Origin of the sequence: Aquamicrobium sp. NLF2-7 (assembly GCF_022359935.1) — a bacterium.
GTDB lineage: Bacteria > Pseudomonadota > Alphaproteobacteria > Rhizobiales > Rhizobiaceae > Mesorhizobium > Mesorhizobium lusatiense.
This window is the reverse complement of sequence record NZ_JAKSED010000001.1, coordinates 1,241,979-1,297,568: the sequence shown is the minus strand read 5'-3', so window position 1 is coordinate 1,297,568 and position 55,590 is coordinate 1,241,979. Positions and strand designations below refer to the sequence as shown.

The following is a 55,590-nucleotide window of genomic DNA, read 5'->3' as shown; positions in this document are numbered from 1 at the left end:
CCGAGCCGCGATAGATGCGCTTGACGATGGTGTCGATCTTGTCGAACAGCCCAAGCTCGTCGGGATAGAGCGGCGCGAACTGCGCCGCGCCCGATTCAGCAAGCTGAACCACCTTGTGCGCCAGCTCCTCGATGCCGGCCGAGCCCTGTGCCCAGTGCCGGCACAGGATCGCCTCCTCGCCCATCGAGGCGACATAATCCTTCACCGCCTGGATCTCGGCCTCGGTGTCGGAATGGAAATGGTTGATGCCCACCACCGCCGGCACCCCGAACTGCTTCACGTTCTCGATGTGGCGGCCGAGATTGGCGCAGCCCTTCTTCACCGCCTCGACATTCTCCGCGCCGAGGTCTTCCTTCTTCACCCCGCCATTCATCTTCAGCGCCCGCACAGTGGCCACGATCACGGCGGCCGCCGGCTTCAGGCCGGCCTTGCGGCACTTGATGTCGAAGAACTTCTCTGCGCCGAGATCGGCGCCGAAGCCGGCCTCCGTCACCACATAGTCGGCGAGCTTCAGTGCGGTGGAGGTCGCCATCACCGAGTTGCAGCCATGGGCGATGTTGGCGAAGGGGCCGCCATGCACGAAGGCGGGGTTGTTCTCCAGCGTCTGCACCAGATTGGGCTGGATGGCATCCTTGAGCAGCACCGCCATCGGCCGGTGCGCCTTGAGGTCACGGGCGAAGACCGGGGTCTTGTCACGGCGGTAGGCGATGATGATGTCGCCCAGCCGCTGTTCCAGATCCTTCAGGTCGCGCGCCAGGCACAGGATGGCCATGACTTCCGAGGCCACGGTGATGTCGAAGCCGGCCTCGCGCGGATAGCCGTTGGCCACGCCCCCCAGCGACACCACGATCTGGCGCAGCGCCCGGTCGTTCATGTCCATGACGCGCCGCCAGGCGACGCGGCGGGTGTCGATGGCAAGCTCGTTGCCCCAGTAGATGTGGTTGTCAATCAGCGCCGACAGAAGGTTGTGGGCTGAGGTGATGGCGTGGAAGTCGCCGGTGAAGTGCAGGTTCATGTCGTCCATCGGCACGACCTGCGCATAGCCGCCGCCGGCGGCCCCGCCCTTCATGCCGAAGTTCGGACCCAGCGATGCCTCGCGGATGCACACCACCGCCTTCTTGCCGATGCGATTGAGCCCGTCGCCCAGACCCACCGTGGTCGTGGTCTTGCCTTCGCCGGCCGGCGTCGGGTTGATCGCCGTCACGAGGATCAGCCTGCCGTTCTCCTTATCCTGCACCGACTTGATGAACGAAGCCGAGACCTTCGCCTTGTCGTGCCCATAGGGAAGAAGATCGTCAGACGGTATCCCGATCTTCGCACCAACCTCCTGGATCGGCTTCTTCGACGCTCCACGCGCAATCTCAATGTCGCTTTTAACTTCGGCCATGGATGCGTTCCCTCTTAGATGGGCTGTCCGGAACAGCGATAAAACCTGCGGGGAATGGCCGGTGCCATTCCAAAACAGGCGCAAGATGATGAGAAAGCGACAGGGATCGCCTGCCGCATCTGTCCTGGATCACCGGAATAACCGAAAACCAGATTCCACTTTTCGGTCCGAGGCTCTAGCGATCCAGAATGGAGCGAAGTTCCACGATGTTGGAACGCACCTGCAACAGGTTGAAGCCCATCGTCGCCAGATGAGAGGGGAAGAAGGCGCTGGACTCGTTGCCGTTGGAGATGATCCATGGCTGAACGTTGAGCGAAGCGCGCAACTGGCCCTCCATGCGGGTCCACAGCGTGGTGAGATTGCGCTCGGCAATGACCGATGCAAAGTCTGAGCGGGCCGCAACCAGAACGCCGTAATACGCATAAAGCTGGCCATAGGCGAACCAGAAGCGGTCATCGGCGCGCACATCAAACCAGCCGGCATCCGATGCTTCGATGCGCTGGCGCAAAATGTCCGAGGTCGAGCCGATGTCGCCGGCGATGCGGTCGAGGAACTGCATCAGATTGTCGGCGCGGGCATCGAAGGTCGACTGGCATTTTTGAAGGCTGGTGTTGAAATCGCGCAGATTGGTGATGGCCTCGCGATAGAGGCTGGGGGTCGGGCGGGTCGGACCACGCCAGCCGATGTACCAGGCGGTTTCGCTCCATGCGAGGTTCGTGCGGGCATTCTGCAGATTCTGGTCGATCTGCGAGGTGCCGCGCACGCGGCCAAGCGTGTCGACCAGCTCGGTGGTGGTGCGGCGCATCACCTGATTGATGCCGAGCTGGAAGGCCGCCTTGTTGTCAAAGAACGGCGTGTTTTTCCATTCGATGCCGAACAGGCCGATCTTGGACAGAACCATGGAGGAAATCCAGGGGTTCTGGTTGACGTTGAAGTCGATCAGATCGGCCGAGGTGAGGGCAATCGCCGATGGCTTGCAGGTCGGTTGCGGCTCGCCACCGACAGTTGCCGAAATCGCGGCCGGCGTAACCGGATCGCCGGCTCCGGCGGTGCCTCGGGCATCGACGAGAGCTGCCGGATAGTCCGGATCGAAATTGGTCCAGAACTGGGTGACGTAGAAGAAATAGCCATACATGGCCACGATGACGGCAAGCACGCCGCCGACAACGGCCTTCAGGATCAGGCCGCGTTGCAGATACCAGCGCCCGAGCCACATGAACGGCCACAGGATGATGCCGATCACGAAGCCGACGCCACGTCCGATCCAATGAAATATCCGGGTGATGAAGTTCACGATCGGATCAAGCATGGCATTCTACCCCGCTGCGGTTCAGTCAGTCAGACCGTAGAGGCGGGCACGAAATGCCCGCTTGTCCTTCAGATATGCGGTTTTCAGGACATCCACAACATGAGCCCGCCAGTTCTGGCTGTAGGTCTCATACTCGGTGTAAAAGCCCTGCTTGTTGAAGACGTAGCGCGAGACGAAATCCTGCGGCACGAAGTCTGAAATCAGCCTGTTCGTCAGCCACGCATCGGGATGGTCTGGCCGGGCCCGAACCACAAGGAAGCGCTGCCGGGGAGGCACCTCGTCGATGCGCAGCTGGCCAAGCTGGCGGATTTCACGCTTGGCGGCATTCAGGAACGGAAAATTTCCGTCGCTGTTGATGCGTGCAGCATTGTTGTGGATCCATGTCTGAAGCCAGATCTTGTCGACTTCGGACAGGTTCCGCTCCGGTTCCGCATCGCGGATCAGGCTGCGCACCACCATTTCGGCGCGATGTTCGAGATAGCCGGAAGCCTCTATCCATGAAGCGCGCGGCAGTTCGAGGCGTCCGGTTTCGGCAAGAAAGCGGAACACGCGATCTGCGTCGAAGATCGAGATATAGCTGACCTGCCATGGGCGCGAGCGCCGGAAACCGGGCGCTGACGGATCGCAGATGACAGTGGTCACATCGGAATCGATGAAAACATAAAGCCCGCCGAAATGGCTGGTCCAGTAGGCGTTGTGGCGAAAGATCACCTGATCGGGAACCAGCGCGTTCTCACGGATGTCGCCGCAGATGCGCGCCAGCTCCACCATCCGTTGCAGCATGGCGTCGTCGCGCCACGCATCGGGCTCCTGCTTCAGGCGGTCGACAAGCGTGCCGAGTTCGGCCGCCTTGCCGAGAACGTCTTCTGCCGACAGCACCCGGAATTCGACCTGGCTGATCGACAGCAGATCCTCGATGTCCTCGACGGTCGAAACCGAATCGTCGATCTCCCCATAGATCACATCCTTGATGGTCAGCGCGTTGATGGCTCGCTGGTTGCGGGTCATGAACTCGAACATCAGTTGCGATGTGTTTGAAAAGGCTGTGTGAACCACCGGCAGGTCGATCTGCGCCGGGGTGAGGATGATGAAGCGCCGGTTGACGCCGTTGGGATCGAGATAGGACAGGTCGCCCAGTTCCTCCGCGACCTGCGGCGAGAAGCCGGTGCGGTCGATCTCGAAGGCCTGCAGGTCGGTGGGCGACAGGCCGAACGCCTTGAGCGCCTTGTTGTAGCGCTCGATCAGATGCGGTTCGTCCACCGTGAGGAGGCGGCCGTAAATGAGGGCACTGTCGCGCAGCAGGGGAAACCGGGACGGCATCAGGCAGCCGCCTTCCAAAGATGTGAAGGATGAGCCTCAGGCATTCCACAGCCCCTGCTTCTTCAGTTCCTCCATTTCGCGGGCGGCGCGTTCGCGCAGGCGGGCATCGCGCAGGAGTTTCTCCACCGCGGCATCGTCGGACTTGTCGGCATAGCGGAATTCGGAATCGGCGTAGCGGTTGATCTCCTGCATCACCATGTCCATCGAGAACGGCCCGCGCAGTTCCTCGATCATGGCCTTCTTGTCGTCGTAGGATTTGTGCATGAAGGTTTCGGGCTTTTCGAACCATTCATCCGGCAGTTCGATGTCCATGGCGCGCATCTTGATGGCGTCGGTGACGTTCTTGATGGCACGGCCGGTGAAGCGGGGCTCCGCCTCCTTGATGCGGTGCAGATAGGCGCCGATGTCGGCCAGCGTCTTCGGTTCGCCGTTCTCCTTCACATAGCGCTCATAGACCCGCGCAAGCCCGTCTTCCTGTGGCCGGGCATGGCTCTCATAGGCTTCCGAAACCGCGCGCTGGATTTCCTGCGCGGCGTAAAGCTGGTGATCGCCAAGCGGGATTTTATGATTCTTTCCAGCGAGTAGCACGAAGATGTCAATGTAGTCCTCACGCGTCTGCGGCCCGTCCACCAGCCAGCGCGCACCGGCCCGCTGGCGCAGCGCGTCGTCGACATTCTCGGGATAGTTGGAAAACATGCCGAAGGCGCAATTGCCGCGCACGATCGTCGCCGCGCCGGCGAAGGCGTCCATCAGCACGCCGGTGATTTCCTGCTGGCCGGCCGAGGCGCGGTCGTCGGAGCGCTTTGCCGCCACCTGGTCGATGTCGTCGATGGTGCCGAAGCCGATGGCGCGCGGGTTGAGCACGTTGGTGATGAACTGGCGGCAGTTCTGGCCCGACTTGCCCTGATAGGACGAGATCTGGTCGACGCCGAAATTCTCGTAGACGAAGGGGTAGCCGGCGATCTGGCAATAATCGTTGACGAGGCCGGCGATCATCTGGATCAGGGTCGTCTTGCCGGTGCCGGGCGCGCCGTCGCCGATGAAGGTGAACAGGAAGCCGCCGAGTTCGACGAAAGGATTGAGTTCGCGATCGAAGTCATAGGCCATCAGCATCTTCGCGAGCTTGACCGACTGGTATTTGGCGATGTGGTTGCCGACCACTTCCTCCGGCTTTTTAAAGCTCATGACCAGCGGCTTGCTGCGCTTGCCGGGCGCCACGTCGAAGCCGTCGAGGGTGAAGTCGTCGGCGTCGATGCGGATATGGCTGTTCTCGAAAGGCCCGAGGGCACCGTCCAGCCGGGTCTTGCGCTGCAGCAGGCCGTCGATGGCCGCGCGCGCGAAAGAGCGGGCACGGGTCATCAGGTCGGCATCGTCCTTCGCGCCTGCGAGCGCCCTGTCGAGACCGGAAACGATCGACTTTACCGCATCCTGCGGGGTATCGAACAGGAAGTCGGGTTCGGCGATGTCGTTCGGTGCCTCGCCGTCGCTGTCGATCAGCTGGTAGAGATAGGCGGCGAAGCCGAAAGCGGCGATATAGGCGGAGGAGGACAAAAGCTTCCTGAAGCGCGCGGCTTCGTCGCCCTGCAGGGGCGAGCGGGCATTCTGCGCTTGCAGAGCTTCGAGGTCGGTGCCTTGCGCAAACACTTCGGCAATGGCCAGCGCCACGGCAATGCCGCGCCGGGCGCGGTAGAGCAGGGTGTGCTGGGGAATGGACAGCAACTGATCGTCGGGATGGACCGCGCCGACGGTCTTTGTCAGTTCTACCTCGCGCGTGCGGCGCACCGAGCCCGTTGAAACGGTGGAGACGAAGCGGCGATTGGTGCCGGCCAGCGCCGTGCCAGCCTCGCGGGAAGGGTCCTCCAGCACGACGATGCGCGTGATGAAGCTCTGCGCCGTGGCACGGTGCTTCTCTATCGAAGCTTCGGGAATGGTGGTCAGGCCGGTGTCCATGGAGCCTCCGCTTGGCTGATTTCAGACATCGCTGATCACCTGTCCGTTGGACAGGATATGGACCTTGTAGCCCGCGAAAATCTTCTGTGTCTCGCCGGCTGCATAGAGGGCCTGATAGGCCTCGTGCGGCACCAGCGCATGGTTTTCGTAAGCCGATACGCCCTGCCGCGTGGCTTCGAGATCGTCGGTGTCGATGTGGAATTCCTGCGTCGTCTTGGAGCTGGAGAACAGCCCGCGACGGCCGGGCTTCTCGCCCCTGGAAAACACTTCCTGCACGGTCCACGTCAGCAGCCAGGCGTTTTCCGGCTTGCGTACCCGCTCCAGCACCTCGTTGACGACCGAGTTGTTCTCGGTGATGCCGGCCGAATAGAACGGCCCCAGCACCACGCGCCGCAACTGCTTGGGGTGCAGCGTCTCGAAATCCTTGTCGAGATTGCTGGCGATGGTGATCGGCGACAGCGAATAGGCCGAATTGCGCCCGGTGAAGTCGTCGAACCTGTGCGCCAGTTCCGGGTTGAGCAGGCCGTCGACGGGCAGGGGGATTTCCACCTTCGTGTTCAGCTTGCGGTCGTTGTCGACGAGCTGGCGCACGATGGTTTCGGACGAATCCTCCACCGTCGCCATATAAACCAGCGGCAGGTTGGCGGTGCCGTCGAAGCTGGCCCAGTGGACGAGATAGTAAGGCAGGCCCGATTTCGGGTTGACCGAAACCTTGACGGTCTGGGCGAGCGAGAAGGGGCCGAAGGTTTCCTCATCCCCGACGCCTTCGAGATAGAGGCGCTCGGCCATGGAGCGCTGAAGCGCTGCGGGAAATTCCTTGTTGCGCAGGATGAAATCGGCCATTTCCCGCCGCAGCTCATCGGCCTGCGGGATGGTGGCGAGGCGCGCCTCGGCCTGCTTGCGGTCGTTTTCCAGCTCCAGCACGTTCTGGAAGACCGGGAAACCGCTTTCGGCGCGCGAGATGCGGAAGCTGTCCTGAAAGTCCAGCCGGTTGCGCCAGCAGGAAAAGGATTTTTCCAGCCGCGAAATATATTCGGCAACGATGGAAGCGACGATGTCGTGGCGGTAGAGCGGCGAGCGGTCGTCGCGCAGGAACACTTCCAGCCCGTTCAGCGCCGCCGCAATGGAGGAGAAATAGCGCTCTGCGGCATCGGATTCGGCGTTCATGTAAGGCTCTGTTCTATGCCTTCACCCCGGCCTATGCCTTCACATAGTCCGCGGCATTGTGCTTGCGCAGCACGTCGTCGAAGCGGCGCGCGAAGGCGTCGTCGGCCAGCTTCTTGCGGCGCTGGATGTCGCCTGTCGCCACCATGTTCTTCTCGTGCAGTTCGAGCAGGTCGCCGATGTGCTTCTGCGCGGCCGCACCGATGCCGGCCATTGTCTCTTCCGCCGTGGTGTCGACACGCGAGCCCAGCGTGTTGATCTTGTGGGCGACGTCCTGCTGGGCGGCGGTCTTCAGCGAATCCTCCAGCGCCTTGTAGAGCACGATGCGCTGCTCGGTATCGATGGTCAGCTTGTTGATGAGCGTCGATTGCGCGGCGATCTGGTTGTTGAGCGAATCCACGAAGGTCTGGAACATGGACGTATAGCGTTCCAGCGTCTGGCTCTCGGCCAGCAGTTCCTGCTCCTTCGCCTGCCTCTCATTGTATTCGGTGGCCAGCTTCGAGCGTTCGCCTTCCAGCTCCGTGCGTTCGCTCTGGCTGGTGGACGCGGCGATGCGGTTTTCGATGTCGAGCAGCAGCGGGTTCAGTTCCTCGATGCGCTTTTGCGTGGCGGTGAGGTTCTCGATGGTCGCCTTGCGGCGCTCGATCACCGTGGAAAGGCTCGCCTCAGAGGTCTTGTAGCGCTGGTCGAGCACGTCCTTCTGCGCCTTGAGGATGCCGACGATGGTGTCGGACTTTGTCAGCAGTTCCTGAAGGTTGCCGGCGAGCGACATGTTGCGCACACGCTCGGAACGAAGCCGCTGCTGGCGCTGACGCGAGAAGATGCCGATGAACTTTTCCCATGCCGAATAGTTCTTCATGCTCTCGAACTCGGTGCCGAAGACGTTGGTGGCGTCCTCCAGCCCGATGATGAGATCGGCAATGTTCGCTTCCATCACCTTCTGCTGATTCAGAACGTCCTGAATGCGGGCGTTCTCGATGTCGAAATTGGCGTCGCCGATGGTCTTGTCGGCCTTGGCCAAAGTTTCCAGCACGGAACCGGACTGCTCGATGCGCGAGCGCATGTCCTCGACGGCCTGCTTGGTCTTCGCAATTTCGGCGTCGAAATTCTGCAGCGTCGCCATCGGGTTCTCCACGGTTCGGGACAGGTTCGCATTCTGCGAGCGGCGAATATAGGCAGGCCCCAGCTTCATGGAAAGGCGCAAGCGATATGCGTCAACGGAAAAACGCAGCATTGGCGCGCGTATCGGGTGCTGCGGAAACGAAAACGCCCGCCTGCGGCATGCGCAAGGCGGGCGAAAAACGAACAGGACCAAAGCATGTCGCTATCTTTCAGGATAGCTCCTTACGCCTCAGGTTCTTGTTTTACGCATGTCGTTGTTCCGAAACCGGTTCCCGTTTTCGGGCGACATGTCCTAAGCTCAGGAAGCGGCGGGTGCCGCCGGCCGTGCCGGACGAGCCGGCATGCGCGGCTTCTTCACCGGCCCGGCAATCAGTCCCTCACGAATGGCAAGCTTGCGAGCTGCCTTGCGCGTCCGGCGGACGGCTTCAGCCTTTTCACGGCCGCGGCGCTCGGAAGGCTTCTCATAGGCGCGGCGCGCCTTCATTTCGCGAAAGATGCCTTCGCGCTGCAATTTCTTCTTCAGGACCCGCAGAGCCTGATCGACATTGTTATCACGGACAAGTACCTGCAATGAACTTCCTTCTTTCTGTTGATGTGAAAACGGATGGGATACGAAACGGTCCAGCTGGCTCGGAGGCAGCGGAAAATCCCGGCGAATTGTCTCTATATAGGATAAAATCCGGAATTGTGTACTTTTTCGCCGGTTTATTATCGGTTGTGTGGAAAGTGCCTGCAAATGGCCATCGTTTCCAACGCCGCGCGCGATATGTCGTGGATCGGCAAGTCCGCGGCGCCTGAGAGATCGTGTCGCCGGTTGAAAGGAAATGAGAATAATGTTTGGCTTAAAACAACTCATAACCCCGCGGGCCTCCGGCACCGCCAAAGAGCCAGAATGGGAGAAAAAGATGCCCAGCTTCAAAACAATAGCCATGTCGCTCGTCTTCACGGCAGCGGCAGGCGGCGCAGCCTTCGCGGCCGAGCCGGCCAGTTGCAAGGCCGTTCGTTTCGCCGATGTCGGCTGGACCGACATCACCGCGACCACCGCAACGGCTTCGGTGATTCTGGAGGCGCTCGGCTATCAGCCTGACGTGCAGGTGCTTTCGGTGCCGGTGACTTATGCCTCGCTCAGCGCAAAGGACATCGACGTCTTCCTCGGCAACTGGATGCCGACGATGGAAGCCGACATCAAGCCTTATCAGGAAAACGGCACGGTCGACACCGTGGTGACCAATCTGGAAGGGGCGAAGTACACGCTGGCCGTGCCGGCCTACACCTATGAAGCGGGGCTGAAGAGCTTTCAGGATATCGTGAAGTTCAAGGACAAGCTCGGCAACAAGATTTACGGCATCGAGGCCGGCAACGACGGCAACCGCGTCGTGCTCGACATGATTTCCGCGAACAAGTTCGATACCGCGGGTTTCGAGCTGGTGGAAAGCTCCGAGGCCGGCATGCTGGCCGCCGTGCAGAAGGCCGTGGGCTCGAAGCAGGATATCGTGTTCCTCGGCTGGGAACCGCATCCCATGAACGCGAACATCGACATGAAGTATCTTGAGGGCGGCGACGACGTGTTCGGCCCCAATTACGGTGGTGCCACGGTGCTCACCAATGTGCGCGCCGGCTACACCACCGAATGCCCGAACATGGGGGCGTTGCTGAAGAACCTCGTCTTCTCCCTGCCGATGGAGAACGAGATCATGGGCGCGATCCTGAACGACAACGCCGAGCCGAAGGCAGCCGCCACGGCCTGGCTGAAAGCCAATCCCGATGCCATCACGCCGTGGCTGCAGGGCGTGACTGCCTTCGACGGTGGTGATGCAAATGCGGCCGTGAAATCGGCACTCGGCCTTTGACGATCCGCTGATAACGGAATTGACGCAAGCGGTGGCGGCTGCAACGGCCGGCCACCGTTGACGCAACAAAAAAACGAGGAGCGGGGAACAGAATGGATCCTGTCTCGGCGTTTATCGCCAGCTTCAAGATCCCGGTCGGACAGTGGGGAAGGTCGTTCTTCACCTTCCTGACCACCAATTTCGAGTGGCTGTTCGATGCGATCGCCGACGGGGTGACGTGGGTTCTCCAGAGCCTCATCGGCATGCTCCTGTGGTTCCCGCCGGTGGTCGTGGTGCTCTTGATCGCGGCACTAGCCTGGTGGCTGCAACGCTCCTGGAAACTGGCGCTCGCCGTGGCGCTGGGCTTCGGCTTCATCATCAATCAGGGGCTTTGGAAGGATACGGTCGAGACGCTGGTGCTGGTGGTCAGCGCGACTGCCGCCTCCATGGCCATCGGCGTGCCGATCGGCATCTGGGCCGCGCATAACGAACGCGGCTATCGCATCCTCCAGCCGATCCTCGACCTGATGCAGACGATGCCGACATTCGTCTATCTCATTCCGGTGCTCATCCTGTTCGGCCTCGGCATTGCGCCGGGGATGATCGTGACGGTGATCTTTGCATGTCCCGCTCCCATCCGCCTCACCCATCTCGGCATCACCTCCGTGCCCCGGCCGATGATCGAGGCGGGCGAGGCCTTCGGCGCCACGAAGCGCCAGCTTCTGTGGAAGGTGGAGCTTCCGGCGGCGCTTCCCACCATCATGGCCGGCCTTACCCAATGCATCATGCTGTCGTTGTCGATGGTGGTGATCGCGGCACTGATCGGCGCCAACGGGCTCGGCAAGCCTGTGGTGCGGGCGCTGAACTCGGTCAACATTCCGCTCGGGCTTGAAGCCGGCCTCGCCATCGTCATCGTGGCCATCATCCTAGACCGGATGAGCCGCGTCAGGGCAGGAGCCGCACGATGACGGTCGCCGTCGAATTCCGCAATGTCGACATCGTGTTCGGCAAGGACACCGCGCGCGCCCTCGACATGATCGATAAGGGAGCGACGCGGGACGAGGTGCTGGCCAGCACCGGGGCGGTGATTGGCTGCGCGGGCGCCAGCCTCGCGGTCAGCGAAGGCGACATATCCGTACTGATGGGCCTTTCGGGCTCCGGCAAATCCACGCTGCTGCGGGCCGTCAACCGCCTCAACGTCGTCAGCCGCGGCGAGGTTCTGGTGCGGGACGGCAACGACATGATCGATGTCGTCAACTGCAACGACGCGACGCTGCGCCATCTGCGCCAGAAAAAGGTCGCGATGGTGTTCCAGCAGTTCGGCCTGCTTCCATGGCGCACGGTGGAGGAGAATGTCGGCTTCGGGCTTGAGCTTGCCGGGGTGCCGGAAGCGGAGCGTCGCGAGCGCGTTGCTCGCCAGCTCAAGCTGGTCGGCCTCCAGCAATGGGCCGGCAAATATGCGCACGAGCTTTCAGGCGGAATGCAGCAGCGGGTCGGGCTTGCGCGCGCTTTCGCCACTGAAGCGCCGATCCTGCTGATGGACGAGCCGTTCTCGGCCCTCGATCCGCTCATCCGCACCAAGTTGCAGGATGAATTGCTCCAGCTCCAGAGCGAGCTGAAGAAGACGATCATCTTCGTCTCGCACGATCTGGAAGAGGCGCTGAAGATCGGCACCACCATCACCATCATGGAGGGTGGCCACATCATCCAGACAGGCACGCCCGAGGATATCGTGCTGAAACCGCAGAACGACTATGTGCGCGACTTCATCGCGAACGTGAATCCGCTGTCGGTGCTGACGGCGTGGAACGTCATGCGCATGAAGCACGAGCTGGATCACGACGCCGACGGATGGGTGTGGCTCGACCGCCGTGCCACGACGCGCTTCAGGCTTGATGCCAACGATCTTGTCGTTGCCGCCGAACGCAACGGCCAGCCGGCGGACTGGGTGTCCTGCGAAGATGTGGAAAAGCTGCCGGAAGATTGCTCGCAGGTGTTCTGGGCGACACCCGGAACGCCGCTGAAGACGGTGATGCTGGCCATGCAGCGTTCGCAGACGGCCCCGGTCGCCCTGTTCGACGACCAGTCGCGCTTCGTGGGTTCGATCGGCATCCGCGATGTGCTGACGGCGGTTCTCAGGCGGTAAAGCATTTTGCAGTCAGACGGTATCGTCTGACGTCGCACAGACGCGGCCTGCTTCTCCAGCGCCACGAAAGCGCTTGTCACTTCGCCCGTTCGGGATCAGCGCCCTTCGCGATACCACATGCCGCCAAGCGCCAGCAGAAGCAGGCCGAGGCCGAGGAAACCGCCGAACAGGGGTACGCTGCTCACGGATTTCAGCACGCTGTCTTCCGTGTTGCGCAGGCCGATCCAGTCATTGCCGAACGCCTGTGCTGAAGGGCGCACGGGCACCACCGAAGGCAGGTCGACGCCCGCCGGATCGGAGCCCGCCAGACGGCGCACGCTGCCGCCGACCGCTTCGGCCACCGGTTTCAGCTTGTCAGGCGTTGAGAGCACATCGGTAAATTCCGGCGAATTCACCGGCCCGACATGGGCAAGAGTGGAGAGATCGCCATTGGCGACCTGATAGAGGCCGATCTCGTCGGTCTCGAGGCTGCCGGTGAAAATGCCTGGTTCGGACTGGGAAAGCCGCACATCGACCGTCTTGCCCGATGGGGTCGTCACCTGCACGGGGCCGGGATCCTCGCTCATCGTCTGGCGGCGGATGTCCAGCACCATGCCGCGGCCATCGGCCGTCAGCCTTTCCTCCTCGAGCTCGGGCTCCTTCATCAGCCAGTGGGCAAGGCGCCGGTAAAGCTGGACATGCGGACCGCCGCCCTCGTAGCCGCGCGCCCACAGCCAGCCCTGATCGGACAAAAGCATGCCGACGCGGCCTTCGCCCTTGTGGTCGAGCAGGAGCAGGGGCTGCTCTTCCGCCCCCTTCATGACCACCTCGCCCTGCGGGTTTTCGATGCGCACGGTGCGGAACCAGCGGCCCCAGCGCGGCGGCTCGCTGGCCGAGCCGTCGAGCCCGCGCGTCACCGGATGGCGCTGGCCGAGCTCGGTCAGGCGCGGATAGAAAGCCTTGTCGATGACGTCCCCGGTCGGCATGGCGGGCAGGGCGGACATCAGCGGCGTGTTGGCGATGGTGCTGTAACCGGCATATTCGGGCCCGGCCGCGATCAGCAGGGCGCCGCCGTTTTCGACATATTCGGCGATGTAGTCGTAATAGAGGATCGGCAGCACGTCGCGGTGCTGGTAGCGGTCGAAGATGATGAGATCGAACTCGTTGATCTTCTCGACGAACAGCTCGCGCGTCGGAAACGCGATCAGCGACAATTCGTGGATCGGCGTCGCATCCTGCTTTTCCGGCGGGCGCAGAATGGTGAAGTGGACGAGATCCACCGACGCGTCCGACTTCAAGAGGTTGCGCCAGGTGCGCTCGCCCGCATGAGGTTCGCCCGATACCAGCAGCACGCGCAGGTTCTCGCGGATGCCGTCCACCAGCGCAATGGTGCGGTTGTTGGTGTCGGTGAGTTCGCCTTCCTCCACGGGGATGGACAGCTCGACGATGTTGCGGCCGGCATTGGGAACGATGATCTGCAGGGGCATTTCACGGCCGACCTGCGCCTGTGTGACGCCTGCCTGCCTGCCATTGATGGCGATGTTCACATCGACCGTTCCCTGGTTCCCGTCGGTGGCGAGGACCCGGTAGGTCATGTCGAGCGGCTTGCCGACGAGGCCGAAGCGCGGTGCCTTCTCGAAGCGGATGCGGCGATCCTTCTCGCCCTCATGGCCGGTGATCAGGGCATGGAGAGGCGCGTCGAAATCGGGCGCGATGGCGGGCACATCATGTACCTGACCGTCGGTGATCATCACGGCGCCGGCGATGCGGGAGTTGGGCACGTCGCGGAACGCGTTCTGCAACGCCGAGAAAAGCCGCGTTTCGGTGCGATCGCCGGCAGCAGTGTCGCTGCGGCCCGTCTCGACGACGCGCACATCGAACTGGCCGAAGCGGGCGAGGCGCTCCTTCATGCCGGCAAGGGCACCCTCGGCCTGCTGCTCGCGCTCGCCGATGGACTGGCTCTGGCTGCGGTCGACGACGAGTGCGACGACGCTTTGCAGGGGCTCGCGCTCCTCATCCAGCAGCACCGGGTTGAGCAGGGCGGCGGCGAGCGCAGCCAGCGCAATGGCGCGCATGACCGCACCGCGCTGGCGCAGGAACAGGCCGGCAAGCGCCAGCACGGCCAGAGGAATGAACACGGCCGCCAGAAGGGGCCATGAAAGCAGCGGTTCGAAGGAAAGCGACCAATTGTTCATGCGCTTACTGCCCCAGCCGTTCGAGCAGGATCGGCACATGCACCTGATCGGACTTGTAGTTGCCGGTCAGCATGTACATCATGATGTTGACCCCGCCGCGCAGCGCATAGACGCGCTGCATCGGATCGGGCGGGACGGTGGGAAACAGCGGCTCTCCACCGGCATCGGTCGCCCATGCGCCGGCAAGATCATTGGCGGTTATCAGGATGGGCGACACGCCGTCGCCGGTGCGCACGGGGCGGTTGTCGTCGTTGGAGGCGTCCAGCGAGGCTTCCACCCACATCGGGCTGCCGTTGAAGCGGCCGGGAAACTCCGGAACCATATAGAACGACTTGGTCAGCACATGGTCTGCGGGCACCGGCTCCAGTGGCGGTATGTTGAGGTTTCCGAGAATGTCGCGCAGACGCTGGGTTGCGGGACTTGCCGAGCCTTCGCCGAAGCCGCTCGAATACTGGTCGCGCGTATCGAACAGCACCGTTCCGCCCTGACGCATATAGGCGTCGATGCGTGCGATGGCCTCTTCGCCGGGCATCGGGGAGGCCGGATCGATCGGCCAGTAGATCAGCGGATAGAAGGCCAGTTCGTCCCTGGCGATATCCACGCCCGCCGGTTCTCCCGGCTCCATGGAGGTTTTCTCGATGAGAAAGCGGGTGAGACCCTGAAGCCCGGCGCGGCTGACCGCATCGACGCCTGACGTGCCGGTGATCACATAGGCGAGGCGGGTGGTCGAAATCGCCTCGATGGACGCGGCATCGTCCGGTTTTGCATCCTGCGCGGAAGCATTCTGGACGAGCAGGACAGAAAGGGAAGCGGCGAGCAGCAGAGACGCAGCAGCAGTGGTGGCGGCCGTATTGCGGCCCTTGCGCCGCCGCCCCAGAATGCCGCCCATCCATAGAACCGCCAGCGTGTCGAGCGCCATCAGCACAAGTGCGGCGGCAATGAAGGGACCTTTGAGAGGACTCGATTCATCGAAGGCATAGGCGATCTCCGTCACCGGAACCTGTGCCTGCGGCCGTGCGATCGGCTGCAGCCTGCTTTCGGAGGAAAGCAGATTGTGTGCCAGCACGCCAGCTTCCGAACCATAAAGGCCGGGCGGGTTCTCCATCGTCACCGCAGCGCCGGAGCCCGGCGTCAACGGCCGTGCCTCGGGAGAGGGAGGGACAAGGGCGCCATCGGCGGCGATCATGCGATAGGGCGCAAGTGCTGCCGGCGTGGCGTCGGCCGGCGTCTCGATGCTGCCCTGATTGCGCGAGAGCAGCACGACGCGCTGGAGCATTTCCACGAAGCTGCCGGAGATCGGCAGGTTCGACCATGTCGCGGTCGGCGCGATGTGGAAGAGCACGATGCTGCCCTTGCCGCGCTTCGCACCTGTCACCAGCGGCGTGCCATCGGCAAGGCTCGCCCATGTGCGATCGACGATATCCGCCGAAGGCTCGGCCAGCACCTGCCGGCTGACCGTCACGTCGCGCGGCGGGGTGAGATCGGCGAAGGGGCCGGAAGGGGGAAATTCCGTCACCGGCTGCGGCGTGGTCCACGAAAGCGCGCCGCCGAAGTTGCGCTCGCCGCCGCGCAGCCGCACGGGCAGCAGGTCGTCGTTGCCGGCATTGGCAAGCCGGGGACCGGCGAAACGCACCAGCGTGCCTCCGCCCTGAACCCAGTCGGCGAGCCTCGCCCGCGCCTGTTCGGGCATGGCGCCGACATCGGACAGGATGATCATGGCCGGCTTCTGGTCGAGAATCTGGGGAATGGCCTCGGCCAGATCGGGATTCGACGGCTCGATCAGATCGGCGAAGGGAGAAAGCGCGCGGCGGATATAGTAGAGCGGGGACAAAAGTGGCTGCGCCTGATCGGCTTCGGATTGCGAGATCAGCCCGACGCGGCGGCGTCTGGAGCTTTCGTCCAGAACCCGCACCGCGCCGGCGTGGCGTTCGCCGTCCAGCGCGACGGAGGCGAAGTCGTTGCGCAGTTCGAATGGCACGGTCATCGTCGCGGTGGCGGTGTCCTCGCCGGCACTGAAGGCGAGCACGGCATCGGCGATGCGGCGGCCCTTGTCGTCGAACGCGCCGGCGGTGAGACGGGCTGGCGCGGCATTGCCCGGTGCGCGGATCGCCGTCAGCGAGAAGCCGTCGACCTCGTTCTCCGTCGCCGTCAGCGCGATCGGCGCGATGCGTTCGGGTGCGGCCCATATGAGGCTTGCTGCCCCACGCGCCAGAAGTGCTGCGAAAGCCGGCCTGTCGTCCGGAGCTTCCAGGCCATCGCTGAGCACGGCGATGCCGGCACCCGGCATCGCAGCGAGTGCCTCGCCGACGCGGGCATAGACCGCCTGCCGGTCGGTCGGGATCGGTCGCGGCTTGGTCGCGCGCAGGCGATCGAGCGCGGCGTTGGCGTCGAAGGGGCCGATATCGGCATTCGGCTTTTCGGCGGTGAAGGCGAGTATCACCGGAATGTCGGACGTGCCGGCATCCGCGATAAGCCGCCGGGCGGTGGCAACGCGCTTGTCCCAGTCAGGTGCGGAGGCCCAGCCATTGTCGATGACCAGCGCGAGGCCGGCTCCGCGCGCAGGCGCTTCCTCGCGCGGATTGAGCACCGGGTCCGCCAGCGCCATGATGACGAGCGCGGCCATGAGGAGACGCAGAAGCGTCAGCCACCACGGGCTTTGCCGTGGTGTTTCCTCGCGCTTGAGCACGCGGGCAAGGATCTTCAGTGGCGGGAACAGCTCGGTCTGGGGTCTGGGCGGGGTAAAGCGCAGCAGCCACCAGATCACCGGCAGCGCCAGCAGCCCGAACAGCACCATTGGCGCTCCGAAGGAGAGCGGCAGCCAGCTCATGCCGATTGCCTCCCTGTTTTTGCCTGAGCATCAAAACCGCCGGCGGCGCTCAGCGCCGCATGGAGACGCACCAGCGCCTCGGAGGCAGGCCGATCGGTGTGGCTGACGGTGAAACTCCAGTCGTGGCGTCTGGCATGGGCGGCGAGCTCCTCGCGACGCGCCACATACAGGCGCCGATAATCGGCGGCCAGCGTCTCGGCCCGGCCTGCGGTCAGCTTGTCGCCGCTTTCGGGGTCGGTGAATTCCGTACGGCCCGAATAGGGGAAGGTTTCCTCGGCCGGATCGGCAATATCGATGAGATGGGCGCGCACGCCGTTGCGGGTCAACACGTCAAGCCAGCCGAGCGTGTCCTCGATCGGATCGAGGAAGTCGCTGATCAGGACCACATCGCTGAAGCGCCGGATCCCGGAGAGGTCAGGCCTGTCCGGCAGTGCTGACGCATGGGCGAGATGCGAGGCGATGCGCTCTGCGCCGTTGCGGGCGCTGAAGGGGTCGGTGAGGCCCGGCCAGCCGATGCGCTCGCCGCCGCGCGACAGGAGCTCCGCCGCGGCGAGCGCCAGAACCAGCGCGCGCGATTGCTTGGATACGGTGGCGAGCGTCGATTTGTAGAGCATGGAGGCCGACATGTCCGCCCACAGCCACACGGTGTGCGCGGCTTCCCATTCGCGGTCACGGAGATAGGTGTGGTCGTCGCGGGCGGAGCGGCGCCAGTCGATGCGGCTGACCGACTCGCCGTCCACATAGGGCCGGAACTGCCAGAAATTCTCGCCGATGCCGCGTTTGCGGCGGCCATGCCAGCCCGAAACCACCGTGTTGACGATACGGCGCGCCTCAATCAGCAGGTCCGGCACGAGGGCGGCCCGCTGGCGTGCCCTTGCCAGCGCCTCGCGCGCTTCGGCAGGAGCCTGAAACTCGCCGATCCTGGCCATCAGACCGCCTTTGCAAGCCTCGCCACGACATCGCGCACGCTCATGCCTTCGGCGCGTGCGGCAAAGGTCAGGGCCATGCGATGCTGAAGCACCGGCTCGGCCAGCGCCTTCACGTCATCGACGGAGGGAGCCAGACGCCCGTCATAGAGGGCGCGGGCGCGGGCGCACAATGTCAGCGCCTGACTGGCGCGGGGGCCGGGGCCCCACGCCACGTCGCGGTCGGTTTCGGCATCGCCCTGTCCGGGGCGCGCCGAGCGCACCAGCTTCAGGATCGCGTCGACAACGGTTTCCGGAACCGGCATGCGGCGGATGAGGGTCTGGATTTCCCGCAGCCGCTCCGGCGTGAGAATGTTGGCGGCGCGGACCTCGGACGTTCCCGTCGTTTCCAGAAGAATGCGGCGTTCGGCGTCCATATCCGGGTAGAGGATGTCGATCTGCATCAGGAAACGGTCGAGCTGGGCCTCGGGCAGGGGATAGGTGCCTTCCTGCTCCAGCGGGTTCTGGGTCGCCAGCACATGGAAGGGTGCGGGGAGGTCATAACGCTGCCCGGCAACGGTGACGTGGTATTCCTGCATGGATTGCAGAAGGGCCGACTGGGTGCGCGGCGAGGCGCGGTTGACCTCGTCGGCCATCAGCAGTTGCGCGAAGATGGGGCCGGGAATGAAGCGGAAGGAACGGCGGCCGTTCTCGTCCTGCTCCATCACCTCCGAACCCAGAATGTCGGAAGGCATGAGGTCCGGCGTGAACTGCACGCGGCGGGTATCGAGGCCAAGCACAATGCCCAGCGTTTCCACCAGCTTGGTCTTGGCAAGGCCCGGCACGCCGACCAGCAGTGCATGGCCGCCCGCCAGAAGCGCCACCAGGGTGCGCTCGACCACGCTTTCCTGACCGAAGATCACTCTGCCGACGCCGTCACGCACTGCCGAAATGTCGGCCAGAGCCTTTTCGGCCTGTGCGATCATGTCCTTTTCGCTGATCGGGCTTTCGGTGACGATGACGCTCATGGTGCCTCGGTCCTCTGGTTTCGGCCCTGCTTGCGGGCAATGGCCTGCCCACGATGCCGTGACTCGCAGCATTGCATAAAGACGTGAAGAGTCTAAATCACAGGCTAAGGCTGACAAGCGCGACAACAGTGACTATTTCGTGACCATGAGCGAACGCAAGCCAGAACAGGAACAAGGCCTCCAGTCCGCCGCAGATGCCGGCGGACTGGAGGCGCTGATCGCCCGCGCGACCCGGTCCGGCAAGGGCCTGCCGCCTGTGGACAAGTGGAATCCGGATTTCTGCGGCGATCTCGATATGGAGATTCGCGCTGACGGAACGTGGTTCTATCTCGGCACGCCGATCGGGCGCCCCGCGCTTGTGCGGCTCTTCTCCACCGTGCTGCGCAAGGACGAAGATGGCCGCACCTATCTGGTGACGCCGGTGGAAAAGGTCGGCATCCGCGTCGTCGATGCACCCTTCGTGGCCGTCGAGGCGGATGTGTCCCAGCGGGACGGGCGGCAGATCGTTACCTTCCGCACCAATGTCGGCGATGTCGTCGAGGCCGGCCCCGATAATCCGATGCGCTTTGTCGAGGAAGAAGAAACCGGCGGGCTGAAGCCTTACGTTCTGGTGCGGGGTCGGCTGGAAGCGCTGGTTTCGCGCCCGGTCATGTACCAGCTTGTCGAGTATGGCGAAGAGGTTGAGACACCGCAGGGCCCGATGTTCGCGCTGCGTTCCAATGGCGAGGTTTATCCGATCATGCCGGCCGCCCGGCTGAAACAGCTCAGCGGTTGATTGCCATGGCTCCGAAATCTCCGTTTTCGGCCGAAGGTTTTCGCATGCGCGCGCTTGCGCAGTCACCCGTACAAGCGCCGGGTCAGGTCTATGGCGATCATCGTTTCAATCCGGGCCATCCACGGCTCGCGCTGGAAACCATGCAGTTGCGGCCGGCAGCGGTGCTGATCCCGGTGGTGGACCATGGCGATGAAGCCACCGTGCTGCTCACCAAGCGCTCCGAGACGCTGCGCAATCATACCGGGCAGGTGGCATTTCCCGGCGGGCGCGTCGATGCCACCGATCCCACCCCGGAATACACGGCGCTGCGCGAGACGCAGGAGGAAATCGGTCTGCCAGACAAGTTCATCGACGTGGTGGGGCGGATGCCCGACTATGTGTCGGGCAGCGGTTATCTCATCTCGCCCGTGCTTTCGGTGGTGAAGCCCGGTTTCCGCCTCGATCTCAACCCGCAGGAGGTGGATACGGCCTTCGAGGTGCCGCTGCGCTTCCTCATGGACCCGGTCAACCATCGCCGCGACAGCCGCATGTGGAACGATCTCGAATGGTATTTCTACGAGATGCCCTATGACGGCCAGCGCATATGGGGTGTGACTGCCGGCATCATCCGCACCCTTTATGAAAGGCTCTATGCGTGAGCGACAAGGTAAGCATTGCCGGGCGCGGCGACTGGCTGGTGGATGAGCATCTGCAGCGCCTGCTGTCGGTTCTGAGCGAAGAGGGCGGGGAAGCCCGCATCGCGGGCGGCGCAGTGCGCAACGCATTGCTCGGCCAGCCCGTCGCCGATGTCGACATCGCGACGACCAACCTGCCGGCCGAGACCATGCGCCGCGCTAAGGAGGCAGGTTTCAAACCTGTCCCGACAGGCATTGACCATGGAACGATCACGGTGGTTGCCGGCGGGCGGCCGTTCGAGGTGACGACGCTGCGTGCCGATGTCGAGACGGACGGTCGCCATGCCCGCGTCGCCTTCGGGCGTGACTGGAAAGCGGATGCGGAGCGGCGCGATTTCACCATCAACGCACTCTACGCCGAAGCCGACGGCACGGTCATCGACTTCGTTGGCGGGCTGGCCGACATCGAGGCGCAGCGGCTGCGCTTCATCGGCGATCCGGAAGCGCGCATCCGCGAGGACTACCTGCGTATTCTGCGGTTTTTTCGCTTCTTCGCCTGGTATGGTGGCGGCAGGCCTGATGGTGAAGGTCTGAAAGCCTGCGCGCGCCTGAAGGAAGGTCTCGACCGGCTTTCGGCGGAACGCGTCTGGGCGGAACTGAAGAAGCTGCTTTGTGCGCCCGATCCGTCCCGGGCACTGTTGTGGATGCGCCAGTCCGGCGTGCTGTCGCGCATTCTTCCCGAAAGCGAGAAATGGGGCATCGACGGAATCCACGCGCTGGTGCGCGCCGAGGGCGATCTTGGCTGGCCGGTGGACGCCATGCTGCGGCTGGAAACGATGCTGCCGCCGGATGCGGCGCGCATGAAGGCTCTGGCAAAGCGGATGCGCATGTCACGGGCGGAAGCGGATCGTCTGGACAAGTGGGCGCTTGCACCCGCCGTCCGGCCCGGCACGACTGAAGGCGCGCTTGCCCGCGAGCTTTATGAGGGCGATGCGCAGGCCGTGGGCGACAGGCTAGCGATCGCCCTTTCAGCAGCGCGGGCCCGCGCTGCTGAAGACGACAAGGCGCTGTTGGAGGCTGGCGGCTATGCCCGGCAACTCGGCTTCGTGCGGAAATGGACGAGGCCGGAGTTCCCGCTCAAGGGCGCCGACCTGACGGCACTCGGCATCGCGCCCGGCCCAATCCTCGGAACACTGCTCAGACGGCTTGAGCAGGAGTGGATCGCAAGCGGTTTCATGCTCGGACGCGATGCGTTGCTGGAGCGCGCGACGGAAGAGATCAGGCCGCGTTCCTGATCTTCTCGATGCGCGAGCGTATGGCCTCGATCATCGTTTCACGAATGACGCTCTCGCCGTGTGTCTCACGCATGTGCTCGACGGCGCGGCGCATCACTTCCGCTTCCTCGTCTGCGCGGGTGTGCCATTCGCAGCCCGGGACGAGCGAACCACAGTGAAATTGCTTCATCGGTGTCTCCTTTCCTCGTCTTCAATGGAGTGCGAGCATAACACATCAGGCGCGAAGTCGATCCATAAGGTGATCAAATTTGATGGCAATGGATCAGCATATCAGGCGCAGCAGCCGGCTGCGCCTGATATGCGACGGCCGGGAAAACGCTATTTCACGACCATGACGGACTCGGCGATCTTGTTCTTGCCGCTCATATCCCAGTTCACCGACACCTTCTCGCCGACCTTGAGGCCCGGATTCCTGAATGTCTTCGCCAACTGGAAGGCCGAGCCGTCCTGAAGGACGAGCGTCTTGCCGGCGGTGAACTGCCTGATCTGGCCGGTGGTCTGGTGCGGAGCGGCGAATGCCGCCGAACCGCCGGCGAGGAGAAGGGTTGCAACAGTCGAAACAACAAGCGTGCGCATGGCAGGCTCTCCGTGAGATCGCGAACCCCGATGCTTTTGCAGGGTCCGGATTGAGCGGACCGTCCGGACACGTCGGGTCGCGGTCCGGGCTTGACGAACCGCCGGCGTTTCCCGGTCCGTCATGAAATTTATCCCTGATTTTTCAGCAGGATATTAGACTAAAAAGAAATTTTTCAGGGGCGTGGACGCCACAATCGCTGTCCGATTTCGCAATCTGGGCAAGGATTGTGGCGCCGGCTCTTTTCACGGAAATTTTAGCGCCGGACAGGGTGCATCAGGGCCATTTCGCTTCCGGGGGCAGGCTGGAAAGGATGGAGTTGACGTTGCCGCCGGTCTTCAGGCCGAACGTGGTGCCGCGGTCATAGAGCAGGTTGAACTCCGCGTAGCGGCCGCGGCGGATCAGTTGCTCCTCGCGGTCCTGCTCGGTCCAGCCATCATTGAAGTTCCTGCGCACGACGTGCTGGTACGCGACCAGGAAGGCGCGGCCGACATCCTGCACGAAGGCGAAGTCGGCTTTCCAGCCGCCCTTGTCGTCCGGCGAATGCAGCCAGTCGAAGAAGATGCCGCCGATGCCGCGCGGCTCGTTGCGGTGTGGCAGGAAGAAATATTCGTCGCACCAGTCCTTGTAGCGGCCGTAATCGACGATGCCGGCATGCTTGTCGCAGGCGAACTGCATGGCGCGGTGGAAGGCCACCGTGTCGGGGTCTTCCTGCGTGCGCCGCCGGTCGAGAACAGGGGTGAGGTCGGCGCCGCCGCCGAACCACTGGCGCGAGGTGACCACCATGCGCGTGTTCATGTGGACGGTCGGCACGTTCGGGTTCCATGGATGCGCGATCAGGGAAATGCCGCTCGCCCAGAAGCGCGGATCTTCGTCCGCACCGGGAATGTGGCTGCGGAACTCGGGCGAAAACTCGCCATGGACGGTAGAGGTGTGGACGCCGACCTTCTCGAACAGGCGGCCCTTCATGATCGACATGACGCCGCCACCGCCGCGACCTTCGTCGCGATCCCAGGGCGTGCGCTCGAAGCGGCCGGGCGACCATGAGGATTGCGGGCCGGACAGTTCGTCCTCAAGGCTTTCGAAAGCCGCGCAGATGCGGTCGCGCAATTCCTCGAACCAGAACCTTGCCGTCTGCTTCTTTTCTTCGATGTCGGCGGGCAGTCCTGCCGGAATGTCGGGTCGCTGTTGCACTGGCATCTCCGCTTGCGGACCCCGTGGTCCGTAAAATGACTCGTCTTTTGTGGCCGTGATCCCTAATCTCTGTGAAGCAAGCGTCAAGGAGGCTTTTTTGCGAACGCCCGCAAGACCGCCGCTGGATGGGCTGAAGAAGCGGCTGGAACGAAGCCGCATGGAGCGCGGCGGCAAGTCGCGCGATGGTTTCCTGAGGGAGACCTTCGTGCTGTCGCGCCCAGAGGCGCGCGCCAAGGCGCAGGAATGGTTCAAACGCTGGCCGAAACAGGCTTACTGGACCGAAATCGAGAGCTGGTTCGAGCGTCCGGGCGACGTGATCGAATTCACCATACGCCGGCTTCCGGCGGCGGATTGAAAGGCCTCAGCGCAATTGCCGGAGCGCTTCGCCAGCCACCATGGCGACCGACAGGGCTATATTGATGCTGCGCGCGCCTTCGACCATCGGGATGGTGAGGCGCGCATCGGCGCTGTCATGCACGCGTTCGGGAACGCCGGCCGATTCGCGCCCGAACAGCAGCGTGTCGGAGGAAGCGAAGTCAAAATCCGTATAGGAGGCCTTGGCTTTGGTGGAGAGCAGCACCAGACGCCGGCCTCTCTGCCGCCTTTCTTCCTCGAAGGCGTTCCAGTCGACATGGCGGGTCAGGGCGGCCATCTCCAGATAATCCATGCCCGCCCGTTTCAGGGCACGGTCGGAAATGTCGAATCCTGCCGGTTCGATCAGGTCGACGTCGAGCCCAAGACAGGCGGCCAGCCGCAATATGGTGCCGGTATTGCCGGCGATGTCGGGCTGGTAGAGTGCGATGCGGGGGCGGTTTGCGGGAGACATGTCGGTCACGGGTTCCGTTGCAGTTCGGCCACAGGCGGCGCTGGCATTGTCCGCTGGCCGGGATGAGGTCTGGCCATGATTTGCGAATGGATATATAGACACTCCATTGTCAACTCGAACCGAAGGAGGCGGATATGCATATGCCGATGCACCCAATCATGTACCGTCTCCCACCAGTCGCCTGATGGCGGCAGTCGGTTCGACGTTCATCTGATCTAACAAGCACGCTCGATTCGATTTCCGCTGGAACCACGCGTGGTGTCCTGCAGGAATCCCGACTTGTCTCGTCCATCAGATCCTCAAGCTGCCGCCTCGTTCCGTGTCCTGTCGTGGGCATTCGGCGAGGCAGCCCTATATTCCCCGCATGCGGCTGCTTTCGTGGCTGTTTTTCCGGCTTTACAGGGTCGGTGCGCGGGCATCGAAATTTGAACGCAAGAGAACAAAGATGTTTCGCTGGTTTGAAAAGAGGCTCGATCCCTTCCCCACAGAGGAGACGGCAGAGCCGCCCAAAACCCTCATTGCCTTCTGTGTGCATTTCACGCGCGGCGCATGGCCATACATTGCCATCGATGCGGTCCTGATCGCCGCCATTGCCATCACGGAAGTGTGGATGTTCCAGTTCCTCGGCTCGATCGTGGACTGGCTGTCGGCGCATGATCGCGAGACCTTCCTGCAGACGGAAGGCTGGAAGCTGGCCGGCATGGCCTTTGTCGTGCTGGTGTTGTTGCCGGGTACGGTGTGGTTCCAGTCGCTGATCCACACGCAGACGCTGATGGGCAATCACCCGATGCGCATCCGCTGGCAGGTGCATCGCTATCTGCTCAAGCAGTCGATGACCTTCTATCAGGACGAGTTCGCCGGCCGCATCGCCACCAAGCTGATGCAGACGGCGCTGGCGGTGCGCGACTGCGTGATCAAGCTGGTTGACGTGCTCAACTATGTCGTCGTCTATTTCCTCGGCGTGCTGGTTATCGTCGGCTCGGCAGACTGGCGGCTGGCCGCGCCGCTGCTGGTGTGGCTGGTGGGCTATCTGTTCCTGCTGAAGTACTTCGTGCCGCGCCTGGGCAAGGTGGGCAAGGAACAGGCCGACGCGCGCTCGCTGATGACCGGGCGCATCGTCGACAGCTACACCAACATCCAGACGGTGAAGCTGTTCTCGCACGCAAGGCGGGAAGCAAGCTATGCGCGCGAAAGCATGGCGCTGTTCCTCGACACCGTCTACCGGGCGATGCGGCTGGTGACGAGCCTCTACGGGGTTCTCTACCTGCTGAACTCGATGCTTCTGGTTGCCGTGGCCGGCCTGTCGATCTGGCTGTGGCTGGGCGCGCAGGTGTCGATCGGCGCCGTCGCGGTGGTCATCGGCCTCGTGCTGAGGCTGTGGGGCATGTCCCAGTGGATCATGTGGGAGGTCTCGGCGCTGTTCGAGAACATCGGCACGGTCCAGGATGGCATCGGTTCGATCTCCATTCCGCGTCTGGTCGAGGACAAGCCGGGCGCAAAGGAACTGGTGGTCGACAAGGGAGAAATCCGTTTCGACGACATCGGTTTCCACTACGGGAAGAAGAGGGGCATCATCGAGCACCTGTCGCTGACCGTGAAGCCGGGCGAGAAGGTGGGCGTCGTCGGCCGCTCGGGCGCGGGCAAGTCGACGCTCGTCAACCTGTTGCTGCGTTTCTACGACCTCGAGCGCGGGCATATCCTGATCGACGGACAGGACATTGCCGATGTGACGCAGGATTCGCTGCGCGCCCATATCGGCATGGTCACGCAGGACACTTCGCTCCTGCACCGCTCCGTGCGCGACAACATCCTCTACGGCCGCCCCGATGCGACCGAGGAGATGGTGATCGAGGCGGCACGGCGGGCCGAGGCGCTGGATTTCATCGCCGGGCTTTCCGACGTCAAGGGTCGCAAGGGACTGGATGCCCATGTCGGCGAGCGCGGCGTGAAGCTGTCGGGCGGCCAGAGGCAACGCATCGCCATCGCGCGTGTTATGCTGAAGGACGCACCGATTCTCATCCTTGACGAGGCGACGTCCGCGCTCGACTCGGAAGTCGAATCCGCCATTCAGGAGAACCTCTACAGGCTCATGCAGGGCAAGACCGTCATCGCCATCGCGCACCGGCTCTCGACCATCGCGGCGATGGACCGGCTGGTGGTCATGGACAAGGGCCGCGTCATCGAGGAAGGCACCCATGACGAGCTGATCGAAAGGGGCGGTCTCTATGCGCAGCTCTGGCAGCGTCAGTCCGGCGGTTTCCTCGTCGATGACGGACAGCATGAGCCGGCTGCCCGCATGAAGCTCGAACTTGGAGAAGAGCCGGCCGAATGATCGACGCATGCTCCACTGAGCGGCAATTTTTCCACGCTGAACCGGCGGAGCAGCCGCGATGATGAAGGCCATCTACAACTGGTTCGAGGAGCGGGTCGATCCGTTCCGGGAGCCCGCGAACCTGAGGCCGCCGGCAAGTGTCGGCGGCTTCCTGTGGCACTATGTGGGGCAGGCGAAGTTCGCGTTCTTCGCCATGCTGATCATCGGCGGCGTGGCGCCGCTGGTGGAGGCGGGGCTGTTTTATTTCGTCGGACGGCTGGTCGACATACTCGACCAGCTTCCTTCCGAACGCAGCTGGGCAGCTCTCTGGGATGCCGCAGGCTGGGAACTGATTTTCATGGTCGCGGTGGTGCTGGTCGGCCGCACCATCGTGGTCAGCCTTTCGGCCCTGCTGAACGAGCAGACCATAACGCCGGGCTTCTACAATCTGGTGCGCTGGCAGGCGCACCGGCATGTGTCGCGCCAGTCCTATTCCTTCTTCCAGAACGATTTCGCCGGCCGCATCGCCACCAAGGTGTGGCAGGCGGGGCAGGCGACCGGCGACCTGATGGAGAGCTTCATCGAGGTCGTGTGGTTCATGATCGTCTATACGGTCACGACGCTTGTGCTGGTGGCCGGCCTCGACTGGCGGCTGGCGGCGCTCGTCGTCGTCTGGATCGTTGCCTTCGGCTGGCTGGCGCGCATCTATGTGCCTGAAATCCGCAAACATGCGGAAGCCACCGCCGAGGCGGGCTCGATGATCAATGGCCGCATCGTCGATTCCTATTCGAATGTGCAGACGCTGAAGCTGTTCGCTGCCGATGGCGACGACCGCTACCTGCGCAATGGCTTCGACATTTTCCTGGGCGCTTTGCGTCCCTTTACGCGCCGCCTGACCGGCGTGCGCATGGCGCTGACGGCGCTTTCGGGCGTCATGATTACGCTGATCGCCTGCTTCTCCATCTATCTGTGGGTCGAGGGCGCCATCACCGTCGGCGCGGTGGCCTTCACGCTGTCGCTGGTGCTGCGTCTCAACATGCTGCTCGGCCGCCTGATGATGCAGCTCAATGGTATTCTGCGGAATCTGGGCGTGCTGGAAAACTCCAAGGAACTGATCTCGCAGCCGCTCGGGCTGGTCGATGCGCCCGATGCGAACGAGCTTGTCGTCACCGGCGGATGCATCGAAGTCAGGGATCTTGCCTTCCATTATGGCAAGGGACGGGGCGTTCTGGACGGCATCGACCTGACCATAAGGCCGGGCGAGAAGATCGGCCTGATCGGTCCGTCGGGCGCGGGCAAGACCACTCTGGTCAATCTCATCCTGCGCCTCTACGACGCCGAGGGCGGTTCGATAAGCATCGACGGGCAGGACATAAGGACCGTCACCCAGAATTCGCTGCGATCCAATATCGGCGTCGTCAGTCAGGATACGGCGCTGTTTCACCGCTCCCTGCGTGACAACATCAGGCTGGGCGCACCGGATGCCACGGAAGAAGAGGTGATCGCAGCGGCCCGCAAGGCCGAAGCGAATGAGTTTATCGCCACCCTGCGCGACAATCGTGGCCGCAGTGGCTACGACGCTTTTGTCGGCGAGCGCGGCGTCAAGCTCTCCGGCGGCCAGCGCCAGCGCGTCGCGATTGCCCGTGTTTTCCTGAAGGACGCACCGATTCTCATTCTCGACGAGGCCACATCGGCGCTCGATTCGGATGTCGAGGCCGCCATCCAGGAAAATCTCCACAGGCTGATGGAAGGAAAGACCGTCATCGCCATCGCGCACCGCCTGTCGACCATCGCGGCGCTTGACCGTCTGGTCGTGCTTGATCAGGGCCGTATCGTGGAGCAGGGCACGCATGAGGAACTGGTGGCGCTGGACGGCCTCTATGCGCGGCTGTGGAAGCGCCAATCCGGTGGTTTCCTGTTCAACGAGGAAAGCCCGCTGGAAGAAACCCGGCCAGCCTGAGCCCGGCGCGCAGACCTTTTCCCATACTTGCGCGCGACGGGCTAAAGCCGGAAAAAACCGGCATTTTTCATTGCCCGCGACAATCTGCCCATCTTCATGTTGCGGTCTGGACAAGTGCTGCCTTCGCGCATAAACCGAAGTCAAAATGCCGGAGGAGTTCGCTAGCCTGTTGCCATGCGTAAAAGGCTGGCGTTTGAGCGGGGAAAAGGCTCGATCTTTCGGCACGGATGAGGCGAAAGGATCAGTCACCCGTGAGCGAAACAGATATCGAAAATCCAGCCCGGCGAGATTTTCTATACATCGCCACCGGCATGGCCGGCGTTGTCGGTGCAGGCGCTGTGGCCTGGCCGTTCATCGACCAGATGCGTCCTGACGCGTCGACGCGTGCGCTTTCCTCGGTTGAGGTCGATGTCGCGGCTCTGGAGCCGGGCATGTCGCTGACCGTGAAGTGGCGCGGCAAGCCGGTTTTCGTACGCAACCGCACCGAGCAGGAAATCGAGGCCGCCAAAGCGGTGAAGCTCGATGAGCTGAAGGACCCGGTGGCCCGTAACGCCAACATCGCTTCCGATGCACCTGCTAACGACATTGATCGTTCGGCTGGTGAAGGCAAGGAAAACTGGCTGGTCATGGTCGGCGTCTGCACCCATCTCGGCTGCATTCCGCTCGGCCAGCAGGGCGATTTCGGCGGCTGGTTCTGCCCGTGCCACGGCTCGCACTACGATACGGCCGGCCGCATCCGCAAAGGCCCGGCGCCCGAGAACATGACCGTGCCGGTCTTCGAGTTCATTTCCGATACCAAGATCCGCATAGGCTGAGGCAGGGGACAATTCGATGAGCGAGGGACACTCCACCTATGAGCCGACCACCGGCCTTGGCCGCTGGTTCGATGCACGTCTGCCGCTGCCGCGGCTGGTCTATGACAGCTTCATTGCCTATCCGGTTCCACGTAACCTCAACTACATGTGGACCTTCGGCGGCATCCTGTCGATCATGCTGGTCTCGCAGATCATCACCGGCATCGTGCTGGCGATGCATTACGCGTCCGACACCGGCATCGCGTTCGGCTCGGTCGAGAAGATCATGCGTGACGTGAACTCCGGCTGGCTGCTGCGCTACATGCACGCCAACGGCGCGTCGTTCTTCTTTATTGCCGTCTATCTCCACATCATGCGCGGCCTCTACTACGGCTCCTACAAGGCGCCGCGTGAGCTGCTGTGGATCCTGGGCTGCATCATTTACCTTCTGATGATGGCGACCGGCTTCATGGGCTACGTTCTGCCCTGGGGTCAGATGTCCTTCTGGGGCGCTACCGTCATCACCGGCTTCTTTACTGCCATTCCGGTGGTGGGGACGTGGATACAGGAACTGCTGCTCGGTGGTTTTGCCGTCGACAATCCGACGCTGAACCGCTTCTTCGCGCTGCACTACCTGCTGCCGTTCATGATCGCCGGCGTGGTCGTGCTGCACGTCTGGGCCCTGCATGTGACGGGCCAGAACAACCCGACCGGCATCGAGGTGAAGTCGAAGACCGACACGGTCGCCTTCACGCCTTACGCGACCATCAAGGACGCGCTGGGCATGATCGTGTTCCTGATCTTCTTCGCCTACTTCATCTTCTACATGCCGAACTATCTCGGCCACCCGGACAACTACATTCAGGCTGATCCGCTGAAGACGCCGGCCCACATCGTTCCAGAATGGTACTTCCTGCCGTTCTACGCGATCCTGCGCGCCATCACCTTCAACATCGGCCCGATCGACTCCAAGCTGGGCGGCGTTCTGGCCATGTTCGGCGCCATCGCCGTGCTGTTCGTGGTGCCGTGGCTCGACACGTCGAAGGTTCGTTCCGCGGTCTACCGTCCGTGGTACCGTCTGTTCTTCTGGATCTTCCTCATCGACTGCGTGTTCCTCGGCTGGCTGGGGTCGCGTCCGGCGGAAGGATCCTATGTGATCATGGCGCAGATCGCGACGCTCTACTATTTCGGCTTCTTCATCGTGATCATGCCGGTTCTGGGGCTGATCGAGACGCCACGGCGCCTGCCCAACTCGATCACCGAGGCGGTGCTGGAGAAGAACAAGGCCGGCGGAGCCGTCCACCCCGAAGGCGCTGCTGCGTCGCCTGAAACCCGCGGCTGAGCGACGAGTCTTTCGAGAGGAATTTGGGTATGAAGAAGATTCTCGCTTCACTGGCCGCGGTGGGCATGGCGATAGCCGCAGGCACCGCCGTCGCTCAGGAAGAGCACAGCGCGGCCGAGCCGACGCATTTCCCCATCCACAAGCCCAAGAATGTGGAGTGGAGCTTTGCGGGCCCGTTTGGCACCTATGACAAGGCGCAGCTTCAGCGTGGTCTCAAGGTCTACAAGGAAGTCTGCTCCGCATGTCACTCCATGGATCTTGTCGCGTTCCGTACGCTTGAGGATCTTGGCTATTCGGAAGCACAGGTGAAGGCCTTTGCCGCCGAGTACACCATCGAAGACGGCCCGAACGACGATGGCGACATGTTCGAGCGTCCGGGTCTGCCGTCCGATTACTTCACGCCGCCGTTCCCGAACCATCAGGCAGCTGCGGCCTCCAATGGTGGCGCTGCTCCGCCTGACTTTTCGCTGATCGCCAAGGCGCGCGGCGTGGAGCGTGGATTCCCGACATTCATTTTCGACATCTTCACGCAGTATGCCGAAAACGGTCCGGACTACATCTACTCGCTGCTGACTGGCTACGACGAGGAGCCGCCGGCGGGCATGGAGATCGCCGAAGGCACGCACTACAATCCGTATTTCATCGGCGGCAAGTCGTTGGCCATGGCCGCGCCGCTTTCCGACGATCAGGTGACCTATGACGATGGCGCGCCGCAGACCGTCGACCAGTACTCACGCGACGTGTCCGCCTTCCTGATGTGGGCTGCCGAGCCGCATCTCGAAAGCCGCAAGAAGACCGGCTTCCGGGTCATGGTGTTCCTGATCCTGTTCGCGGGTCTGATGTACGCCACCAAGCGCAGGGTATGGGCGAACGTCCCCCACTGAGCGGCGTGTCTGGAGATTAAAAATGAAAGGGCGCTGCTTGGCGCCCTTTTCTTTTGGCCCGAACCCACGCAACATCGGCGCGAAACCGGAAACTGTCCATGACCTCTTCGACTACGGAAAAACTGCTCTCCGCAATCCGCACCATTGCCGACTATCCGAAGCCGGGCGTCCAGTTTCGCGATATCACCACGCTGCTTGGGGATGCCAATGCATTCGCCATGGCCGTGGAAGGGCTGGCGCAGCCTTTCGTGGGCAAGGGCGTCAACAAGATCGCGGGTATCGAGGCGCGTGGCTTCATCCTCGGCGGCGCTGTCGCGCATCGGCTATCAGCCGGCTTCGTGCCGATCCGCAAGAAGGGGAAGCTGCCGCATGATACGGTACGTGTAGCCTACAGCCTGGAATATGGTCTGGACGAGATGGAAATGCATCGTGACGGGGTGAAGCCCGGCGAAAAGGTCATTCTCATAGACGACCTGATCGCCACGGGAGGCACGGCCGAGGCGGCAGTCAAGCTGCTTGGCCAGATCGGGGCCGATATAGTGGCAGCATGCTTCGTGATCGATTTGCCCGGCCTCGGCGGCCGCAAGAAGCTGGAAGCGCTCGGCGTTCCGGTCCGGACGCTGATCGAATTCGAGGGCGATTGACGCGGGAAAGGTCCACATCGTCTTTCAGCCGGGCCACATGGCCTCACTCATGGAATGAAACGACATTTGGCCGGAGAAGCCGGCAGCAATCGCTCGCGCATGCTGTTCCGGCGCTGCATCTGCGGCCCGCATAGGCCGCCGACGCGCTATTGAAGCGTGTCGCGATCTTTCAGATTCGCTCCTTCGCTTCAAATTCCTGTTTTTGCGCATGTCGTCGTCCCGAAACCGGTTGTCCCTTTCGGGCGACATGCTTTCGTCGCTGCCGGACTCAGACGGGTTCTTCTCCAACCTTCACCAGCACCGCGTTATCGAATTCGAGCACCTTTGTGCCTTTGTCGTCAAATGCCTCGCCTCGGGCATTGAGCAGTATCCAGCCCGGCCGTGAGGCAAGCGGGCGATGCCCCAGATCGGTGCGGGTGAAGGTTATGGTCTGTCCGGCATAGACCGGTCTCAGCCATTTCAGGTTGCGGAAGCCGGGTGAGGGACCGAATTCGGGCGCCGGCCCTTTACCCTTCCAGCCGGCTATCGCCGCATCGCGATCCTGCGCGTTGAAGCGCATCCACATGGATGCCGTATGCCAGCCGGAAGCGCAGAGCCCGCCAAATACGCTGTTGCGGGCGGCGTCTTCGTCCATGTGGAAGGGCTGCGGGTCGAATTTCGCTGCGAACGCCTTGATTTCACCGGCCTGAAAACTGTGTGCGCCGAGCGTGCGGCTGACACCGAAATCGAAGAACTCATTCAGGCTCATTGGGCAGCCTCCCGGCTCAGGAACATGCCGGTATTCTGCAGTTCGAACACGCTTTCGCCGCGCTGGTTGATCATTTCGGCGCGCATGGACACCAGTCCGAGACCCGGCCGTGAGGACGATATGCGCTTGGCGAGCACAGTCGAGCGGGCCGTGAGGCGATCCCCCGCCAGAACAGGCTTCTTCCATTGGACTTCGTCGATGCCGGGTGAACCCTGCGACGTGGAGTCGAGCAGCAGAGAATCACACAACAGACGCATGAACATGCCGCAGATGTGCCATCCCGAGGCCGACAGGCCGCCCAGAATGCTCGCTTCACCGGCCGCCTGTTCCAGATGCATGGGCTGAGGGTCGAACTCGGAAGCGAACTCGACAATTTCCTCGGCTGTCACCAGTTTCGATCCCAGCTCAAGCGAACTGCCGACCTCGAAATCCTCGTAAGCCCATCTTTTCCCGGCCATGCGCCCAATCCCGTTCAAGTTTGTACGATTATCATGGACGCGGATTCTCCGTTGCGCAAGCTGCTTTGCAACGCCTTTTCCACGGCAATCATGTCAAGAAAGCGCGCGGTCCTGAAGGCAGGTTTTCGACGCTGTGGCTTTTTATCTTGCACAAGCTTATCTGGCGGGTAACGTAGAACAAACTTCAATATTCCTGATATGTGAAGGTTTCTGGTTTTGTTTGATTGATCCTCAGATCAGTCAGGGCTGCAGCGGAAAATCTGCTTTTGCAGCAGGAAGGTAGACGGATGTCAGTTTCGGTGAACAGTGCCCCTTCGGCAGCCGGTTCGAACTGGCCCGCGCTCCTTGCCCTTGTGACCGGGGCGCTGGCAATGGCGGTATCGCCGATTCTGGTGCGGTTGTCCGATGTCGGTCCCTTCGCCAGCGCTTTCTATCGCGTGTTCCTGGCGCTGCCGTTTCTGTTCGCATGGATGCGGATTGAACAGAAGCGCAGCAAGGCGCCTGCACCGGCAAGACGGTTTTCCCCGGCGGTGATCGCCACCGGTCTTGCGTTCGCCGGAGATCTGTTCTTCTGGCATCTGGCTATTCTCAACACCACCATTGCCAACTCCACTTTCTTCGCGACCACTGCGCCGCTCTGGGTTGGCCTGCTGGGATGGGTCGTCTTTGGGCGGCGTGTCACCGCGGCCACCGCTATTGGCCTCGTCTTCTGTCTTGCCGGCGGCGCCGCGCTGGTCTGGCATTCTTTTGAATTGTCACCGGATCATCTGCTCGGAGATCTCTTCGGGGCGCTTACCGGCCTGTTCTTCGGCATCTACTTCCTTACGGTGGAGAAGGCGCGGGAAACCGAGGGCGCGGCCTGGATTACATTCCATATGAGCCTGATCACAGCGGCTCTGCTGGCGCTGGCCGCAGCAGGCGCATGGCTGCTCTATGGCCAGCCGATGTTCCCCTCAAACGCCACCGGATGGCTGGTGCTGGTCTGCCTTGCCGTCATCAGCCATGTCGGAGGACAGGGGCTGCTGTCCTATGCTCTCGGAACGCTGCCTTCTATGTTCTCGTCGCTGGTGATATTCATGGAAGCCGTGGTGGCTTCGGCGCTGGCATGGCTTGTCTTCGGTGAAGCCATAACTCCGCTTCAGGGGCTTGGAGGCCTTGCTATTCTATGGGGCATCTGGCTGGCAAGACCGCAGACGCGGGGCAGGAAGAGCGGCAAAGCCTGACAGGCACCGCCGCTCAGGCAGGATCAGGTGTTGAACTTGAACATCAGCACGTCGCCATCCTGAACGACATATTCCTTGCCTTCGTCACGGGCCTTTCCGGCTTCCTTGGCCGCAACTTCCCCGCCCAGCGTCACAAAATCATTGTAGGCGATGGTCTGGGCGCGGATGAAGCCGCGCTCGAAATCGGTGTGGATGACACCAGCCGCCTGCGGGGCCTTGGTGCCGCGCTCGATGGTCCAGGCGCGCGTTTCCTTCGGGCCGGCGGTGAAATAGGTGATGAGGTGCAGAAGCTCGTAGCCGGCCCGGATCAGGCGATCCAGTCCCGGTTCCTCAAGACCCATGGATGACAGGAATTCCTGCGCCTCCTCGTCGGGAAGCTGGGCGACTTCGGCTTCGATCGCAGCGGAAATGATCACCACGCGCGCGCCCTGCGCTTCGGCCATCTTCTCGACGGCTCTGGTGTGATCGTTGCCATCGGCTGCATCGCTCTCAGCAACGTTGCAGACATAGAGGACCGGGTGTGACGTGAGCAGGTTGAGGCCCTGAAGGATGCGCAGGTCCTCCGCCGCCATGCCATCGAGCAGGACGCGTGTCGGCTTGCCGTTCTGGAGCAGTTCCAGCGCCTGTTCCATCATCGGAAGGACCGCGAGCGATTCCTTGTCCTTGCCGCTCGCGCGCTTGCGTGTCTGCACGATGCGCCGTTCGAGACTTTCCAGATCGGCGAGCATCAGCTCGGTCTCGACCGTCTCTGCGTCGGCCACCGGATCTATGCGGCCTTCGACATGGGTGATGTCGTCGTCCTCAAAGCAGCGCAGCACGTGCACAATGGCATCGACCTCGCGGATGTTGGCGAGGAACTGGTTGCCAAGCCCTTCGCCCTTGGACGCGCCACGGACGAGGCCGGCGATGTCGACAAAGGAGATGCGGGTCGGGATGATTTCCTTCGAGCCTGCCGCTGCCGCGATCTTTTTCAGGCGCGGATCAGGAACGGCCACCTCGCCGGTATTCGGCTCGATGGTGCAGAACGGATAGTTGGCTGCCTGTGCGGCGGCTGTTCTGGTCAGTGCGTTGAAGAGCGTCGACTTGCCGACATTGGGCAGGCCGACGATGCCGCATTTGAAACCCATGATTTCCTGATCCTGTCCTGCTGGGAAAGTAGTCCCGGCTATGGTCGATGGGGCGCCCGCCCGTCAAGGCCGGGCAGTTTATTCCTTGCCCAGAAGCTTCCTGAGCATCGCAGCCATGGGGCCGTTTTCCGGCACCTTGACGGCTGGCGTGTTCTGGCGGGCCTGCCGGATATGGCTCTGCGCCTTGGGCGCTGCTTTCTTTGGCGGCGGAGTGTCGTTTTCACCGGTCGGCTGAAGCTTGTCGCGCAGTGTCAGCGTAACCCGGTTCATGAAGGAATTGTCGTCGCCCCTTGCTATGAGGCCTGCATTGTCGCCAATCGCATCGATCAGCACCTCCAGCCATTCGCGGTCACTCTTGGAGAAATCGCCGAGGACGTGGCCATGCACCATTTCCCGGACGCCCGGATGGCCGACGCCGATGCGAACCCGGCGGTAATCCTTGCCGATATGCTGGTCGAGGGAGCGGATGCCATTGTGGCCGCCGGCGCCGCCGCCCTTCTTGACCCGAACCTTGCCGGGTTCAAGATCGATCTCGTCGTAAAAGACGGTGACCGCGGACGCATCGAGTTTGTAGAAGCGCAGAGCCTCACCCACCGACTGGCCGGACAGGTTCATGAAGGTCTGCGGCTTGATGAGCAGCACCTTCTCGCCTTCAAGCCTGCCTTCGGCAATCTCGGCCTGAAACTTGCGCGACCAGGGCGCAAAGGAATGGCGGCGGGCAATCGCGTCCGCCGCCATGAAACCGACATTGTGCCGGTTGTTTGCATATTTCGCGCCCGGATTGCCGAGGCCCACAAAGAGCAGCATCGTCAGTCTCCGGGCACTGAGAATTACTTCTCTTCGCTGTCCGCAGCTTCTTCGCCGTCGGCCTCGGACTTGGCAGCGGCAGAGCCGGCAACCGTGGCCACGGTGAAGTCGCGGTCGGCGATGAGGGGCGTGATGCCTTTCGGCAGCTTGACCGAAGAGATGTGGATGACGTCACCGATCTCGGTGCCTTCCAGATCGATGGTGATCGAATCCGGGATGGCGTTGGCCGGGCAGACGAACTCGACTTCGTGGCGCACGACGTTGAGCACGCCACCGCGCTTCAGGCCGGGCGACTTCTCTTCGTTGATGAAGTGGACCGGGATGTTCACGGTGACTTCCGACTTCGCGCTCACGCGCAGGAAGTCGACATGCAGCGGGAAGTCGCGAATGGCGTCAAGCTGGTAGTCCTTGGGCAGGACGCGGATCTTCTGTCCGTCCACGTCGATCGTGGCAACGGTGGTCATGAAGCCGCCGCCATGGATCTTGTAGAAGATGTCCTTGTACGACAAGGTGATCGCCAGGGGAGGCTGCTTGTCGCCATATATAACTGCGGGAATCTTGCCGTCACGGCGAATGGCACGGGCGGACCCCTTACCGACCCTTTCGCGCGTCTCGGCCTTGAGCTCGTAGCTGGTGCTCATGGCATTTCCTTTCTTAATATGCGGAGCGTCTGCAGCGGGCGTGCCCGAAACAGACGGGAAGACGCGGCGTCCCGAGTTTTGTCTTCGCCTGCGGGGCAGGCAATGGCAGAGCGGGAAGGCGGGCTTCGACCGCGTTGCCTCCAAGGGTGTCTACGCGGCTGGCGGCTCTATAACGGAAGGGGCCTTCTCACGCAAGGCCGCTGGCGAAAAGCCAGCGATCCTGCGCTGATTTGCTCAGGCGACCCGCTTTGTCTTCGTGCTGGGAAGGAAGACGGTCAGAAGACCGATCAGCGGCAGATATGAGCAGGCATGGTAGACGTATTCGATACCCTTCGCGTCTGCGACGATGCCCAGCAGGGCCGCAGCAATGCCGCCCATGCCGAATGCAAAGCCGAAGAAGATGCCGGCAATCATGCCAACGCGTCCCGGAACCAGTTCCTGCGCAAACACCACGATGTTGGAGAAAGCAGAAGACATGATCAGGCCAATGACGATGGTGAGGATGATCGTCCATTCGAAGTTGGCGTAAGGCAGGGCCAGCGTGAAGGGAATCACGCCGATGATGGAGAACCAGATCATGGCCTTCTGTCCGAAACGGTCGCCGAACGGGCCACCGAACAGGATGCCGAGCGCACAGGCGCCAAGGAAAGCGAAGAGGAGGATCTGTGACATCTGCACGGACACGCCGAATTTTTCGATCACATAGAAGGTGTAGTAGCTGGAAAGCCCCGCCATGTAAGCATTCTTGGACAGGACGAGAATGGTCAGGATGGTGAGCGCCCAGGCAACGCGTTTGCGCGGCAGCGTCATGATGGGGGCATCTGATTTTGTGGCGGAAGCCGTTCTCGCCTGCAACTGCTTGTACCAGTTGCCGACCCGGTAAAGAATGACGATGCCGAGCAGAGAGGCAAGCGCGAACCACGCAATGCTGCTTTGGCCGTATGGCACAACGACGAAAGCCGCCAGAAGAGGGCCGATGGCCTGACCGGCGTTACCGCCCACCTGGAACAGGGACTGCGCCAGACCGTGCCGGCCGCCGGAGGCGAGGCGGGCGATGCGCGAAGCTTCCGGGTGGAATATGGAGGAGCCGATGCCGATCAGAGAGGCGCCGGCCAGCAGCACCCAATAGTGCCCGGCATAGGCAAGGATGATCAGCCCGATCAGAGACGACATCATGCCGAATGAAAGGGAAAAGGGCATGGGTTTTTTGTCGGTGATCAGGCCCACCACCGGCTGCAGCAGCGAAGCTGTGAGCTGGAAGGTGAATGTCAGAAGGCCGATCTGCCAGAAATCGAGGCCATAATTGTCCTTCAGCAGCGGATAGATCGCCGAAAGCAGCGATTGCATGATGTCATTGATGCCATGGCAGAGGCTCACCGCCAGAATCACGGTGAGGGCCGTGCCGGTTCCGGAGACGCGTTGGGCGGGAAGGGCTGTGTCGGTCAAGGCAAGGCTCCGTGCACTCAGGCAATACGCAAGGTCTTGCGGGGCTTATAATCCTGTTGTGTCGGGGGTTCTTTCGTGGTTTGGTCCATTACTTTCGCAAGTGGGCCAATTGTGATGCTGAAGGAAGAGACCCCTGCCGGTAACGGCGACGTTTCGATGTTTGAAATGCATATGCGCCGGCTTCGGTGGCTGGAGCAGAAAAGCGATCACATCGTCGCGCTGCCTTGCGAATATCCGGACGGTTATCGGGTGCCCGAACATGATCACGACCGGGCACAGCTTCTGCATGCGCTGCATGGCGTGGTGCTGATCAAGACGAAATTCGGGCGATGGATCGTGCCGCCGGACCATGCCATGTGGGTTCCGGCTGGCATCGTGCATTCGGTTGAAATGCTGGGCGACGTCAGCATGCGTTCCGTCTATGTGCTCCCGGATGCGATCGAAGGGCTTCCCTCACGGCTGCGGGTCGTCGCGGTCAGCGATCTGATGCGCAGCCTCATCATCGAGGCGGTTCAGAAACCTGCTCAGTCCGCGCCATCGGAGCGGAGGATTCTGCTGCTGAACCTTCTGCTGCTTGAAATTCCGCGTCTTCCTGAGCGGCCTCTCGGACTTACTTTTCCGTCAGATCCGCGTATTGCCGCGCTGTGCCGGCGCTTTCTTGCGGAGCCTTCGCCGCACACGACCATCGACGACTGGGCGGAATTGCTGGGGATGAGCCGGCGGTCATTCACCCGCACCTTTCACCGGGAAACGGGTCTCTCGCTCTCGACATGGCGCCAGCAGGCGTTGCTGTTTGCCGCCTTGCCGCGACTGGCCGATGGAGAGCCGATCACCAGTGTCGCGCTGGACCTCGGCTATGACAGCGTGCCGGCATTCACCACCATGTTCAAGCGCATGTTGGGTGCGTCGCCGCGCAACTATCTGCGCCGATCCTTCGAGGCGGAGCGGCCGCTGCGGCAGGAACTGCTAATCTGAATGAAGGCAGACCATCACATACCGTCGTTCGCGAAAAACGGCGGCATTCATCGTGATGGAAAAGGACCGGTATCAGTCGAAGAGGCTTGAAACCGACTGCTCGGAGGCCGTGCGCGAGATCGCCTCGCCAAGAAGATCGGCGATGGTGATGGTGCGGATGTTCGGTGCGTCCAGTGCGGCCTGAGTTGGCTCGATGGAATCGGTGATGACGAGTTCCTGCAGGCGCGAGCCGGCAATTCGGGCGGCCGCGCCTCCGGAAAGCACACCATGAGTGATATAGGCGGTGACGCTGGTCGCGCCCTTTTCCAGAAGGGCGTCTGCTGCATTGCAGAGCGTGCCGCCGGAATCGACGATGTCATCGATCAGCAGGCAGTCCTTGCCATGGACGTCACCGATGACGTTCATGACTTCGGATTCGCCCGGCCGTTCGCGGCGCTTGTCGACGATGGCAAGCTGTGCGTCCAGCCGCTTGGCCAGCGCGCGGGCGCGCACCACGCCACCCGTATCGGGAGACACGACCATGACGTTGTTGAGCTGTTTGTACTTGGCCTTCACATCACGAGCCATCACCGGAACCGAAAACAGGTTGTCGGTAGGGATGTCGAAGAAGCCCTGGATCTGGCCGGCGTGGAGATCGAGCGTCAGCACGCGGCTGGCGCCGGCGCGGGTGATCATGTTGGCGACCAGCTTGGCCGAGATCGGGGTGCGGCCCGATGCGCGGCGGTCCTGACGAGCGTAACCGAAATAGGGAATGACGGCGGTGATGCGACGCGCCGAGGAGCGCATGAACGCGTCGATCATGATGAGCAGTTCCATCAGATGATCGTTGGTCGGGTAGGAGGTGGACTGAAGGACGAAGACGTCCTCACCACGCACATTCTCCTGAATCTCGACGAAAATTTCCTGATCGGCGAAGCGGCGCACACTGGCCTTGCCGAGGGGAATGTTCAGATAGCGGGCGACCGCCTCGGCCAGCACCCTGTTGGAATTGCCCGCAAAGAGTTTCATGTCTTGTTCCCGGAGAAAAATTTAGGGGGTTTTTAGCCGCCTTGGACAGTATTGCAAGCGTCGCAAACCGGATTCTCCGCGCAAATCCCAAGATTCCGGGCATATATGGCCATTAAGGCGCAGGGAAAATGTCGCAGGCGATATGATCGCATCACTCCTGCACAGACTGACTGCCCAGCCAGCCCGAAAGCTGGTCGATGGTCGTGTCGGCAATGGAACCGAGCGTGGCCGGTGCTACGCCGGGCCAGCCTTCGGCAGAATTCACCGTAGGCGCCTTCTGCTGACCAGAGATACGGTGCAGGCGGCTTCCGGCTGGATCGTAGACATCCCAGACGTAGATGACTGTGGTCTGGCCCTCCTCGGTCAGAACGGAAAAATAGCCTTTCAGGACGTGGGTCGCACTCTGACCGGAACTGCCGGTCAGTGTTATGCCGCGCTGGCGCGCCTTCTGCTGAAGTGCTTCCATCAGCGGCCCCGCTGCCTCCACCGATGCACCGACGATTGGCGCAATCTGAAGCCTTGCCTTGCTGTTCCCGGGTTGCGGCTGAGGTGAGGGGGGCGCAGATGCGGTGCCTGCTGCAGCCGATGCCGCGGGGCCGGGGGAAGCAGAGGACGGATCGAGCACACTTGAACTGTTGCAGGCCGAAACGGTCAGTGCCACCAAAAACAAGCTCGACAGGGATCTTCGGCTCATGTCCCTCAATACTCCATATGCCGCGGGATCATACATATCCCGGGATGGAACGTATCACTTCACGATCAAGTCGAGATCATGACGCGAAAGAGACCGGGCCTGAGATTCGGTGGTGAGATAGGTTCGTCCGAGCGTCATTGCCGTCTCGGTTTCCGAATCCATGATGATCACATGGGCGAACAGCGTCATGTTGGGAGCGATGGGCTCCTGATTGCCCTGATAGAACATGGGCATGTCCATCCAGGACGGGGCAAAGCGTGCGCCGACCGAATAGCCGCAGGCGTTGAGCCGGTGCCTCGTCAGCCCGTGCGCTTCCATGGTCCGGGCATGGGCGTCGAAAACGTCACCGAATGTGTTGTCGGGCGTAAGCGTTTTCTCGATGGCGAGCAGGGCAGCCTGCGCGGCCTCGAAAAGCTCCTGATGGCGTTTGGACGCCTTGCCGGTAAGCGCCGTGCACATCATCGGCGCATGATAATGATGAAAGACGCCGGCCCATTCCAGCGTAAGCTGGTCGTTCTTGTTCAGTTTCCGGCGGCCGGCCTTGTAGCGGCACAAGAGGGCGTCCGGTCCGGAACCGACGATGAATTCATTGGCGGGGTAGTCGCCGCCGCCGGCAAGAACGGTTCCCTGCATCGCGGCGAGGATGGCCGCCTCGTCGCCGCCCTGCTTAATAAGCGGAAGGGCCGCGTCCAGGGCGTCATCGGACAGAGCGGCTGCTTTTTCAACTTTGAGGATCTCGGCCGGGCTTTTGAAAAGCCTCAGGCGCCCGACAATGCCGGATGCATCGGCAATCTGGCCGAAGGTCTGCAGCTGCTCGTCCAGCCGGCGGCCATTATAGGCGGTAAGGCCGTGCGTATCGTATTCGACGCCGATGCGCGCGCCCAGCAGGTCAAGCTCGTTGAGCAGGTTGCGCAGGTCTATGGCCGGATTGGCACCCTCGCGGTCGGTCCACAGAACGACGTTTTCGATGATGGACGTGTTGCGCGCCTGACGCAGATCGGCAGAGCGCGTCAGCAGCGTCATGGAACCATCGGCCTTCACGACCAGGCACTGGAAGAAGCAGAAGCCGAAGGTGTCGTATCCGGTCAGCCAGTACATGCTTTCCTGCGCGAACAGCAGGATCGCGTCCAGCTTGCGTTCAGCCAGCTCGATCATCAGCCGGTCGCGGCGGGCATCGAATTCGGAACGTTCGAAATGCAGCGCCATGATTGCTTACCTCTCCAGAACGATCACCGAAATCTGCCGGCCATAGTCCGGCTCGTTTCGGTGGGTTGTGCGGCGATAGGAATAGAACAGCTCATCCTCATCATAGGTGCAGCGTCCCAGCGCTTCGGCGGTCACGCCCGCGTTGCGCAGACGCTCCACAGTGTAGCCGTTGAGGTCGAACAGGAAATGGCCCGCACGGCCGGAAGGAATGAACCAGCGCTCATTGGCGGGGGCGGCGGACAGGAACCGATCGCGGAATTCCGGGCCGACCTCATAATTCCTGCCGCTGATGGAAGGGCCAAGCACGGCGACGATGCCGTCGCGCCGTGCGCCAAGGCCTTCCATGGCAGCGATCGTATTTTCCAGAACGCCTGTGAGCGCGCCTTTCCAGCCAGCATGTGCGGCGCCGACGACCCCTGCCTGCGGATCGGCAAACAGTACGGGACCGCAATCCGCCGTGGAGGCGCCGACAGCAATGCCCGGCCGGTCGGTCACGATGGCATCGGCCTTCGGGCGATCACCAATGAACGGCTCGCGTGCCACAACGACGTCCGGCGAATGAACCTGCCAGGCGGTCAGCAGATGATCGGGGCCGACGCCCATCCAATCGGCCACGCGCCTGCGGTTTTCAGCCACCAGCGCCTGATCGTCCTGCGATCCGGTGCCGATGTTGAGGCCGCGATAGATACCTTCGGATACGCCGCCTGTGCGTGTGAAATAGCCGTGGCGGATGCCGTCTGTCCCGGCCTTGTCCAGTAGCGGAGAGCGGATCGGTTCCGGTTTTTTCTGATTCACCATTGCGGCTTTGTTGTCTCCCCGGACCGTTTCGTCAAGCGGGAGCTGTGCGGGCTTCCGTTCGCGTCACAGTGAACCAGAGTGCGGCGGGAGACAGGCGAGTGTCAATCTCCAGCCGGAAAAGCCACGTCCTTCACGTTTTCAGGCAGCACGGCGAGAACCTTGAAAAGGTCGCCCATCTGATCGGGGCCGGCCAGCCGTTCCACCTGAGCGGAGATCGCATCGCGACCGGCCTCGTCTGCATTGGCGCCCAGATTGCCGGCGCGTTCCAGAAGACCCATGGCGAGCAGGAAAGAGCCTTGCGTGGCAGTCATCGCCCTCAGACCATGTGCCTGCGCGACATCCGAAAGCGCACAGAAATCAACATGGCTGGTCAGGTCGGCCTCGCCGGGATTGGCCAGAACGTCATCGAAGGCATGGTTCTTCAGCGCCTGCAAGGTATCACCGACGCCCGGCTGCAGATAACCATAGTCGATGAATAAACCGGCGCCGCCCCGGGCTGAAATGCGTGCGGCTATTTCGGCCATCAGGGCGTTTCGTGCCGGGGCAAGTTCGAGGATGGCGCCCTGCGGAGCAGAAGCCGCGCCCGGCGGCAGAAGCGCAGGGTCGAGCGACGCCATGCCGGCAAAGAATGCCAGAACACCGTTCTCGTCGAGACCCACCATGCGCTCGCGCCAGCCCGCCGCGGTTTGCACGAACTGTCGAATGGGAAGGGCATCGAACAATTCGTTGCCGACGATGAAAAGCGGAGTATCGCCAAGGCTTGCAACGCTCTCATGCCATGTGATGCGTTCTGCCGCCGGGCCCAGCGTGTCGCGCTGGATTCCGACAAGTCGCGGGCTGGTTTCCACCAGTGCGAAATTCGCGGCGCTGAAAAAGGCGGGGTCGATCCGCGACCATGTGCGCAGCATGTCCTTCATCAGCGTTCCGCGACCGGGGCCGATCTCGGCTATGGTGGCGGGCATGGGGCGGCCATTCGCCAGCCATGCCTGATAGAGCCAGGCTGCAACCAGTTCGCCGAACATCTGGCTGATTTCCGGAGCGGTGATGAAGTCGCCACCGGCGCCGAAGGGTTCGCGGGTCGTGTAATAGCCGTGCTGCGGGTCGAACAGGCAAAGCGCCATATATTCGCTGACCGGAATGGGGCTGTCCGCGGCTATCAGTTCGGCGATGCGTTCTCCCAGCCTTGTCATGCTTGCGCGGAGTGGGGCAGGGCCTTCGCGGTCGCCATCGCCCATATGCCCAGCAGAACCATCGGCAGGGAGAGCAGCATACCCATGGTTAGCCAGTTGCCGGCGAGGTAGCCGATATGCGCATCCGGTTCCCGGAAGAATTCGACGAAGATGCGGGACAGGCCGTAGCCGCAGATGAACGCGCCCGAGATGTAGCGTGGGGCCTTCAGTTTCAGGCAGGAATGGGTGAGCAAGCGCAGAACGAGGAAAAGCACCACACCTTCCAGCAGGCCTTCATAGAGCTGGCTCGGATGGCGCGGCAGCGGACCGCCATTCGGAAACAGCACCGCCCACGATACGTCCGAGGTGCGACCCCAGAGTTCCGAATTGATGAAATTGGCCAGCCGCCCCAGGCCAAGCCCGACCGGAACGCCGGCGGCGACCACATCGAACAGCGACCAGGGCCGTATGCCCCGCGAGCGGGCAAACAGGTACATCGCGATCGTGGTGCCGAGAATGCCGCCATGGAAGGACATGCCCCCCTGCCAGACCGCGAAGATGTCGGCCGGATTGGCAATATAGCGGGCGAAATCGTAGAACAGCACGTAGCCGATGCGTCCGCCCAGAACCACGCCGACGGCCGCCCACATGACGAAATCGTCGATGTCCTGCGGCTTCATGGGCAATGTGCCGTCCGGCCACAGGCGCGGGTTGGAAACCAGCCGCCTGGCGTACCACCAGGCGAAGACGATGCCTGCCACGTAGGCGAGGCCGTACCAGTGAATGGCGAGCGGGCCGATCTGTAAGAGCACAGGATCGATCTCGGGAAACGGAAGTGCAGCCACCGGCAGCAGGGAAGGAAAGCTCAAAGAGGCATCCTCATACGATTTGGGTTGGCGCGGACCATGCGGCAGTGTTTCGGCAGGGTCAAGGCAGAGCAAAAGGCTGGCGCAGGCGAAGTGCAGTTAATGCATGGAGGTGTTGTGCGGATGCACTTGCATCTGCAGTCCCACTTGCATTCGTAACCGAGGGCCACTACGTCAAAACCATCGAGCGAGGTGCAGCCATGTCAAACGGATCCAATCGCATTCTGGACGAATTCGCCAAGCTGATGACCGACGCGGCAGGCGCTGCGCAGGGAGTCAGGCGCGAAGTGGAAACGGCCTTCCGGGGCCAGGCGGAGCGCATCCTCAATTCCATGGACATCGTGCAGCGCGAGGAATTCGAGGCTGCCCGCGACATGGCGCTCAAGGCTCGCGAGGAAAATGCGAAGCTTTCTGCACGTATTGACGCGCTTGAGGCAAGAATTGCCGACCTTACGGCATCTGCTGACAAGTCGGCCGCCGCCTCTGGCTCCCGCGCCAGGAAATAATTTTAAAAGTTTTCCACAAAGGGCGATTCTGGAAAAGCTCTTTGTCATGAATCGCTTACCTGTCGGCACTGAATCCTGCGCCTGATGGCTGTCCACATGCGAATGGCCGTTTTCCCAAAATTGGGCTGGTCACGAGTCTCCGGATCAATACACTGAATTTGTTGCATGATTCGTGAAGGCGATCATGCGCCGGGCGGTGGGGTCCGGTCATGGGTTGTTGTTGCGTCGAGCAGTCCAGACCGTCCGAGTTCTAAAAATTATAATGTTCGGTGTGGTGCCTGCCATGGAGTGAGTGGCGGCATCCGTGCGAACGACGGGAAGCAGTAGATGGAACTCCTCGAACTCGAAGTCTCGCGCGAAATACATCCCGTGGATGTGATCGAGCAGGTCGCCCACAACAATGACTGGTCCTTCGAACGGGCCGGCGATGATGAAATCTCCATTTCCGTCGCCGGTAGCTGGACGGAATATCATGTCTCCTTTTCGTGGATGGAGGATTTCGAGGCGTTGCATCTTGCCTGCGCCTTCGACATCAAGGTGCCCGAGAACAGGGCACTGGAAGTGATGCGTCTTCTGTCGCTCATCAACGAGCAGATGCTGTTCGGGCATTTCGACCTGTGGGAGCAGGAAGGCGCGATCATGTTCAGGCAATCCCTCCTGCTTGCCGGCGGGGTGGAGCCCTCCAGCCAGCAGGTCGAGGTGCTGCTGTCTTCGGCTCTCGAAGCGTGCGAGTGCTATTTCCAGGCGTTCCAGTTCGTCGTCTGGTCGGGAACTTCGGCCAAGGACGCGCTGGCCAGCGTCCTGTTCGAGACACATGGCAACGCCTAAGGTTTGAGGTCGAGCGGATATGAGTTCTGAGGCGGCGCGCAAGCCGGATATTACTTTCGCCGATTTCGACAAGGTCGATATCCGGACGGGCACCGTGGTCGAGGCCGAGCCATTTCCCGAGGCGCGCAAGCCCGCCATCAAGCTGAAAATCGATTTCGGGCCTGAGATCGGCGTCAAGAAATCGTCCGCCCAGATCACGCGTCACTATTCGCCGGAGGCGCTGGTCGGGCGCCAGATTTTTGCTGTGGTGAATTTTCCGCCGCGCCAGATCGGGCCGTTCATGTCCGAAGTGCTCACTCTGGGCTTCTCCGATGAAAACGGCGATATCGTACTCGGCGCCGTCGAGCGCAGGGTTCCCAATGGCAGCCGTCTGCACTGACGACTGACGCGTACCTTGGTTTTGAGGCTCGCTGTGCGCATTTTCTCTTTTGTGGCGGTCAGTTCAGGCAGACTCGTATTTTACGAGATCTGGTCTCGCAGCTGTTGGGTTTGAAAATAATTTCTTCATAATTCGTATTTTTGAATACAAAATCCCATTAAATTGAAATTACAGAAATTCCATCCTTTGAGAAAGGGGTGGCGATTGTCGAGGATAAGGCAAGCTTCGCAAGACGCGACGCTGCCCCTTATCCTTCCAAGGCTTGTGAGACCTGTCATGACCATCTTCGAGACCACTTCGCGTGCTGTTGCTGTTACCAGCCGTCGAGCTGCGCTGCTCGCCCTTGCGGCTTCCGTATTCACTGTTGGGGCGCTGACACTGGTTCCGTCAGCCGATGCGCAGGACAAGACCTCTCTGAAAGTCGGCATCATGGCCGGCGAAGAGGAAGACACCTGGGTTGCCGTGAAAGAGCAGGCTGCCAAGCAGGGACTGACCGTCGAGACGGTTATCTTCAACGACTACACCCAGCCCAATGAGGCGCTGGCGCGTGGCGAGATCGACGCCAATGCCTTCCAGCACGAGCCTTATCTGGAGAATCAGATCGCCACGCAGGGCTACAAGATCGTTGTTGCCGGCTATACGGCGCTGTGGCCGGTTGGCCTCTACTCCAAGAAGCACAAGTCGCTTGCCGAGCTTCCTGATGGCGCGGTGATTGGCGTGCCGAACGACCCTTCGAATGAAGGCCGTGCGCTGCGCGTTCTTGAAGATGCGGGGCTGATCAAGCTGCGCGAGGGCGCGGGCATTCTCGCCACCGTCACCGATATCGCCGAGAACCCGAAGAAGCTCGACATCAAGGAACTGGACGCCGGTATCGTCGGGCGTTCGGTGGATGATCTCGACGGGGCTGTGGTCAACACCGACTGGGCGCTGAAAAGCGGACTGACCGCCGATATTCAGATCGCGAAGGAAACGATCGAAAACAATCCATATCGCAACTTCATCGCGGTTCGTGCCGAGGATAAGGATGCGCCGTGGGTAAAGAAGCTTGTCGCCTCCTACCAGAATGACGAGGTCAAGGCTGTTTTCGACAGCATCTATAAGGGATCAGGCGTTTCCGCTTACTGATCCGAGCAAGAGGCGCGTTTCGCCCCGGGGCCGTTTGATCCGAATGATCGAACGGCCATTGCCCGACCTTTGGATTTGGCGCAAGGAAAGGCGGCCCGCTGCATCGGTGGTGGGCCGCGTTTGCGCGTGAAGCAGATCGATGCAGCGGGGTGAAAATGGTATCCCGGCATATGAAAGACGGCACGATGAACCAGCATGCAGGAGCGCTCGCCCCGGACCAGCGGCAGGCTGCTGCCACCGAATCCGTGGTCAGGCTTGTCGAGGTTCGGCGTCGCTTCGGAAGCACGGCGGCTCTCGATGGCGTTTCCCTGAGCGTCGATAAAGGAGAAATCATTGGAATTATCGGTCGCAGCGGTGCAGGCAAGTCGACGCTGATCCGCTGCCTGAACGGGCTGGAGCGGCCGGATTCCGGCGAAGTTTATATCGAAGGACGCGAGATAAGCCGGCTGGGCGAAAAGCAGCTGCAGCCGCTGCGTCGGCGTATCGGCATGATCTTCCAGCATTTCAACCTTCTCTCGGCCAAGACCGTGGAGGAGAATGTCGCCCTGCCGCTCAAGATCGAGGGTGTGGGAAGGGCCGAACGCCTGCGGCGAGCCGCGGAATTGCTGGATTTGGTGGGGCTTTCCAACAAGGCCAAGGCTTATCCTGCCGCGCTCTCCGGCGGGCAGAAGCAGCGCGTCGGCATCGCCCGCGCGCTCGCGGCCCGCCCAGCACTTCTGTTGTCCGACGAGGCGACTTCCGCGCTTGATCCCGAAACCACGCGCTCGATTCTGACCCTGCTCAAGGACATCAATCGTCAGCTCGGGCTGACCATCATACTTATCACCCATGAGATGGAGGTTGTGCGTTCCATCGCCGACCGCGTGGCGGTCATCGACGCCGGCCGCATCGTCGAAGAAGGCGCTGTGTGGCAGGTTTTCGCCGATCCGCAGTCGGAAGTCGCCAGAAGCCTCCTGCAGGGCATCCGCCCTCAGTTGCCGGAAGAGATTGCATCAAAGCTTTCGCCGACGCTCGGATCGGAGGCCGTGTTGCGCGTCGATGTCGCCGGGGAGGCAGCCCTTGGGCCGCTCCTGGCGGATCTTGCCGCGACGGCCGGTCCGTTCCGCTTCATTCACGGCGGAATTTCCCGCGTTCAGGGCCGTCCGGTGGGAACCTTGTTCCTCGGTGTTGCCTCCGGCGAGCCCGATCTTTCTCAAACTGTTCAATTTCTGACGGGTCGCGGAGCCCGGGTTGAGGTGCTGGGCCATGTCTTCGGCAATGATTGATCTTTTTCTCCGCTCGCTTTGGGAGACGGTGCTGATGACCGGGGCTTCCGGCGTTGTCTCCTTTGTCTTCGGGCTTCCGCTGGGGCTGGCGCTGGTGGCGACGGATCGCGGGGGCATCTCGGAAAATCTCTGGGTGAACCGCATATTGGGAGCAGTTGTGAACGGATTCCGTTCGGTGCCGTTCATCATCCTGCTGGTGGCGCTCATCCCGGTCACGCGATTGATCGCGGGAACGTCGATTGGCACCTGGGCGGCGATCGTGCCGCTGTCCATCGCAGCCACTCCCTATTACGCCCGCATTGCCGAAGTCTCGCTGCGTGAGGTCGACCCCGGCCTCATCGAGGCCGTCCGGGCCATGGGAGGGTCACGCTGGACGATTGTACGGGAGGTGCTGGTGCCGGAGGCAATGCCCGGTATTGTTGCCGGTTTTACCGTCACACTTGTCACGCTGGTGGGCGCATCCGCCATGGCCGGTGCCATCGGAGCGGGCGGGCTTGGCGATCTTGCCATACGCTATGGCTATCAGCGCTTTGAAACCACGGTGATGGTTGCGGTTGTCGCCATTCTGATCGTCATGGTGTGCGCGTTGCAGTGGGTCGGCGACCGGCTGGTGCAACGTCTCGACCGGCGTTCGGCCTGATGGCGATTAAGCCGGTATCCTGATCGTTGCACGCAGGCCACCAAGCGGGCTGTCTGCAAAAGCGAGGTCGCCGCCATGGCTGCGCGCAATATCGCGTGCGATCGGCAATCCCAATCCCGTGCCGCTGGCATCGAGATTGCGGGCTTCGTCAAGCCGCACGAAAGGCTTGAAAACCTCCTCGCGCTTTTCCTCGGGAATGCCCGGCCCGTCGTCGTCTATGGTGAGAGTGAGCCAGCCGTCTCCGTGCGAAGCATGGATCTCCACTGACTGGGCATAGCGGAATGCGTTCCCGACCACATTGGCGATAAGCCGCGAAAACGCGTTTGGCCTGACATGGACATTGGGTGAGCCGGTGATCGAGGTTTCCAGCCTGCATTTACGCAGCCTTGCTTCATCCTCGAGCCTCTGGAAACAGGCGGCCAGATCGAACGGCCCGGTATCCTCGGCGGCTTCGCCGCGCGCGAAGGCAAGGTAGCCTTCGAGCATGGACTGCATATCGTCTATGTCTTTGCCGAGCGCCTCTATGTCGGCCTTGCTGCGGGTCAGCGCCAGTTGCAATTTGAACCGGGTCAGGATGGTGCGCAGGTCATGGCTGACGCCGGTGAGCATGGCGGTGCGCTGCTCGATCTGGCGCTCGATGCGTTCGCGCATCTGCATGAAGGCAAAGCCTGCGCGCCGCACTTCTTCCGCGCCTCGCGGGCGGAAATCGCGCGGCATGGGACGGCCCTTCCCGAAACTTTCGGCAGCCTCCGCAAGCGCCAGGATCGGCCGGATCTGATTGCGCAGGAAGGGAATGGCGATCATCAGAAGTACCAGCGAGGTTCCGACCATCCACAGAAGGAAGATATGCGTGTTGGAAGCATAGGCCTGGCTGCGGCGTACGAACACCCGCAGCACCCGGCCTTCGAGCTGGATGCGGACTTCGATGATATTGGAATTGCCGACCGTATCCAGCCAGAATGGCCGGTTGATCTGGCGGGTAATCTCTTCCGACAGGATCTGGTCGAGGATCGAGAAGAAGGGCTTGGGGCCGGGCGAGGGCAGGGGCTCGGGCGGAAGCAGGTCGACCTTGAGCTGCATCCTGTCCTGCGCGATGCGGATGACGTTGGCGTAATCCGCTTCGTTCGGATAGGTTTCCAGAAGATCGATGATGGCCGCGATGTCACGCGTCACCGCCTGCGACAGGCGCTGTGTCACCGTCTGCCAATGCCGTTCCATAAAATCGAAGGCGATGACCGATTGCAGCAAAATCATCGGCGCGATGATGATGATGAGCGAGCGGGCATAGAGCCGCTTCGGCATATAAAGTGAAACCAGCCGCCAGAACCTGCGCCAGGCTTTTCTCACTGCAGCGGCTGCGCGTTCGAGCCGGGCGCGAAATCCGTCGGGTGGCGAACCCTGCAAATCTGCTGTCGTCATTCTGTCTCGGCCTGCGCCTGGCTTTGATCGGCCGCTCTGTGGGCCGTTGTCAGCACCTTATTCCACGCTGAGCCGATACCCAATACCGCGCACCGTCTGCAGCCACACGGGATTGGAAGGATCACGCTCGATCTTGCGGCGCAGGCGGTTGATCTGCACGTCGATGGTGCGCTCGCCAACCTCCGAATCCTCTCCCACGAGTTCATGGCGGGGTATGGTCTCGCCGGCGCGTTCGGCGAAGATAGCAAGGATTTCCTGCTCGCGGTCCGTCAGCTTCAGCACTTCGCTGCCGCGCTTCAGTTCGCGCTTTGATATCTGGAAGGTGTAGGGCCCGAACACCAGCTGCTCGACCTTGGGCGTGGTGGCCGGGCCGCCGCGGCGCAATATGTTGTTGATCCGCAGGATAAGCTCGCGCGGATCAAAAGGCTTGGACAGGTAATCGTCGGCGCCCGCCTCCAGACCGGTGATGCGGTTGTCCGTCTCGGAAAGAGCGGTCAGCATCAGGATGGGGACATCGCGCTCGGCGCGCAGGGACTTGGTCAGATCGACGCCTGTTTCGCCCGGCATCATGACGTCGAGCACCAGCAGGTCGAAATCCAGGCCGGCGAGCTTGCGCCGCGCTTCCGCCGCGGTTCCGGCCACGGTGACACGGAAACCGTTTTCGCTCAGGAACTGCCTGAGCAGGTTGCGGATGCGGGTGTCGTCATCGACGACGAGCAGGTGAAACGCATCGTCATCCGGCGCGTTGGCCTGCTGATCCAGCCTGTCGGTGCCTTCCATGCCGTTACTCCTCGTCGTCTGCCCCGCGGTGCGAGGGATCGGCGTCGATCTGTGCCCTCAGCTCCGGGTTCACCATCGCCTTGAGGAACTGCTCGATAGACTTTCTCGCCTCGCCTTCGACTTCCGTCAATGCGTCATGTATCCGGCGCGACTGTGGCCGGGAAAGGGCAAGTGCGAGTTCGCGGCCCTTGGCCGTGGGATAAAGTTCACGCTGGCGGCGATCGCGCGGACCCTGCAACTGCATGATATGGCCCGTATCGAGCAGCTGTTTGAGAACGCGCGCCAGCGACTGTTTGGTGATCTTCAGAACATCCAGCAATTCCGCCACGGTGAGGCCCGGCCTGCGGTTGACGAAGTGCAGCACCCGATGGTGAGCACGCCCGAAGCCATACTCCGCAAGCATCTGGTCCGGATCCGAGGTGAAGTCGCGATAGGCAAAGAAGAACAGCTCGATCAGCGTAAAATCGATGCCGTCCTCATTGGCGACCGCATCCCGGATCGGTGCCTCTTCAGCGGTAATTTCCTTCAGCATATCTCTCCAGAAAGAATTATGTCAGCACTGTTGACGTATTCTGCGCCCAATGATAATTTTTGACAAGCTTTAGGGCTTATTGCGACCGAAAACGCAAGGCTGAGCCGGAAATCCGGAACTTCCTGAGTTTGCCATGGCCACAATATGGGCCTAGGCTTCCGTTTGGCGGGCTTTCGTCGCTGCCGGATCAAAATTCAACACACAGACTTATGCGGGCAAGGTTGCTCGCGGGAGGTTATGTCATGGCATCCGTTTCCTTCGACCAGCTCGACGGCTATATCTGGATGAATGGTGAGTTCGTCAAATGGGCGGACGCCAAGATTCATGTACTTACGCACGGACTTCACTATGCCAGCGCCGTATTCGAGGGCGAGCGGGCCTATGGTGGTGAGATTTTCAAGCTGACGGAACATACGGAGCGCCTGCACGAATCGGCCCGTATTCTGGGCTTCAAGATTCCTTACTCTGTTGCAGAGATTGATGAAGCCTGCGCCGAACTGCTGAAGAAGCAGGGCTTCAAGGACGCCTATGTGCGCCCGATCGCATGGCGTGGCAGCGAGCAGATGGGTGTTTCGGCCCAGAACAACCGCATCAACGTTGCGATCGCTATCTGGCAGTGGCCGAGCTACTTCGATCCGGAACAGAAGCTCAAGGGCATTCGCCTCGACATTGCCGAGTATCGTCGTCCGGATCCGCGCACCGCTCCGTCGAAATCGAAGGCTGCCGGCCTCTATATGATCTGCACGATTTCCAAGCATGCGGCTGAAGCGAAGGGCTACGCCGACGCTATGATGCTCGACTGGCGCGGGCAGGTTGCTGAGGCGACCGGCGCCAACATCTTCTTCGTCAAGGATGGCAAGATCCATACGCCGACGCCCGATTGCTTCCTCGACGGCATTACCCGCCGCACTGTGATCGGCCTTGCCCGCGATCGTGGCTACGAGGTTATCGAGCGCGCGATTCAGCCGGAGGAACTGGAAGGTTTCGAGCAGTGCTTCCTGACAGGTACGGCTGCAGAGGTGACACCGGTGTCGGAGATCGGTCCGTATCGCTTCGAGGTTGGTGAGATCGCCAAGAATCTTATGAACGACTATTCGGCTGCCGTGCAGCCGAAGCAGGCGATCGCTGCGGAATAAAAATCTAATTTATTTCGATTTCGAAAGGGGAATGGTTCATCACCATTCCCCTTTGTCTATGCCGGTTTGACATTCGGTGAAATCAGAGTCTCAGTGAAAAAATCCGGCTCAGGCGAGTCGGGATTTTCGAGAGGGATCACGGATGGAAACGCTTCTTCCTATCATCGTGCAGATCGTCACCGGTATTATCGGTGGTCAGGCCGTCGGTGCGGCAGTCAAACAGGCCGCAATGGGCCAGCTTCCCAAAATTCTCAGCGGTGCGATCGGGGGGATCGGCGGTGCGGCCATCCTCGGAAGCCTGTTGGGCGGCGGCATCGATCCGGCAGCAGCAACGGCAGCGGCAGAAGGTCTCGGCGGGGCCCTCAACCTGAACAACATCATCGGCGGTGCTGGTGGTGGCGCGATCCTCACCGGCATTGTCGGTGCGGTCATGAACGCCATGAAGAAATAATCGAAAACCATGTTTGCATGGGCAAAGGGCGGCTTCGGCCGCCCTTTGTGTTTGCGCAATTCGTGATTGCAGTGGACGCCGGCCGGCTCCGATCCTACATCAGGGGCGATTTACCGACCGCGGCAATGCCGACAACGAAAGGATCATCATGGGTCAGATCAATGCCGGCATCGTTCCTGTCACGCCGTTCCAGCAGAATTGTACCATCCTTTTCGATGAGGGGGACAAGGTCGGTGTCGTCGTCGATCCCGGCGGAGACGTGGATCGAATTCTTGCAGCCCTGAAGGACAATGGCATCACTGCCACAGCCATCTGGCTCACGCATGGACATATTGATCATGCCGGCGGCGCGATGGAACTCAAAGACGCGCTTGGCGTCGAAATCCTGGGCTCGCATGAGGATGACCGGCCACTGTTGGCAAATCTCGAAAATCAGGCGCACCGTTTCGGGCTGACAGGAGCCGTGCGCAACTGTGAGCCGGATCGTTTTCTGGTGGAGGGCGACAGGGTATCGTTCGGATCTCATGAGTTTGAGGTCCTGCATTGTCCCGGTCATGCGCCGGGCCATGTCGTCTATTACAATCGCGCGGCGAAATTCGCCCATGTTGGCGACGTTCTGTTCCGCGGGTCTGTAGGGCGTACCGACCTGCCAGGTGGTGATCATCCTGCGCTGATCCGTTCCATCAAGGAAAAGCTTCTTCCTCTCGGAGATGACATCGGCTTCATCTGTGGTCACGGTCCGGGAGGGCGCTTCGGAGAGGAACGGCGTTCAAATCCTTTTCTCGTGTGACGTGCTTTCAGCGACCTCAAAAGAAAAAGGAGCGCTCAGAGCGCTCCTTTTTCTTTGGAAACGATATGATGCGTTTGGAGACTTTGTGAAAAGTCGTTCCCTTTGCCTCAATTAGCCTGGCAGAAATGCCTTTGGCCATCATATCCAAGGAACGTGCCGGAGCGCGCATCGAAGCTACGATAGCGAGCCGAGCAGTACC

Annotated in this window: 55 protein-coding genes (2 of these 55 running past the window's edge); 24 read left to right on the top strand and 31 right to left on the bottom strand. The window is 61.8% G+C overall.

Going from position 1 to position 55,590, the window contains the following annotated elements; genetic code table 11:
• From MIC97_RS06325 to rpsU, 7 genes are all read right to left on the bottom strand, one after another.
• A protein-coding gene (locus tag MIC97_RS06325) for a formate--tetrahydrofolate ligase (RefSeq protein ID WP_239799323.1) crosses the window boundary here: on the bottom strand, positions 1-1,387 show its 5' portion. 293 nt of this gene lie to the left of the window's left edge; 1,387 of the gene's 1,680 nt are visible here — the first part of the coding sequence; its start codon is at positions 1,385-1,387; its stop codon lies beyond the left edge, outside the window.
• 175 nt (positions 1,388-1,562) lie between these two features.
• A complete protein-coding gene (locus MIC97_RS06320) occupies positions 1,563-2,696 on the bottom strand; it encodes a DUF2333 family protein (protein ID WP_239799322.1) in 1,134 nt (377 codons plus the stop codon).
• Between the two features lie 21 nt (positions 2,697-2,717).
• Positions 2,718-4,016 carry a DUF6638 family protein gene (locus MIC97_RS06315; RefSeq protein ID WP_239799321.1) on the bottom strand — a complete coding sequence of 433 codons (1,299 nt, stop codon included), beginning with the start codon at positions 4,014-4,016 and terminating at the stop codon, positions 2,718-2,720.
• 36 nt (positions 4,017-4,052) lie between these two features.
• Complete coding sequence (locus MIC97_RS06310; protein ID WP_239799320.1) at positions 4,053-5,966, bottom strand: ATP-binding protein; 1,914 nt, start codon at positions 5,964-5,966, stop codon at positions 4,053-4,055.
• Between the two features lie 21 nt (positions 5,967-5,987).
• Positions 5,988-7,133, bottom strand: a complete 1,146-nt coding sequence (locus MIC97_RS06305) for a hypothetical protein (RefSeq protein ID WP_239799319.1) — start codon at positions 7,131-7,133, stop codon at positions 5,988-5,990.
• A gap of 31 nt (positions 7,134-7,164) precedes the next feature.
• On the bottom strand, positions 7,165-8,253 hold the full coding sequence (locus MIC97_RS06300) for a hypothetical protein (protein WP_239801049.1): 1,089 nt from the start codon (positions 8,251-8,253) through the stop codon (positions 7,165-7,167).
• Positions 8,254-8,550: 297 nt separating this feature from the next.
• A complete protein-coding gene (rpsU, locus tag MIC97_RS06295; protein ID WP_183832648.1) occupies positions 8,551-8,823 on the bottom strand; it encodes a 30S ribosomal protein S21 in 273 nt (90 codons plus the stop codon).
• A 334-nt stretch (positions 8,824-9,157) separates the two neighbouring features.
• Here rpsU and MIC97_RS06290 point away from each other — a divergent pair, with 334 nt between their 5' ends.
• The 3 genes from MIC97_RS06290 (at position 9,158) to choV (ending at position 12,227) form a co-directional block, all read left to right on the top strand.
• The gene (locus tag MIC97_RS06290) at positions 9,158-10,102 is read left to right on the top strand and encodes a choline ABC transporter substrate-binding protein (protein ID WP_239799318.1); all 945 of its coding nucleotides are present in this window, start codon (positions 9,158-9,160) and stop codon (positions 10,100-10,102) included.
• A gap of 92 nt (positions 10,103-10,194) precedes the next feature.
• A complete protein-coding gene (gene choW, locus MIC97_RS06285; RefSeq protein ID WP_239799317.1) occupies positions 10,195-11,049 on the top strand; it encodes a choline ABC transporter permease subunit in 855 nt (284 codons plus the stop codon).
• Positions 11,046-12,227, top strand: a complete 1,182-nt coding sequence (choV, locus tag MIC97_RS06280; protein ID WP_239799316.1) for a choline ABC transporter ATP-binding protein — start codon at positions 11,046-11,048, stop codon at positions 12,225-12,227. The genes choW and choV overlap by 4 nt, the downstream gene beginning before the upstream one ends.
• Before the next feature lie 95 nt (positions 12,228-12,322).
• On the opposite strand, the gene MIC97_RS06275 is transcribed toward choV, so the two are convergent.
• The 4 genes from MIC97_RS06275 to MIC97_RS06260 are packed head-to-tail and all read right to left on the bottom strand — an operon-like array spanning position 12,323 to position 19,161.
• A complete protein-coding gene (locus MIC97_RS06275; protein ID WP_239799315.1) occupies positions 12,323-14,401 on the bottom strand; it encodes a hypothetical protein in 2,079 nt (692 codons plus the stop codon).
• 4 nt (positions 14,402-14,405) lie between these two features.
• Positions 14,406-17,228, bottom strand: coding sequence for a DUF4159 domain-containing protein (locus MIC97_RS06270; RefSeq protein ID WP_239799314.1), 2,823 nt, complete (start codon positions 17,226-17,228; stop codon positions 14,406-14,408).
• Complete coding sequence (locus tag MIC97_RS06265) at positions 17,225-18,157, bottom strand: DUF58 domain-containing protein (RefSeq protein ID WP_239799313.1); 933 nt, start codon at positions 18,155-18,157, stop codon at positions 17,225-17,227. Before MIC97_RS06265 ends, MIC97_RS06270 begins: the two co-directional genes overlap by 4 nt.
• Complete coding sequence (locus tag MIC97_RS06260; protein WP_239799312.1) at positions 18,157-19,161, bottom strand: MoxR family ATPase; 1,005 nt, start codon at positions 19,159-19,161, stop codon at positions 18,157-18,159. The genes MIC97_RS06265 and MIC97_RS06260 overlap by 1 nt, the downstream gene beginning before the upstream one ends.
• Before the next feature lie 145 nt (positions 19,162-19,306).
• On the opposite strand from MIC97_RS06260, the gene MIC97_RS06255 reads away from it, so the two are divergent.
• The 3 genes from MIC97_RS06255 to MIC97_RS06245 are packed head-to-tail and all read left to right on the top strand — an operon-like array spanning position 19,307 to position 21,845.
• Positions 19,307-19,936: a DUF1285 domain-containing protein gene (locus tag MIC97_RS06255; protein ID WP_239801048.1), complete on the top strand. Its 630-nt coding sequence runs from the start codon at positions 19,307-19,309 to the stop codon at positions 19,934-19,936.
• 44 nt (positions 19,937-19,980) lie between these two features.
• A complete protein-coding gene (locus tag MIC97_RS06250; RefSeq protein ID WP_239799311.1) occupies positions 19,981-20,574 on the top strand; it encodes a CoA pyrophosphatase in 594 nt (197 codons plus the stop codon).
• Complete coding sequence (locus MIC97_RS06245; protein ID WP_239799310.1) at positions 20,571-21,845, top strand: CCA tRNA nucleotidyltransferase; 1,275 nt, start codon at positions 20,571-20,573, stop codon at positions 21,843-21,845. The genes MIC97_RS06250 and MIC97_RS06245 overlap by 4 nt, the downstream gene beginning before the upstream one ends.
• On the opposite strand, the gene MIC97_RS06240 is transcribed toward MIC97_RS06245, so the two are convergent.
• The 3 genes from MIC97_RS06240 to hemF form a co-directional block, all read right to left on the bottom strand.
• Positions 21,829-22,014 (bottom strand): DUF1059 domain-containing protein, encoded by a 186-nt coding sequence (locus MIC97_RS06240; RefSeq protein WP_239799309.1) that lies wholly within the window; start codon positions 22,012-22,014, stop codon positions 21,829-21,831. The genes MIC97_RS06245 and MIC97_RS06240 overlap by 17 nt on opposite strands.
• Before the next feature lie 149 nt (positions 22,015-22,163).
• Positions 22,164-22,421, bottom strand: a complete 258-nt coding sequence (locus MIC97_RS06235; RefSeq protein WP_239799308.1) for a DUF1344 domain-containing protein — start codon at positions 22,419-22,421, stop codon at positions 22,164-22,166.
• A 274-nt stretch (positions 22,422-22,695) separates the two neighbouring features.
• Complete coding sequence (gene hemF / locus MIC97_RS06230; protein ID WP_239799307.1) at positions 22,696-23,613, bottom strand: oxygen-dependent coproporphyrinogen oxidase; 918 nt, start codon at positions 23,611-23,613, stop codon at positions 22,696-22,698.
• 97 nt (positions 23,614-23,710) lie between these two features.
• Between hemF and MIC97_RS06225 the strand changes: the two genes are divergently transcribed.
• The gene (locus tag MIC97_RS06225; protein WP_183832614.1) at positions 23,711-23,968 is read left to right on the top strand and encodes a hypothetical protein; all 258 of its coding nucleotides are present in this window, start codon (positions 23,711-23,713) and stop codon (positions 23,966-23,968) included.
• 6 nt (positions 23,969-23,974) lie between these two features.
• Here MIC97_RS06225 and MIC97_RS06220 read toward each other — a convergent pair whose 3' ends face one another.
• Complete coding sequence (locus tag MIC97_RS06220; RefSeq protein ID WP_239799306.1) at positions 23,975-24,439, bottom strand: tRNA (cytidine(34)-2'-O)-methyltransferase; 465 nt, start codon at positions 24,437-24,439, stop codon at positions 23,975-23,977.
• A gap of 445 nt (positions 24,440-24,884) precedes the next feature.
• Between MIC97_RS06220 and MIC97_RS06215 the strand changes: the two genes are divergently transcribed.
• The 6 genes from MIC97_RS06215 (at position 24,885) to MIC97_RS06190 (ending at position 32,374) form a co-directional block, all read left to right on the top strand.
• On the top strand, positions 24,885-26,771 hold the full coding sequence (locus tag MIC97_RS06215) for an ABC transporter ATP-binding protein (protein WP_239799305.1): 1,887 nt from the start codon (positions 24,885-24,887) through the stop codon (positions 26,769-26,771).
• Positions 26,772-26,829: 58 nt separating this feature from the next.
• The gene (locus MIC97_RS06210; protein WP_239799304.1) at positions 26,830-28,710 is read left to right on the top strand and encodes an ABC transporter ATP-binding protein; all 1,881 of its coding nucleotides are present in this window, start codon (positions 26,830-26,832) and stop codon (positions 28,708-28,710) included.
• A 251-nt stretch (positions 28,711-28,961) separates the two neighbouring features.
• Positions 28,962-29,525 carry a ubiquinol-cytochrome c reductase iron-sulfur subunit gene (gene petA, locus MIC97_RS06205; protein WP_280197967.1) on the top strand — a complete coding sequence of 188 codons (564 nt, stop codon included), beginning with the start codon at positions 28,962-28,964 and terminating at the stop codon, positions 29,523-29,525.
• A gap of 16 nt (positions 29,526-29,541) precedes the next feature.
• Complete coding sequence (locus MIC97_RS06200; protein ID WP_183832609.1) at positions 29,542-30,846, top strand: cytochrome b N-terminal domain-containing protein; 1,305 nt, start codon at positions 29,542-29,544, stop codon at positions 30,844-30,846.
• Between the two features lie 29 nt (positions 30,847-30,875).
• On the top strand, positions 30,876-31,730 hold the full coding sequence (locus tag MIC97_RS06195; protein ID WP_239799303.1) for a cytochrome c1: 855 nt from the start codon (positions 30,876-30,878) through the stop codon (positions 31,728-31,730).
• 98 nt (positions 31,731-31,828) lie between these two features.
• Entirely contained in the window at positions 31,829-32,374 is a 546-nt protein-coding gene (locus tag MIC97_RS06190) for an adenine phosphoribosyltransferase (protein WP_239799302.1), read from the top strand.
• 268 nt (positions 32,375-32,642) lie between these two features.
• Here the strand turns inward: MIC97_RS06190 and MIC97_RS06185 are convergent, their stop codons facing one another.
• Positions 32,643-33,122, bottom strand: coding sequence for a MaoC family dehydratase (locus tag MIC97_RS06185; protein ID WP_239799301.1), 480 nt, complete (start codon positions 33,120-33,122; stop codon positions 32,643-32,645).
• On the bottom strand, positions 33,119-33,580 hold the full coding sequence (locus MIC97_RS06180) for a MaoC family dehydratase (RefSeq protein WP_239799300.1): 462 nt from the start codon (positions 33,578-33,580) through the stop codon (positions 33,119-33,121). The genes MIC97_RS06185 and MIC97_RS06180 overlap by 4 nt, the downstream gene beginning before the upstream one ends.
• A gap of 287 nt (positions 33,581-33,867) precedes the next feature.
• On the opposite strand from MIC97_RS06180, the gene MIC97_RS06175 reads away from it, so the two are divergent.
• Positions 33,868-34,803 (top strand): DMT family transporter, encoded by a 936-nt coding sequence (locus MIC97_RS06175; RefSeq protein WP_239799299.1) that lies wholly within the window; start codon positions 33,868-33,870, stop codon positions 34,801-34,803.
• Positions 34,804-34,826: 23 nt separating this feature from the next.
• Here the strand turns inward: MIC97_RS06175 and ychF are convergent, their stop codons facing one another.
• The 4 genes from ychF to MIC97_RS06155 form a co-directional block, all read right to left on the bottom strand.
• Entirely contained in the window at positions 34,827-35,930 is a 1,104-nt protein-coding gene (gene ychF / locus MIC97_RS06170; protein WP_239799298.1) for a redox-regulated ATPase YchF, read from the bottom strand.
• Positions 35,931-36,008: 78 nt separating this feature from the next.
• Complete coding sequence (gene pth / locus MIC97_RS06165; RefSeq protein ID WP_239799297.1) at positions 36,009-36,737, bottom strand: aminoacyl-tRNA hydrolase; 729 nt, start codon at positions 36,735-36,737, stop codon at positions 36,009-36,011.
• 23 nt (positions 36,738-36,760) lie between these two features.
• On the bottom strand, positions 36,761-37,378 hold the full coding sequence (locus tag MIC97_RS06160) for a 50S ribosomal protein L25/general stress protein Ctc (RefSeq protein WP_239799296.1): 618 nt from the start codon (positions 37,376-37,378) through the stop codon (positions 36,761-36,763).
• 234 nt (positions 37,379-37,612) lie between these two features.
• A complete protein-coding gene (locus tag MIC97_RS06155) occupies positions 37,613-38,824 on the bottom strand; it encodes an MFS transporter (RefSeq protein ID WP_239799295.1) in 1,212 nt (403 codons plus the stop codon).
• Between the two features lie 114 nt (positions 38,825-38,938).
• On the opposite strand from MIC97_RS06155, the gene MIC97_RS06150 reads away from it, so the two are divergent.
• The gene (locus MIC97_RS06150) at positions 38,939-39,799 is read left to right on the top strand and encodes a helix-turn-helix transcriptional regulator (RefSeq protein ID WP_239799294.1); all 861 of its coding nucleotides are present in this window, start codon (positions 38,939-38,941) and stop codon (positions 39,797-39,799) included.
• 72 nt (positions 39,800-39,871) lie between these two features.
• Here the strand turns inward: MIC97_RS06150 and MIC97_RS06145 are convergent, their stop codons facing one another.
• From MIC97_RS06145 to lgt, 6 genes are all read right to left on the bottom strand, one after another.
• Positions 39,872-40,807, bottom strand: a complete 936-nt coding sequence (locus MIC97_RS06145; protein WP_183832599.1) for a ribose-phosphate pyrophosphokinase — start codon at positions 40,805-40,807, stop codon at positions 39,872-39,874.
• 151 nt (positions 40,808-40,958) lie between these two features.
• On the bottom strand, positions 40,959-41,273 hold the full coding sequence (locus MIC97_RS25205) for a hypothetical protein (protein ID WP_345773538.1): 315 nt from the start codon (positions 41,271-41,273) through the stop codon (positions 40,959-40,961).
• Between the two features lie 282 nt (positions 41,274-41,555).
• A complete protein-coding gene (locus tag MIC97_RS06135; RefSeq protein WP_239799292.1) occupies positions 41,556-42,707 on the bottom strand; it encodes a Xaa-Pro peptidase family protein in 1,152 nt (383 codons plus the stop codon).
• Between the two features lie 6 nt (positions 42,708-42,713).
• Positions 42,714-43,505, bottom strand: coding sequence for a peptidoglycan editing factor PgeF (gene pgeF / locus MIC97_RS06130; protein WP_239799291.1), 792 nt, complete (start codon positions 43,503-43,505; stop codon positions 42,714-42,716).
• A gap of 101 nt (positions 43,506-43,606) precedes the next feature.
• Complete coding sequence (locus MIC97_RS06125; protein ID WP_239799290.1) at positions 43,607-44,695, bottom strand: class I SAM-dependent methyltransferase; 1,089 nt, start codon at positions 44,693-44,695, stop codon at positions 43,607-43,609.
• Positions 44,692-45,543 (bottom strand): prolipoprotein diacylglyceryl transferase, encoded by an 852-nt coding sequence (gene lgt, locus MIC97_RS06120; protein ID WP_239799289.1) that lies wholly within the window; start codon positions 45,541-45,543, stop codon positions 44,692-44,694. The genes MIC97_RS06125 and lgt overlap by 4 nt, the downstream gene beginning before the upstream one ends.
• A 197-nt stretch (positions 45,544-45,740) precedes the next feature.
• Between lgt and MIC97_RS06115 the strand changes: the two genes are divergently transcribed.
• The 6 genes from MIC97_RS06115 (at position 45,741) to MIC97_RS06090 (ending at position 50,283) form a co-directional block, all read left to right on the top strand.
• Positions 45,741-46,046: an accessory factor UbiK family protein gene (locus tag MIC97_RS06115; RefSeq protein WP_183832593.1), complete on the top strand. Its 306-nt coding sequence runs from the start codon at positions 45,741-45,743 to the stop codon at positions 46,044-46,046.
• A 327-nt stretch (positions 46,047-46,373) separates the two neighbouring features.
• Complete coding sequence (locus MIC97_RS06110) at positions 46,374-46,874, top strand: YbjN domain-containing protein (protein WP_183832592.1); 501 nt, start codon at positions 46,374-46,376, stop codon at positions 46,872-46,874.
• Between the two features lie 19 nt (positions 46,875-46,893).
• Positions 46,894-47,253, top strand: coding sequence for a tRNA-binding protein (locus MIC97_RS06105; protein WP_239799288.1), 360 nt, complete (start codon positions 46,894-46,896; stop codon positions 47,251-47,253).
• A gap of 276 nt (positions 47,254-47,529) precedes the next feature.
• Complete coding sequence (locus MIC97_RS06100) at positions 47,530-48,378, top strand: MetQ/NlpA family ABC transporter substrate-binding protein (RefSeq protein ID WP_239799287.1); 849 nt, start codon at positions 47,530-47,532, stop codon at positions 48,376-48,378.
• A 185-nt stretch (positions 48,379-48,563) separates the two neighbouring features.
• The gene (locus MIC97_RS06095; RefSeq protein ID WP_239799286.1) at positions 48,564-49,643 is read left to right on the top strand and encodes a methionine ABC transporter ATP-binding protein; all 1,080 of its coding nucleotides are present in this window, start codon (positions 48,564-48,566) and stop codon (positions 49,641-49,643) included.
• Positions 49,624-50,283, top strand: coding sequence for a methionine ABC transporter permease (locus MIC97_RS06090; protein ID WP_239799285.1), 660 nt, complete (start codon positions 49,624-49,626; stop codon positions 50,281-50,283). The genes MIC97_RS06095 and MIC97_RS06090 overlap by 20 nt, the downstream gene beginning before the upstream one ends.
• 6 nt (positions 50,284-50,289) lie before the next feature.
• On the opposite strand, the gene MIC97_RS06085 is transcribed toward MIC97_RS06090, so the two are convergent.
• The 3 genes from MIC97_RS06085 to MIC97_RS06075 are packed head-to-tail and all read right to left on the bottom strand — an operon-like array spanning position 50,290 to position 53,014.
• A complete protein-coding gene (locus MIC97_RS06085) occupies positions 50,290-51,702 on the bottom strand; it encodes an ATP-binding protein (RefSeq protein WP_239799284.1) in 1,413 nt (470 codons plus the stop codon).
• 57 nt (positions 51,703-51,759) lie between these two features.
• The gene (locus MIC97_RS06080; RefSeq protein ID WP_239799283.1) at positions 51,760-52,482 is read right to left on the bottom strand and encodes a response regulator transcription factor; all 723 of its coding nucleotides are present in this window, start codon (positions 52,480-52,482) and stop codon (positions 51,760-51,762) included.
• 4 nt (positions 52,483-52,486) lie between these two features.
• Positions 52,487-53,014 (bottom strand): MarR family transcriptional regulator, encoded by a 528-nt coding sequence (locus MIC97_RS06075; protein WP_183832585.1) that lies wholly within the window; start codon positions 53,012-53,014, stop codon positions 52,487-52,489.
• A gap of 242 nt (positions 53,015-53,256) precedes the next feature.
• On the opposite strand from MIC97_RS06075, the gene MIC97_RS06070 reads away from it, so the two are divergent.
• The 3 genes from MIC97_RS06070 to MIC97_RS06060 all read left to right on the top strand — a co-directional run bounded on the left by MIC97_RS06070 (position 53,257) and on the right by MIC97_RS06060 (position 55,391).
• Positions 53,257-54,150, top strand: a complete 894-nt coding sequence (locus MIC97_RS06070; protein WP_239799282.1) for a branched-chain amino acid aminotransferase — start codon at positions 53,257-53,259, stop codon at positions 54,148-54,150.
• A 142-nt stretch (positions 54,151-54,292) separates the two neighbouring features.
• Positions 54,293-54,601, top strand: coding sequence for a hypothetical protein (locus MIC97_RS06065; RefSeq protein ID WP_239799281.1), 309 nt, complete (start codon positions 54,293-54,295; stop codon positions 54,599-54,601).
• 148 nt (positions 54,602-54,749) lie between these two features.
• Positions 54,750-55,391, top strand: a complete 642-nt coding sequence (locus MIC97_RS06060) for an MBL fold metallo-hydrolase (protein ID WP_239799280.1) — start codon at positions 54,750-54,752, stop codon at positions 55,389-55,391.
• Positions 55,392-55,498: 107 nt separating this feature from the next.
• On the opposite strand, the gene MIC97_RS06055 is transcribed toward MIC97_RS06060, so the two are convergent.
• A protein-coding gene (locus MIC97_RS06055) for a BA14K family protein (protein WP_239799279.1) crosses the window boundary here: on the bottom strand, positions 55,499-55,590 show its end. It continues 358 nt past the right edge of the window; 92 of the gene's 450 nt are visible here — the last part of the coding sequence; the start codon falls outside the window, past its right edge — the gene reads right to left on this strand; the stop codon is at positions 55,499-55,501.

What these genes read in the sequence shown, in the direction of transcription:
- MIC97_RS06100 (WP_239799287.1), top strand. Translation starts at nt 47,530, where the DNA reads ATGACCATCTTCGAGACCACTTCGCGTGCTGTTGCTGTTACCAGCCGT.
- MIC97_RS25205 (WP_345773538.1), bottom strand. Translation starts at nt 41,273, where the DNA reads ATGGAAGCACTTCAGCAGAAGGCGCGCCAGCGCGGCATAACACTGACC.
- MIC97_RS06110 (WP_183832592.1), top strand. Translation starts at nt 46,374, where the DNA reads ATGGAACTCCTCGAACTCGAAGTCTCGCGCGAAATACATCCCGTGGAT.
- MIC97_RS06300 (WP_239801049.1), bottom strand. Translation starts at nt 8,253, where the DNA reads ATGGCGACGCTGCAGAATTTCGACGCCGAAATTGCGAAGACCAAGCAG.
- MIC97_RS06125 (WP_239799290.1), bottom strand. Translation starts at nt 44,695, where the DNA reads ATGACAAGGCTGGGAGAACGCATCGCCGAACTGATAGCCGCGGACAGC.
- MIC97_RS06275 (WP_239799315.1), bottom strand. Translation starts at nt 14,401, where the DNA reads ATGAACAATTGGTCGCTTTCCTTCGAACCGCTGCTTTCATGGCCCCTT.
- MIC97_RS06085 (WP_239799284.1), bottom strand. Translation starts at nt 51,702, where the DNA reads ATGACGACAGCAGATTTGCAGGGTTCGCCACCCGACGGATTTCGCGCC.
- MIC97_RS06260 (WP_239799312.1), bottom strand. Translation starts at nt 19,161, where the DNA reads ATGAGCGTCATCGTCACCGAAAGCCCGATCAGCGAAAAGGACATGATC.
- MIC97_RS06185 (WP_239799301.1), bottom strand. Translation starts at nt 33,122, where the DNA reads ATGAGCCTGAATGAGTTCTTCGATTTCGGTGTCAGCCGCACGCTCGGC.
- MIC97_RS06095 (WP_239799286.1), top strand. Translation starts at nt 48,564, where the DNA reads ATGAACCAGCATGCAGGAGCGCTCGCCCCGGACCAGCGGCAGGCTGCT.
- MIC97_RS06270 (WP_239799314.1), bottom strand. Translation starts at nt 17,228, where the DNA reads ATGAGCTGGCTGCCGCTCTCCTTCGGAGCGCCAATGGTGCTGTTCGGG.
- MIC97_RS06180 (WP_239799300.1), bottom strand. Translation starts at nt 33,580, where the DNA reads ATGGCCGGGAAAAGATGGGCTTACGAGGATTTCGAGGTCGGCAGTTCG.
- MIC97_RS06175 (WP_239799299.1), top strand. Translation starts at nt 33,868, where the DNA reads ATGTCAGTTTCGGTGAACAGTGCCCCTTCGGCAGCCGGTTCGAACTGG.
- MIC97_RS06060 (WP_239799280.1), top strand. Translation starts at nt 54,750, where the DNA reads ATGGGTCAGATCAATGCCGGCATCGTTCCTGTCACGCCGTTCCAGCAG.
- MIC97_RS06115 (WP_183832593.1), top strand. Translation starts at nt 45,741, where the DNA reads ATGTCAAACGGATCCAATCGCATTCTGGACGAATTCGCCAAGCTGATG.
- MIC97_RS06065 (WP_239799281.1), top strand. Translation starts at nt 54,293, where the DNA reads ATGGAAACGCTTCTTCCTATCATCGTGCAGATCGTCACCGGTATTATC.
- pth (WP_239799297.1), bottom strand. Translation starts at nt 36,737, where the DNA reads ATGCTGCTCTTTGTGGGCCTCGGCAATCCGGGCGCGAAATATGCAAAC.
- MIC97_RS06320 (WP_239799322.1), bottom strand. Translation starts at nt 2,696, where the DNA reads ATGCTTGATCCGATCGTGAACTTCATCACCCGGATATTTCATTGGATC.
- MIC97_RS06240 (WP_239799309.1), bottom strand. Translation starts at nt 22,014, where the DNA reads ATGAAGCAATTTCACTGTGGTTCGCTCGTCCCGGGCTGCGAATGGCAC.
- MIC97_RS06200 (WP_183832609.1), top strand. Translation starts at nt 29,542, where the DNA reads ATGAGCGAGGGACACTCCACCTATGAGCCGACCACCGGCCTTGGCCGC.
- MIC97_RS06310 (WP_239799320.1), bottom strand. Translation starts at nt 5,966, where the DNA reads ATGGACACCGGCCTGACCACCATTCCCGAAGCTTCGATAGAGAAGCAC.
- MIC97_RS06315 (WP_239799321.1), bottom strand. Translation starts at nt 4,016, where the DNA reads ATGCCGTCCCGGTTTCCCCTGCTGCGCGACAGTGCCCTCATTTACGGC.
- MIC97_RS06220 (WP_239799306.1), bottom strand. Translation starts at nt 24,439, where the DNA reads ATGTCTCCCGCAAACCGCCCCCGCATCGCACTCTACCAGCCCGACATC.
- MIC97_RS06105 (WP_239799288.1), top strand. Translation starts at nt 46,894, where the DNA reads ATGAGTTCTGAGGCGGCGCGCAAGCCGGATATTACTTTCGCCGATTTC.
- MIC97_RS06070 (WP_239799282.1), top strand. Translation starts at nt 53,257, where the DNA reads ATGGCATCCGTTTCCTTCGACCAGCTCGACGGCTATATCTGGATGAAT.
- pgeF (WP_239799291.1), bottom strand. Translation starts at nt 43,505, where the DNA reads ATGGTGAATCAGAAAAAACCGGAACCGATCCGCTCTCCGCTACTGGAC.
- MIC97_RS06250 (WP_239799311.1), top strand. Translation starts at nt 19,981, where the DNA reads ATGCGCGCGCTTGCGCAGTCACCCGTACAAGCGCCGGGTCAGGTCTAT.
- MIC97_RS06135 (WP_239799292.1), bottom strand. Translation starts at nt 42,707, where the DNA reads ATGGCGCTGCATTTCGAACGTTCCGAATTCGATGCCCGCCGCGACCGG.
- MIC97_RS06210 (WP_239799304.1), top strand. Translation starts at nt 26,830, where the DNA reads ATGATGAAGGCCATCTACAACTGGTTCGAGGAGCGGGTCGATCCGTTC.
- MIC97_RS06215 (WP_239799305.1), top strand. Translation starts at nt 24,885, where the DNA reads ATGTTTCGCTGGTTTGAAAAGAGGCTCGATCCCTTCCCCACAGAGGAG.
- MIC97_RS06190 (WP_239799302.1), top strand. Translation starts at nt 31,829, where the DNA reads ATGACCTCTTCGACTACGGAAAAACTGCTCTCCGCAATCCGCACCATT.
- MIC97_RS06255 (WP_239801048.1), top strand. Translation starts at nt 19,307, where the DNA reads ATGAGCGAACGCAAGCCAGAACAGGAACAAGGCCTCCAGTCCGCCGCA.
- MIC97_RS06195 (WP_239799303.1), top strand. Translation starts at nt 30,876, where the DNA reads ATGAAGAAGATTCTCGCTTCACTGGCCGCGGTGGGCATGGCGATAGCC.
- MIC97_RS06075 (WP_183832585.1), bottom strand. Translation starts at nt 53,014, where the DNA reads ATGCTGAAGGAAATTACCGCTGAAGAGGCACCGATCCGGGATGCGGTC.
- MIC97_RS06090 (WP_239799285.1), top strand. Translation starts at nt 49,624, where the DNA reads ATGTCTTCGGCAATGATTGATCTTTTTCTCCGCTCGCTTTGGGAGACG.
- ychF (WP_239799298.1), bottom strand. Translation starts at nt 35,930, where the DNA reads ATGGGTTTCAAATGCGGCATCGTCGGCCTGCCCAATGTCGGCAAGTCG.
- MIC97_RS06160 (WP_239799296.1), bottom strand. Translation starts at nt 37,378, where the DNA reads ATGAGCACCAGCTACGAGCTCAAGGCCGAGACGCGCGAAAGGGTCGGT.
- MIC97_RS06145 (WP_183832599.1), bottom strand. Translation starts at nt 40,807, where the DNA reads ATGAAACTCTTTGCGGGCAATTCCAACAGGGTGCTGGCCGAGGCGGTC.
- MIC97_RS06265 (WP_239799313.1), bottom strand. Translation starts at nt 18,157, where the DNA reads ATGGCCAGGATCGGCGAGTTTCAGGCTCCTGCCGAAGCGCGCGAGGCG.
- MIC97_RS06305 (WP_239799319.1), bottom strand. Translation starts at nt 7,133, where the DNA reads ATGAACGCCGAATCCGATGCCGCAGAGCGCTATTTCTCCTCCATTGCG.
- MIC97_RS06150 (WP_239799294.1), top strand. Translation starts at nt 38,939, where the DNA reads ATGCTGAAGGAAGAGACCCCTGCCGGTAACGGCGACGTTTCGATGTTT.
- MIC97_RS06080 (WP_239799283.1), bottom strand. Translation starts at nt 52,482, where the DNA reads ATGGAAGGCACCGACAGGCTGGATCAGCAGGCCAACGCGCCGGATGAC.
- MIC97_RS06235 (WP_239799308.1), bottom strand. Translation starts at nt 22,421, where the DNA reads ATGCGCACGCTTGTTGTTTCGACTGTTGCAACCCTTCTCCTCGCCGGC.
- choV (WP_239799316.1), top strand. Translation starts at nt 11,046, where the DNA reads ATGACGGTCGCCGTCGAATTCCGCAATGTCGACATCGTGTTCGGCAAG.
- choW (WP_239799317.1), top strand. Translation starts at nt 10,195, where the DNA reads ATGGATCCTGTCTCGGCGTTTATCGCCAGCTTCAAGATCCCGGTCGGA.
- MIC97_RS06290 (WP_239799318.1), top strand. Translation starts at nt 9,158, where the DNA reads ATGCCCAGCTTCAAAACAATAGCCATGTCGCTCGTCTTCACGGCAGCG.